This is a genomic window from Roseovarius litorisediminis (genome assembly GCF_900172295.1).
Classification (GTDB): Bacteria; Pseudomonadota; Alphaproteobacteria; order Rhodobacterales; family Rhodobacteraceae; genus Roseovarius; species Roseovarius litorisediminis.
In genome coordinates, this window is sequence record NZ_FWFL01000007.1 from 1 (window position 1) to 57671 (window position 57671).

Genomic DNA, 57671 nt, shown 5'->3' on the forward strand with positions numbered 1-57671 from the left:
CACGCCCGTCAACATGCACAACACAGGCCCCGCATTGCGACGTGTCACACCCAACATGCGTCCCCGTCAATCCACAACCCTCACGTAAAAAATCAACCAATAACGTACGCCCTTCAGATTCGGCCGAAACCGCCTTGCCATTCACTGTCATGCTGACCTGTGACATGGACTCCTCCCTTTTTGATTTTTGTTCTGGGTAGGAGTTAATCATGCGCCCGGCAGCTTGAGAACCCAAATTCTTGAATTTTACCCGCACAGCCGCAATCGGATATCCGCCTTTCATTCATCCTTTTGATTGATTGAACTCTCTCTGCATGTTGTTCACCAATAAGGTTGAACGAAAATCACATGACCCGCTGACCGATATATTCAAAGCTGCCAGCGATCCGACACGCCGCTTTATCCTGACGCTTCTGGCGCAGCATGGCCCGCTGCGGGACATCGACAGCTGGTTTGAGGAGCTTCTTTCAATCTGGGTGCTTCGCCTTGACGCGCTGGATGATCTGCTTAACACGGAGACTTCCAAATGACCCTCACACACCAAGACCTAACACTGACTGTCGAACGGACGATCAACGCACCGCCAGAACAGGTGTTCGACGCCAGGCTGGACCCAGCCCTGCTGCGGCACTTTATGCAGCCCGGCCCCGGCATGACGACACCCAGGGCCGAAACCGGCCCGCGTGTTGGAGGGCGGTTTGATTTGGTTATGGCCAATGGCAGCGATGAGATGCGCCAAGGCGGGGTTTATCAGGTGATCGACCGCCCTCACCGTCTGGCATTTTCCTGGGAAAGCCCGTTTTCCGTTGAGGGCAGCACCGTCACGCTTGAGTTCAAACCGAAGGGCGCGGGCAGCCATATTGCTCTTACCCATGTACGGTTTCCAAGCTAGGAAAGTTGCGACAATCACCTTGGTGGCTGGACGGAAATACTGGTCAGGCAGGGGGACGAACTGACCTAGACAAGCGGTGGCTTGGTTTTCTGCTACCCTTGTTTTCCCCGGCGCGGCATCGGTCGTGTCGGGATCTCCTTGAGCAATCCGCCCACTCCCATCCCGGCAATATCAGCGCTTGTCACCACAATGCCGCAGGCCACCCGCGCCAACACCCAGTCAGCGCCATTCAGTGCCGGGGACCGCGCACAGCCCGGCAAGCCGATCACCGGCTTGTCGCCCAAGGTGCCGATAAACAGCAGGTTGCCCGGATCAACAGGCATTCCGAACCTTTCAACCTGCCCCCCTGCCAGCCGCAGCGCCTGAGGCGCCGTATCATAGGCATCCGATGTGGCAGAGCCGGTGAGGATCAGAATGATCTCGCCCCGGGCCCGGGCGATGGTCTCGGACAGTACCGGCGACTCATGCGCACACAGCGTGGTCTCGGCCAGAGCCATATCCAGCGCCCGGATCCGGGCCGCGATGGCCGCAGCGCCCTTATCCCCTGGCCCGCCGGGAATTTCAGTGATGATCAGACTGGCACTACGATGCGTTGGCACCGACAATCTGATGGCAGCGCGGGCCAGATCCGCGGCGCGGGTCACGTCTGCCTCGGGCACGCCATAGGCAATGATCTTGACCGTGGCGACCATCCCTCCCTTCGCCATCTGCTGAAAATCCGGCACGGTGGCCACCGTGATCATCGGATGCACCGCATTGGCCGCGTTCAGACGATTGGAATCCAGCTGCACCACCCCGGCGCGGTCTGCAATCAGATTGACACGACCGGTAAAAGGCGTTGTCAGGTGAAGATGCGGGGCCCCGTTCAGGATTGCCCCGGCCAGATGCCAGGCGGCCTCATCCTCGTGCAGGTCGTCCAGTTCAAGCCGCGCAGCAATGACATTTGCGATTCCGGCAGCCTGCAAGTCAGCGATATGGCCGGCGTCCAGCACTACCCCCTTGCGCAACCGTCCGCCCGGCAACTGAAGTGAATGCGCCAGAATGGCGCCTTCGGCCTGTGCGATCGCGACCGGGCCAAACTTCATGCGCCTTTCCTCAGGACCATGAGCATTTGCGCCAATATGCTGACAGCAATTTCAGCCGGGCTTGCCGCGCCAAGGTCAAGACCGACAGGGCCGTGTATACGGCCGATCTCGGCCTCGCTGAACCCGCTTTCCCGCAAACGTTCGACCCGCTTGGCATGAGTCCGGGTCGATCCCAGCGCGCCAATATAGAAGGCATGGCTTTTCAACGCCTGCTCCAGCGCCGGATCATCCAGTTTCGGATCATGGGTCAGCAAAACTAAGGCGGTGCGACTGTCCAGACCATAGGCCTGCACACCCTCGTCCGGCCAGTCATGCAGAATGGTTTCGCCCGGAAACCGGTCGGCCGAGCCAAAACTTTCGCGCGGGTCGATCAACAACGGATCAAAACCAGCAATCCGCGCCATCGGCACCAGCGCCTGTGCGATATGCACCGCGCCAACGATGATCAGCCGCAGCGGCGGGTTATGGATCGCCACAAAGGTTTCGCCATCCTCTTCAAAACCTGAACGGTCCATTCGAAACCGGTCATCAAAACCGTCGCGGACCAGCCGTCGTTCCACGTCCTTGCCGGTGATGTAAGCGACCGGCACTCGTGCATCACGCGCCAGCACCAGATTCCGCAGAACCTGTAGGGGCATAACCGGGCCAATCGGTTCCACCAGCACCCGGATGGTGCCGCCACAAGCCAATCCCACAGCAAAAGCATCGCCGTCACTGACGCCGTATTCCAGCATCACCGGTTTGCCGGTCGATATGGCATCCAGCGCCTCGGCCACCACCGCGCCCTCGACACAGCCGCCCGAAACCGAGCCTTCGATCTCGCCTGCGCCGGAAATCGCCAACTGACTGCCCACCCGGCGCGGCGCGCTGCCCCATGTCTGCACCACCGTGGCCAGCGCGGCGCCCTTGCCCTCGTCATGCCAGCGCAAAGCTGTTTCGGGAATATTGTCAAATCGGTCCATAAGGCCCTCCTAACCCCGCCCTGTAGCGCAAGTCCGCACTGCCGGCGCATTCTGCTTTGGTCGGGGCCAGAACATAGGTATTAACGAATGAAACCCAGTGCAATGGCAGCCTGTCATGCAGGCACCCCAACAGGCCTAGGCCGGATCAGCCGCCGACAGGACAATCTTTGCAATGAACCCACCGCTTTTAGCCCCGGTATTGTCACTGTCACAAAAGACCCCAAGCGTCTCCAGAACAGGTGTGCCGGTACCGCCGATATCCTGGTAAAGTCGGCGCAGATCAACCGCCTGGTCATGCCACTGGCCGATATTTTCAGGCAGCCCATTAGCCACGTAGTGATAAAATGACCCGATGATCTTGAAGTCGCCGGGGGCGTATTTTTTGTTGCTCCAGATAATCTCGGCACCACGCGTGTCGCCGTCTTGATTGGCAAAGCGCAGGTATAGGCGTAGCGGGTGATCATCGCCCTCTTCCGTCGATTCATCCACATCGCTTGCAATTGGCTGGACCACTTTCCATCGCCAGGACAACATAGGCAGGTCCGCCACGGCAATCCTTGTATCACGCGCCAGGATCGACGCGCTGTTATTGGTGGTGCAACGCAGAGCACGCGCGCCGTCTGCTTCAGTCATTCGGTACTGTGTCGGCGTGACACGAAAGAATGTCCTGTGCAGCCAGCCCCTTGGCAAAACCTCCGTCTCAAGGCCCTCCAGCAGATGCACGGGCCCTTCGCTTGTCCGCAAGGGCGCGCCTGTGTCATAAGGCGCGGGCCGCGTCATCCAGAAGAGCGCCGCGCCAAACAGCACAAGACCTGCAACCAAGCCTAAACGTTTCATTTCCACCTCTTCTCGACATGGGTTCTGCCATCCTGACCTTGCAGGCGATGCTGAAGGGGCCTTATCGAATAGGCAAGGCCGGACCCGTGTTAACCGCCCCGCATCACTGGCTTGTGATAGACATGGGACGGCTAAATACTATGGACGCCACCAATAAAAACGGCCGCCCAATCGGGACGGCCGTTTCCAAAGGTTTTCGCAGGAATTATTGCGCGGCCACCGGCGCACCCTGTCCTGCCAACCGTTCAGGCAAAACAAAGGCTACAATGACAAACAGAACGCCCATGGCAAGCCCGACCACATCGCCGGGCAGGTTGATCAGCGCCGGATAATCCGCACCTGGCACCGCGCCAAGGGTCATTGTGCTGCCGGACAACAGGCCGGTTGCTTTCCAGAACGGATAGCTGAGCATATAGGCCGCCGCCCCCAGCAGGCCGCCAATGATGAAAAACCATGCATCATAGCGTCCCGAGGCCGCTGCACAAACACCGGTACCAGGACAATAGCCCGACGCGGCCCAGCCCGCTCCTAACAGCAAACCGCCAATGGCAACGCCCACATAAACGGCTTTCACGCTCATATGACCGACATCGACAAGACCCGCCATTTGACCGGCAAACATGAGGATAGAGCCGACACCAATGGCCAGCAAAATGGTTTTCATCAGGTGCAGGCTGGTCAGGTTCAGCATCCTGATGATCCAGTTGGGGTTGGTCGCCCCGATCCGGTCCAGCACAGCGCCAAAAGCGGCACCAATCAGAATTGCAAGTAAGATCGTCGTCATCGCTCAGCCCTCCTGCGGATAAAGTTTCATGGCGACGGGTATGGCGGCAGCAAAAGCAGCAGCCGCAAAGATATAGCCCGAGATCGCCGTCTGCATCGTCCCACTCATCATATGGCCCGACGTGCAGCCGCCGGCCAGCCGTGCGCCGTAAAGCACCACAAAGCCTCCCATGAACGCCATTGCATAGCGCTTTACCGGTGTGTCGCCATAGTTGGCGCACCAGATCGCAGGCAGGCGCCGCTCATCGGCACCCACGCCACCGCGCAGCAGGGCCGAGGTAAAGGCCCCCGCCATCATCGCCAGTACAAATATAAAACTGTAGTTGAGAGGGTTGGCGGCGCTCTTGGCGTATTTACCACCCGATTTCGCCAGATAGGCATTATTCGAGGTCACACCCTGGTCCGTTTGCGTAATCAGCCCCGGGCTGACCGTATCGCCGATAATGGCATCCAGAATAACAAACTGTGTCGACACGCCGATCGGCTTGACCAGCAATACCGCCGCGAAAAAAACAAGGCCCAGCAACACCCCACCGATTTTCCAATTAAGTACCATGGCTGCATCCTTTCGGTTTCACATTCAACTTTAAGAATATAACGAAGCCCGGCATGCCGCATTGATTTAAATCAAATTCACCTTTCCCCTCGGTAAACGATTTTTCGCGAAAAATCGAAGTCGCGCCTGTGTCAGCGGTGCAACGATGCCATCAAACGGGCCTTTTCACCGCTGTCACCTGGCGCGGAAATCGCTTTTGCCAGATCTTCCAGCGTGGCGATCGAATGGCCCGCGCGAAACGCATCCACATAGGGCAGCATTGCCTTGATGCCCTGCGCCTTGGCAGCAAACCCTTCCCAGCGCAATAGCGGGTTCAGCCAGATCAGACGGCGCGCGCTCAGATGCAACCGCTCCATCTCGTGGCTCAACTTTTCCGGGTCATCGCGGTCCAGCCCGTCAGTGATCAACAGCACCACCGCGCCCTGCCCCATCACCCGGCGCGACCAGTCGCGGTTGAATTCGTGCAGACAGGCCCCGATGCGGGTACCGCCCTCCCAGTCCTGCGCCTGCTTACCTGCGGCGGCCAGTGCTGCATCAACATCGCGCGTGGCCAGATGGCGGGTGATGTTGGTCAGCCTTGTACCAAAGGTAAAGGCATGCACCTTTGCCCAACCGGCACCTTTTTCATTCGCCACTGCATGCAAGAAATGCAGAACCATCCGGCTGTATTGACTCATCGAGCCGGAAATATCGCACAGCACCACCAGATTGGGCCAGCGGTCCCGTGGCTTTTTCAGATGGATACGGCGAATCTCGCCCCCCCGGCGCATCGCTGCCCGCAGGGTCTTGCGCGCATCCACGCGGTGGCCTGTATGGCTGGGCTGCCCGCGCCGCGAGGCGAGCGGTTTCACTGGCAGTTTCAGCTGGGCCAACATGCGTTTGGCCTGCGCGATCTCTGCCGTGCTCATCTGCTCGAAATCCAGGCTACGCAGGCGTTCCTCGCCCGACATGGTGGCGCTGGCGTCAATCTCGATCCTGGTTTCACCCTCGGATTCGTCCATCTCGGGGATATCGCGTTGAACCCCATCCAGCAAAGCCTCGGCCGCGCGTTTCTCGGCTGGCTGCGCACCGCGCTCTTCCTGCACGCCGCGAATGGCTGGCAGCATCATCGCCATCATATGTTCCACATAGCGCGGATCGCGCCAGTAAAGCCGGAACACCTGCGCAAAGACCTGCAGATGCTCCGGCCGGTTCACGAAGCAGGCGCGCAGCGTATAGAAAAAATCTGCTTTCGACGTAAATCCCGCTGCCTCGACCGCGCGGATGGCGTCGATCACCCGCCCCGGGCCAATCGGCAGCCCGGCGGCCCTGAGCGCCCGTGCAAAATGAGTGATATTATGGGTCAGCTTGGGGTTTTCAGGCAGATCAAGCGCGGGGAATTCAACCATCTGCGTTACCTCTGGCCGCAAAGGTGGGGGGCTGTCTGCACCGCTCCCCACCGAGGGTATTTTCAGCACGAAGAAACATCAAACAGGATCCAGCGTGGCGCGCACCTCATCGAGGATGCGTTTGGCCTCGGACCCCTGCAATTTCTGGATATCGTCCTGATATTTCAGGATCGCGCCCACGGTGTCGGCGATGACCTCGGGGCTCAGGCTGATCACATCCAGCGCCAGCAGGCATTTCGCCCAGTCGATGGTTTCGGCAACGCCCGGTTTCTTGAACAGGTCTTCGGTGCGCAGCGCCTGCACAAAGGCTACCACCTCGCGGCTGAGCGCCTCTGACGCCTCGGGTGCCCTGGCCTGCAGGATCTCGATTTCACGCTCGAATGTCGGATATTCCACCCAGTGATACAGGCATCGGCGTTTGAGAGCATCATGCACCTCGCGCGTGCGGTTCGAGGTCAGGATCACAATCGGGGGCTCGGTCGCTTGGATCGTGCCGAGTTCGGGAATGGTGACCTGAAAATCTGACAAAGCCTCCAGCAGGAACGCCTCGAACGGTTCGTCTGTGCGGTCGATCTCGTCGATCAGCAGCACCGGAGCGCCGCCGGGCTGCGGCCGCATCGCCTGCAAGAGTGGACGCTCAATCAGGAATTCCTCGGTGAACAACTCGTCTTTCAGCATATCGCGGTCCACCCCGCCCGAAGCTTCGGCCGTACGAATGGCGATCATCTGTTCGGCGAAATTCCATTCATATACTGCCGAGGATGCATCCAGCCCCTCATAGCATTGCAGCCGAATCAGCCGCCGCCCAAGGGCCGCGGCCAATGCCTTGGCAATTTCGGTTTTCCCGGTGCCCGCTTCCCCCTCCAGAAACAGCGGACGGCCCAAATGCAACGCCAGGTAGGTAACCGTGCTTAGTGCCCGACTGGAAACATAGTGTTCACCTGCCAACAAGCACTGGACTTTTTCGATAGATGCGGGTTTTCTCATAATAACCTCCGTACCCGGGCAGCACTGCATGGGGGCCTTGCTGTCGTCAAGGGTACCAACGTCGCAGCTGGGTCCCCCGGAAAGCGCAAATATCTCTTGGAAATTTCCAGCTTATGCCAGAATTGCGGCATACACCTAAAAACCAGTTCCCTGTGTTCAGGCGGTCGTATCAGTATTCAGGATTTATATTATGCAAGACAATTCAAACCGCTTTGACGCAGATTTATCCGATTTGGACTGGAGCCGCTGGCTTGAGGCACTTTCCGATATAATCGACGAAGACGGCTATGTCGAAACTCTTGGCGACAAGCATGTCGCGGCCTTTCTAGAAGAAAAACAAACCCTTCTGGTGACTTTTGACACCCACAAACGCGTCAGGGCCCAATCGGAAATCGCCCATCCGCTTGGCTGGACTATGGTTCGTGCGCTTGGCTGGTCGCATCTGGCACTTGTCAGCAATGGTGACACCTGGTTTCGCAACGAACGGGTTTACGCCTATTTCGACCGGCTGGTCGATGACGGTTTCTTCGACGAATTTGACCAGGTAATCTTTTACGGCGCCGGCCCTTGTGGCTATGCAGCGGCGGCTTTTTCGGTTGTGGCCCCCGGTGCCAAGGTTCTGGTGTTGCAACCCCAGGCCACGCTTGACCCGCGGCTGACAGAATGGGACGACCGGTTCCTGCGCATGCGCAGAACCGCCTTTGATGACCGATACGGCTATGCCCCGGACATGTTGGAGGCGGCCGCTCAGGCCTTCGTTCTCTACGATCCCGAGGTCGAACTTGATGCCATGCATGCCGCGCTTTTCTATCGCCCTCATATCGAGCGAATTCGAACGCGCTTTCTGGGCCCACGCCTGGATGAGGCCTTGATCCGCATGCAACTTCTGCCGCGCCTGCTGGCACAACTGAGCGCCGACAAGCTGACACCGCTCAGTCTGGCCCGTCTGCTGCGCGAGCGTCACAAAGACCCCGAGTATCAAACCAACCTCTTGCGACGTCTGACAATCGATGACCGATCACTGCTGACCAGTATTCTCTGTCGTAAGGTGTTGCAGCAACGCGACGAGCCAAAGTTTCTGACGGCCCTGACGCGGGCGGAGAAAGGCCTGTCTCACCGCCCGCGGGGCGATGCGGGGCCTTTGCACCATTAAATTCGCGCACGGCACATCTGGCACTGCCTTTCGCGATTGTGTAAAGCCAAGCCATGAGCCAAAAACTGACCCTCCGCCGACCCGACGACTGGCACCTGCACCTGCGTGACGGCGCTATGTTGCAAGCCGTCCTGCCCGAAACCTCGCGCCATTTCGCCCGCGCCATCATCATGCCCAATCTGGTGCCGCCGGTGGTAACCGGAGCACAGGCGGCAGCCTACCGCGATCGTATTCTGGCTGCCTTGACCAAGGGCCACGACTTCACCCCGTTGATGACACTCTACCTGACCGAAAATACCGATCCGTCGGACGTGGCCGCCGCCCATGCCAGCGGATTGATCAGCGCGGTCAAACTCTACCCTGCGGGTGCGACCACAAACTCGGCCAGCGGTGTGGCAGATTTTGACAAGGTGCGCGGTGTGCTGGAAAAAATGGCTGAAATCGGCCTGCCGCTTTGCCTGCACGGCGAAGTGACCGACAATGAAATCGACATCTTTGACCGCGAAGCAGTTTTCATTGACCGCGTCCTTGACCCGATCCGGCGCACCACACCCGGCCTGCGCACGGTGATGGAACATATCACCACCTCCAATGGGGTGGACTATGCCAAATCGCAGGACAATCTTGCTGCCACCATCACCACGCACCACCTGATCATCAACCGCAACCATATTCTGGTGGGTGGAATCAAACCGCATTACTACTGCCTGCCCGTCGCAAAACGCGAAGAGCATCGTCTGGCCCTGCGCGCGGCAGCGACCAGCGGCGACAAGCGGTTTTTCCTCGGCACCGACAGCGCCCCGCACACCGATGCGAATAAGGAGAGCGCTTGCGGCTGCGCCGGCTGCTTTACCGCCACCAACACCATGTCGATCCTCGCCCATGTGTTTGAGGAGATGGGCGCGCTTGACCGGCTTGAAGGCTTTACCTCGCTCAACGGTCCAGCCTTTTATGGCCTCCCGGTGAACGCCGACACGATCACCCTGACCAAAGGCGATCCTGTTACCTACCCCGATAAAATCGACACCGCTGACGGCCCCGTCACAGTGTTCGATCCTGGTATGGATCTTCACTGGCATGTTCACAGTAATCCATAGGGTTCACGGCCATTCACACCCAAAAGGCCGCATTGATCATGTCTATTCGCGGAAAAAATGACCGCAGTGTATTGCTAAACGGTAGTTTATTCGTGCCGCCGCATTTTGAAGAATGGGTTCAGGTCAGACATCCCCTCACTTCAGCTGACTGTCCTTTGACCCTCGCCGGTTAATCCCGCCGCGCGCCTGCTGCTGGCTTTGCACATCGGCCGCGCAATCAATGCACAGCTTCACGCCCGGCAGCGCCACACGCCGCGCTTCGGGGATTGGTTCTTCACAGTCGGCACAATGGGTCAGGCTTTCGCCCACAGGCCGCTTGCGCGCCTGCATCCGCGCCAGTTCATCACTGATTGACGCCTCGATCTGCTCGCTTACCGCGCCGTCGCGGGCCCATCCTCCGGCCATGGCGTCCTCCTATCCTGTAGAAACAAACCTGCACTTACCCGGGCATAGAATAGCTATGCGTTACGGCTGCGCTTTCAATACCATGAATTTTCCAAACCCGGTTCCCCGGCGCCCGGCCTGATCAATCATCCCGTTCAGCACGGTAATCGCAGCCGGTGATGTCACCGGAACAAAGTGATTAAACCCTTCTCCATCAGCCAGTTCAGTGAAGTCCACCACCGTCACATCCAGACCCTTCATCTGTTCGGGCGCGTCGATAACCCCCAGCCGGGGTTTTTGACCGGTCAGGAATCCGGCAAGACTTAATGCGCGGTCCTGTCGCGAAATGAAGATAAAAAACGGTTGTGGCAGCTTGCCAATGGCTTCGGCCTGACGTCGGAAAAGATCGGGATCGATATCGGGCGACATCAGGACCACCCCGCTGATCCTGTTCAGCAACCGCCGATCCCCGCGCTGAGCCGCCTGCCGCAAAACCTCCATTACCAGATGCGACCCCAAGGAGTGGGCAATCAAAAACACCTTTTCCCCTGAACCGGTGGTCAGCACCTTTAGTGTCTCTTCAAGATCATCACGCGAAAACAAAATACTGTCGCGGTCATAGATGTAACCGCGCGGATCCCCGGCAGAAGGCCAGGAAAACAGAACCGATGGCATTCCTGTCTCAAAATCCGTTTGAATCTGAGCCAGCCGATACATCGATTCTGACAACGTGTTGTTATACCCATGGACAAACACCAGCGTTTCCCGGCCCGGTGTCTCGGCATGTACCTGACGCACAAAGGCGCTGCTGTTGCCGAAGACCTGCGTGTCTATGACTACAAAATCGGTTGCCGCATCAGGCGGACCTTTGGGCCATTCAATAAGGCCGCTTTCATGGGTCGAAGGTACAGAAATATCAGCGCGGAAATAGTTCACATCGCGCGGTCGCTGCTCGCCGAAAACCGGGCCGGTTCGGTTAAGTTCGCGTTGGGTTGCGACGTAGATTGGTTCAATGCGCGCTGAAGGATGCGCCGCAGCCCTTTGCGCTGTGTTGCGAGGGGCACAAGAGGCCGCAACCATAGTCACGATAAACACCAACGAGACAATGCGCGGGGCTGTCGACCACCGCGCAATCTGAGATCGATCCTGAGCGCGCTTAACACCGTGACCAGACATTAAAAAACCTCTCCCGGTAAAGGGAGAGGTTACTTTGTTTCGGGCACGCCGCCAAGCCTTTACGCAGGGACCAGCATGCCCTTTTCCTGGGCCAGGGTGCGCATACGTTTCTGCAGCTTTTCAAACGCGCGTACTTCAATCTGACGGATACGTTCGCGGCTGACGTCATAGGCGCTGCTAAGCTCTTCAAGCGTCACAGTCTGATCGCTCAGGCGGCGTTGCGTAAGGATGTCACGTTCGCGGTCATTCAGCACATCCATCGCTGCTGCAAGCAATTCACGGCGCGCTTCCAACTCGTCACGTGCTTCGTAATCGCCGGCCTGATCGGCATCCTCGTCTTCCAGCCAGTCCTGCCATTGCATGGTGCCTTCGCCGTCGGATCCGACCGTGGCGTTCAGCGAAGCATCCCCGCCAGACATCCGGCGGTTCATGCTGATCACTTCATCTTCGGTCACCCCCAGATCTGTCGCAATCTGTTTGACGTTTTCAGGGCGCAAATCACCTTCTTCAAGAGCGCCGATTTTGGCCTTGGCCTTGCGAAGGTTGAAAAACAGCTTTTTCTGCGCCGACGTGGTGCCCAGCTTGACCATCGACCAGCTACGCAGAACGTATTCCTGAATACTGGCCCGAATCCACCACATCGCATAGGTCGCCAGGCGGAAACCACGCTCTGGGTCGAATTTTTTAACGGCCTGCATCAGGCCAACATTTGCCTCGGAAATCACCTCGGCTTGCGGCAAGCCATATCCGCGATAGCCCATCGCAATTTTCGCCGCCAGACGAAGGTGGCTTGTTACCATTTTATGCGCAGCTTCAGTGTCCTGCTCTTCTGCCCAACGCTTGGCCAGCATGTATTCTTCTTCGGGCTCCAGAAGTGGAAACTTCCGGATTTCCTGCATATAGCGGTTCAGACCGCCTTCCGGCGTCGGGGCCGGCAGATTTTTGTAGTTACTCAACCTTTGTCCCTCCCAATGTTTAGGGTGTTAACATTCATTTAGGAACATTCCAAACCCGTTTCAAGGCAAATGAACTGATTAGTTTAACGGTAAATGGGCGCGTTTCCGTCGGTTTGCCAGATTTGTGTCAAATGATACACGCGAGCGTGCGAAAAATTTCAATCGCGCAATGCTGCGATCAGCGCAGCCATATCCGGCGGTATAGGCGCCTCGAACCGCATGTTTGCCCCGGAAACAGGGTGTTCAAAGCCCAAAACCAATGCATGAAGCGCCTGACGTTTAAACTCACGTGCAGCGGTATGGCCCCCGCTTGAAAGCGCCTGAACCGACAACTTGCGTTTTCCACCATAAACCGCGTCACCAACCAGTCCGTGCCCTGCATGCGCCATATGAACACGAATCTGATGGGTACGGCCGGTCTCTAACCAGCAATCTACAAGGGCGACCACTGCAGGGCTGCCAAAACTTTCGACAATCCGTGCCCGGGTGACGGCATGGCGACCGCCATCAAACACTACAGCCTGTTTCTGACGGTCCGTCTTGTGCCTGGCCAGTTGAGTGGTGATACGCATGATATTGCCGGGTTCAAAACTGACGCCCCTGATACCGCGCAGGCGCGGGTCGCTGGCATCCGGCACGCCGTAGACCACCGCGCGGTAGTTACGTTCGACGCTATGTGCTTCGAACTGCGCAGCCAGGCCGTGATGCGCACGGTCCGATTTGGCAACAACCAGCAACCCACTGGTATCCTTGTCAATTCTATGAACTATCCCGGGCCGCTTCATTCCTCCGACCCCCGATAGAGAGTCGCCGCAATGATGCAAAAGCGCGTTGACCAGTGTGCCCGTGGGTGTCCCGGGGGCGGGATGCACAACCATGCCAGCCGGCTTGTTGATCACAATCAGATCAGCATCCTCATGGATAACGTCCAGCGGGATGTTTTCGGGGCCAATATGGCTGTCTTCAACCTCGGGAACGGTAATATCCACAACATCGCCTTCGGCTACTTTTGCCTTTGGGTCACTCACCACCCTGCCATTCAGCGCCACCTGCCCCTCTGCGATCAGCCGCGCAAGGCGCGTGCGTGACAGGCTTGCCGCCTCTGGCACATCACGGGAAAGCGCCTTATCAAGACGGCCAGGAGGATCGCTGTGGATCCGGAATGATAAAGGGGCTGTGCCCATGGATGAGAATCCTCAGCCGGTTGATCCGGCAATGGTGAAATATCTGCGCCTGCTGGTAACAGTCCTGACAGCCACGATGATTCTGGGCTTCATAGTGATCGTCGTGCTGTTTGTCATCCGCTTCTCGGATGCCTTTGGCCCCAAACTCCCAGACACGATTACGTTGCCCGAGGGTGCCAAGGCCAGTGCCTTTACCCAAGGTGGAAACTGGTATGCCGTGGTCACCACCGATGATCGCATCCTGATTTATGACCGCGATACCAATGAATTACGCAAGGAAATTACAATTAGTCCCCGCTGACCGCCCGGTACCCGCCTTTGTCCGCACCATTCTTACAATCTTTGTATGCGCGCAAAGGGTTTGCCAGCTGGTTTCCTGAGAATTGTAAAAACCGGAATTCGTGATACCCTTACCTAACGTCATCTTTGGGGTTTGACGTGAATTTGAGGGAAGGAAATTAAAATGCATGGCAAGACACCGGGGCTAACGGCCCTTCTTTTGACGAGCGTATATACAGTACCAGTATTTGCGGCCGAATGGGAAATCAGCCTTGGCGGCTATTACAATGCAATGGTCGGCTATGCCGAAAGCGATTCTGGCGGCATCGGAGAAGTGCGAGACGAAGAAATCTATATCAACCCCCGCATCACACTGGACAATGGCCTGACATTCAATACCCGGGTCGATTTTGAAGACGATGCCGACACTGGTAATAATGATGAACCTGTACTGCAGGTAAGTGGTTCGTTTGGCACGATCGTGATTGGTGAGGATACCGGATCAATCGCAAATAGCGTAGTCACCGACGGGTTGGCATCTGGTGCGTGCAACACGAAACCCGGCGATACCTCGTTATATTTCACTCCAAGTTTTACGGGCGCTAACCTTGGCGCCGGTTACGAGACGGATCTGAGCAACCGTCATCGTGGGGCAATGGCAACTGAAAACATTGGAGTCGTGTTAAACCCCGCCTTAACTTTTGACTACGAACTTTCCGGCGCCGACTATAGCTTGGGCACCGGTTATTGCCTGGATACAGGTCGTATTTTGCCAACTACCCTTGGTCTGGGATTGAATGGCTCGTTCCTTGAAGGCTCGGATAGCGTCAATAATCTTCAGTTTCTCAACGGGTTGGGTGTGACCAGCATGGGCGGGATGCCGGGGGTTTTCATCAATTCGCCGACTGATATCCAAAATGGTTCGTTCAATGTTGATCGCGATTCCTTTGGACTGTCGTTTGATTTTTTACATCCCATACGGATCAATGCAGATGGCGTGCGCGAAGAACTTGTTGCCACGCCATCAGGAAGTTTCTGGCGACCGATCAATTCTGGCCCAAGTCTGGGCGTACTTAGCGTTGTTGGCGGTCTTCGCTATAAAATGTTCGACCAAAGAGAGAACGTTTCTATTTCAGCTGACACCCCCGCATTTGGCGTTAATTCCGCTTGGAACGCAGACTACAGCACCAAGTTCGACAGTGACAGCTATGGTGCCTACGCGGGTCTTTCGACCAGCAAGTCCTTTCGCGGGCGCAATAACCTTACCAACACGTTTCGGGTCACCGGTACGGTTGGATACGATTTTTACAATATCGACGTGACCGACTCTGTGAACGCCACCGGTTTGGGTGGCGCGCTGAATTTCACCAACAGTCAAAGACACAGCTTTGATGACAGCTTGTTGAACGCAACGCTCAAGGCATCCTACACCCTGGCGGACGAAAACAAGGCTTTAACGCTATCGGCTGGGTTGGAATACGGCACAACACCTGAGATCAAATATCACCGGCCGGATTCCAATTTGGCGGGTCCGCTTGATCCGACACTGGACCTCGATCAGAATACAAGCATGGTATTTCAATTCGGATACAGAGCGTCATTCTGAACGAAATCGCGGCCTCACCGTGCCCTGAAACATAGGGGCCGAAAATCTCTGTTGGATGGTGGTACCACCGCCCCGGCTCGAACGGGGGACCTCTTGATCCACAATCAAGCGCTCTAACCAACTGAGCTACGGCGGCACTGTTGGGCGATTTATCGTTACCTTCTCCGAAATGCAAGCCTGTTGCGTGGTAAAAACTGCTGAAAGATCAATTTTTGGATAGATAGCCAGAGCTTGCCAAGGTGACCTAAAAACAGTACCTGAACGCCTGATAAAAGGAGATTCCGATGGGTATTGATACCGAAAGCGACGTTGAGGCCAACCTTCAAATCGGCCCCACCGATCAGGGTATGGTGCGCATTTATATCGAATCTCAAGGCATTGAAATTCCAATGGATTTCACCCCTGAAGAGGCCGAGGAAATTGCCTCGGAAATCATGGCGGCGGCGAAAGCGGCACAGGGACGGAAGTCATAAACGCGGATCGCGAAACCCGTGCAGGCGTCTGGCGGCATGACGGGCAAATTTTCGGATCAACACAGTGCGGCGCGCCGGGGCAAGTTTGACCTCAGGGGCCATGCGGATGATCTCGGCATTATAGGCGTCGGCAATAATCAGACCGGTGCTGTCGGGCAAAAGATCGGTCGGAAAATCTTCATCCACGGCCCAGAAATAACGATCGCACCAATCCAGGTATCCTTGCCATTTTGCATCTGACGTAAAATCGACGCGCGAGGATTTGCACTCGATCACCCAGATCTCGCCCTTGGGGCCAAGCGCCATGACATCCACGCGCTTGCCCTTCTCAGGTACAAATTCTTCAATTGAAACAAAATCATAGCCCAACAAGTGACGGCAAACACCCCGCGCAAGAAGCTGGCCAGGCATCAGATTTTGATCACTTTGAACATCCATGTGGAAATTATGAACAAAAGATGAACACATGCAACCCCTTGCCGTGGGCCCCGCTAAGGACTAACTGTTGTCAGTGGCGGGTTCTGCGCTTCTTGTGGATGGTTGCATTCCGGTGGCCTTAAGCAATTCCGAGGGAGCTGGCTCTGTCCGGATCCTGGTCCGGTTACCCGGTGCCCACCTGTATATACAGGTCCTCGGGAATGAGATAACCACACGGTTCGTGCGGTCCCGCCACACCACCCTGTTTCGTACGATCCGTACGTTTTGTACGTAAAAATCGTACGCAATTCGGGTGCGATTCAGAAATGGGCGTACAAAACGTACGCATCAGCCCGGTTTTCCAGAAATCAAGACTTAGCGCTTCTGCCAGAAACCTTGCGCGCGGCCTTTGTCGACGCGTACCGGGATCGTGGCAAATTCACGCCGCATCGCGACATGCTGACGCTTGCCGCCACCGGGACCGTCATCATCGTCGTCATCCTTCATCTTCATGACGGCGATAGCAAATTGCACGCCGGCAAAGACGATACCATTGGCCACCCAGAGGATAACCAGTGCCAGCCAGCCCTTGTCGGAGGTGGAGATCAGATGCCAAAGATTGCCGATGTTGAAATACAGCAGCATGCCCACAAAAACACCCGCGATGCCAAATCCGATGAGGACATTGGTGATGTAGAGGCGGATAAGCTTGGGCATTGGACGACTCCCCCAGTCTGGTGCTTTATTATATCGTGGTCAGCCGGGATATCTCAAGGGGAGGAACCGAGGTTTAGCGCAAACTCTCGGGCTTGGCCGAGGTTTGCCGAATGTTCATTTGAAATGTAAAGCTGGAGAAACGTCCAATATGCGGACCGAGCAGACCTCTGGACGCTACGAGTTTACGGTGACCACAAGCTTGCCGACAAAGTCCTTCCTGCCGAACGTCTCTTGGGCTCGGGCAAGTTCCGCGAGCGGAAATGCGCCCGCTAACAACGGTCTGATCGCGCCTGACAGGACATAGTCACGGACCGCCGCGAAGTCGCGGCGAGTGCCCTGTGTTGCACCGTGGATTTCGATGTTCTTGAGATAAATGCGACGCATATCGAGTTCAACGATCGGACCACCCATTGCGCCGCACGTCGCATACCGCCCCCCGGGTCGCAACACCTCGATCAGATCGGGCATCATTGGACCTGCCACCGTGTCCACGATCACATCAATAACTGCGCCACCTGTGGCAGCTTGGACGGCAGACACCAAGTCTTTGCAGCCCCGCTCCACGACCTCTTCAGCCCCTATTGAGCGCACAAGATCTTCTTTACCGGTGCCCACCACGCCATATGGGATCGCACCTCGTGCACGGCACAATTGAATGACACCTGAACCCACACCGCCCGATGCCCCGGTGACCAATACCCGTTCGCCTTCGCATACGCGCGCTCTGCGCAGCATGTGTTCTCCAGTCACGTAGGCACAACAAAATGTCGCCATTTCTGCATCGCTCAACTCAGTTTCAATCTGGTGAGCATTCACCGCAGGAACCGCTACATATTCCGCAAACCCGCCTGGTCGGTACGAACCGATATAGTCGTGGCTCGCGATATCGACTCCCTCACCAGAGTAGATTCCGAAATCGACCATGACCCGTTCCCCAAGTCGCGATGGATCGATCGCATCACCGCACGCGGCAATCGTGCCAACAATGTCAGCCCCCTGAATTAGGGGAAACTGCAAGGGGCTGTCACCGAATGAAGTGACTTCTTCGGGATCGTCCGAGCTTCCGTAGGCGCCCTCGCGAACCCAGATGTCAGTGTTGTTGATACCGCAGGCCCCAACTTTGATCAGCACTTCCTCCGGCGTAATTGTAGGGACTGGATGATGGTCATCCAAAACCAGCTTGTCGGGGCCGCCATGTCCGGTGAGCAGCATGGCCCTCATGGTCTCCGGTATCATCCTAATTTTCCTTTGCGTCGGCCTTAACTGCGAGACCAAACTTAGGCCGAATTGGGGTAGGTGGCAAGCTAGCGCCCTTTGGCTTCATCGGAAGAATGTCTGCAACGGGCTCAGAGTGGTCATCCAATCCTTTTTGCGCTACTCAGAACGCCTCGGGCTTGGCCTCGCGAGCCATGTGATCCAGTACGGCGTTGACGAATTTGGATTCCTTGCCCTCGGGGTAGAAGCTTTTGGCGATATCGACGAATTCCATGATCACCACCTTGGGGGGGGTGTTGGAATGGGTCAGTTCGGCCCCGGCGGCGCGGAAAAGGGCGCGGATCGTCGGATCAATCCGGTTTATCGGCCATTTCGCCACCAGTGCCCGGTCGGTCATCTGGTCAATCTGCACCTGATGGTTGACCGCATCCTCCAGCAGTCGGGTAAACAGGTCGACATCGCCCTCGGCCATGTCGGTTTCGTCGTCCACCTGAGCGCCAAAGCGGAAATCAAGAAACTCCAGCCGCACGGAATCAAGCGTCTGGCCGGAATGTTCCATCTGAAACAGCGCCTGCACCGCGTAAAGCCGGGCAGCGGATTTCATCTGTCGCTTTTGGTTGCCCGAAAGGGGTTTGTCGTCGTTCATGCCTTTGGGTTATCCTTAAGCTCGCCTGCCAGCTTGTATTCCTGCGCTTCGGGGATAAAGCCCACCCCCTTGCGCGAAGCGCCCCACTTACGGGTGAGTGCGATAAGATGCAAGGCCGCAGCAGCAGCCCCTGCCCCTTTGTTCATCGCCGCCGGATCGGCGCGCACCTCGGCCTGCGCGCGGTTTTCGACCGTCAGGATACCGTTGCCGATGCACAGCCCCTGAAGACCCAGCATGGTGATGCCGCGTGAACTGTCGTTGCAGACGGTTTCATAGTGCGTGGTTTCGCCCCGGATGACGCAGCCAAGGGCGACGTAGCCATCAAAGTTTGACAGGCGCTCGGCGATGCCGATGGCGGTGGGAACCTCCAGCGCGCCGGGCACCTCGACCAGATCCCATGTGCCGCCTGACGCCTCGATCTCGGCCTTGGCACCGGCAATCAGGTTATCGGCAATGTCGCGGTAGAACGGGGCCACAACGATCAGCAGCTTGACCGGTTTGTCAAAGCTGGCGCGCGGCAGGGAGTATTCTTTTTCAGCCATTTGGGATCAACCTTTGTTCAGAGGGCGGGTGCCGGTGATCGAGATACCATAGGCATCCAGCCCCAGATAACGCGTATCGGGGCTGTCGGTCAGAAGGATCAGGTCCTGCAGGCCCATGGTCTGCATGATCTGCGCGCCCAGACCGGTCTGTTTGATCGTGCGTGGGGTGTCGTCATCCTCCATCTCGCCGGACAGTTTCGGACGCGGCTGGCGGAACAGGAAGACAGCACCGCGCCCCTCGGACGCGATGATCTCCATCGCGCGGGGCAGCTTGCCGGTGGGGCCTTTGGCGGTTTTTGACAAACCGATACCCAGCACATCCTCCAGAGCATTAAGCGCATGGGTGCGCGCCAGAACCGGCTGGCCGTCGCTGATGTCGCCCTTGGTCAGAACCACATGTTCGGTGCCGCTGATCTGATCTGCGAAAATCCGCATCTCCCAGGCGCCCCCATGGCTGGAGTGCACGGTCTCGCGGCGCATCTCGCGCACCAGGTTGTCGTGCTTGTGGCGATAGGCAATCAGGTCGCTGATCGTGCCGATTTTCAACCCGTGCTGCTGCCCGAATTCGATCAGGTCGGGCAGACGCGCCATGGTGCCGTCGTCTTTCATGATCTCGCAGATCACACCCGAGGGATGCAGACCCGCAAGCCGGGAAATATCCACCGCGGCCTCGGTATGGCCCGCGCGGATCAGAACGCCGCCGGTGCGTGCGCGCAGCGGAAAGACATGGCCTGGCGTGGCGATGTCGGCAGGCCCGACCTTGTCATTGATCGCTGTGGCGACGGTCAGCGCGCGGTCGGCGGCGGAAATGCCAGTGCTGACGCCTTCTCGGGCCTCTATCGAGACAGTGAAAGCGGTCTCGTGCCGCGACGAGTTATTGACAGCCATCATCGGCAGGCCCAGATGCTCGATCCGTTCCGACGTCATCGGCAGGCAGATCAGGCCGCGGCCATAGGTGGCCATGAAATTAATGGCTGCCGCATCAGCGAATTCGGCCGGGATCACCAGATCGCCCTCATTCTCGCGATCCTCGTGATCAACAAGGATATACATCCGGCCAGCGCGCGCCTCGGCGATGATTTCCTCGGTCGAGGCGATGGCGCTTTTCAGGTTGGCCTCAACTGGACCTGGTTTTTCGAACGGTACGGTATCGGACATGGGATTGCCCCCTTAGCGTAATGCAGCCCGGCCCGGATACCGCAGGCAGACCGCGAAGGCCAGAGGGGAAAGCCGCAGATTCAGCCTTGTTTCAGCAGGGCAATAACCGGGGCCAGAGCGTCGCGGGCCCCAGCAAAGCCCGCGTGTTCCAGCACCAGCGCTTTGCCCGTCAGCACCTTTTGGACAAACGGGGCCACCAATGCGCCGCTGTCCAGCGCCGATTGCACAAGGCATTGATGCCCCATCAGAACGCCCGCACCATGGCGCGCCTCTTCCACTGCGATACTGTAGAGCGAAAAGCGGGGGCCACGGTCAGGGGCAGAATGACCGGGCATGGCGCTGGCGGCCCAGGCGGCCCAGTCCCCGGGCCAGAGCGCGTCGTGCAGCAAGGTTTCATTCAGCAAATCCTGCGGTTCACCCAACCGCGCGGCGATGTCCGGTGTGCAGACAGGGAATATGGCATCCTGCGCCAGAATTAATTCGTGGGCCGCACCGGTGGGGGGACGGATAAAGAGACTGAGATCAAAGAGTTCGCGCGCCAGATTGGGAGGAGATTCGATAGCCGAGACCGACAGAGAAAGCTGTGGCAATCGGGCGCGTACAAGCGGCAGGCGGGGCGAAAGCCAAAGCTGCGCCACCGATGGCAGGGCTGCAATATGAAGCGTCTTCTGGCGGGCGGCCGATCGCATGCCATGCACCGCCCCTCCCATGGCGTCAAAGGCTGCGGCAAAGCCCGGCGCAACCCTGGAGCCAAAGCTGGTCAGGCGCACGCCTTGTGAGCGCCGCTCGAAAAGGTCGGCGCCAATCCACTCTTCCAGTGCCTTGATATGCTGCGAAACGGCACCAGGGGTCACGCAGAGTTCATCTGCGGCATTGGCAAAGCCACCCAGACGGGCAGCGGCCTCGAACGCGCGCAGGGCGTTAAGCGGAGGGCCTTTGGGACGCGGCGGAGAGACGGACATTTGTTAGCCTTAGTTTTTCTAAGCTGATTTTTACATATTCTGGTTTGCGCCGTCCAGCAGATCGCAGCAGAGTAACGACAACACATGCCATGGAGATTTGAGATGACCCTTAACCACCGTTCCTGGGTGCCGGAAAACTGCGAAACCCTTGTCCAATCCATTGCCACCCGCACCGCCAGCCAGACAAGGGACGAGATTCTGAGCCGACTTGAAGGTCTGGCCGAAAAAAACCGCGAAATTCACGAGCGCGAGTGTTTCAACCTGAACCCGGCCACCAACGTGATGAACCCGCGTGCCGAGGCGTTTCTGGCCAGTGGTATGGGATCACGCCCGTCGCTGGGCTATCCCGGAGACAAGTATGAGATGGGTCTGGAAGCGATCGAAGAGATCGAGGTGATCGCCGCCGAGCTGAGCGCCGAAATATTTGATGCCGCCTATGCCGAGATCCGCGTGCCCTCGGGGGCGATTGCCAACCTTTACGGCTTCATGGCGACCTGCAAACCGGGCGATACGATCATCGCGCCGCCCGCATCGGTGGGCGGACATGTAACGCATCATATGGCGGGTTGTGCCGGGCTCTACGGCCTGCGTACAGTTGAGGCGCCGGTGAACGCTGATGGCTATACGGTGGACGTGGACGCCCTGGCTGATCTGGCGCGCAAAGAGCGGCCCAAACTGATCACCGTCGGGGCCAGTCTGAACCTGTTTGAGCATCCGGTACGCGAGGTGCGGGACATTGCCGACGAGGTAGGCGCGAAAGTGCTGTTTGATGCGGCCCATCAATGCGGGATCATCGCCGGGCGCGCCTGGCGCAATCCATTGAAAGAAGGTGCCCATCTGATGACCATGAGCACCTACAAATCGCTTGGCGGCCCGGCGGGCGGGCTGATTGTCACCGACGATGCGGAAATGGCTGAAAGACTGGATGCGATTGCCTTTCCGGGCATGACGGCGAATTTCGACGCCGCGAAATCGGCGGCACTTGCGGTGACCATGCTGGATTGGCGCACGCATGGTCAGGCCTACGCCGCGCAGATGATCGCCGTGTCTCAAGCCCTGGCCAAGGCGCTGGCAGACGAAGGATTGCCGGTGTTTGAAGGCGCCGATGGTTATACCGGATCGCATCAGTTTGCGGTAAAGGCCGCCGGCTTTGGCGGCGGTCAGGCAGCATCGAAAAAGCTGCGGCAGGCCGGGTTTCTGGCCTGCGGGATCGGGCTGCCGATTGATCCGGTCGAGGGCGACATGAACGGGCTGCGCATCGGCACGCCGGAACTGGTGCGGTGGGGCATGACGGTGGCGGCTGCACCGCGCATGGCCGGGTTGATTTCCGGTGCGCTGCGCAGCAATGACCCAAGCGCGATGATGCCCGAGGTGTCGGCGTGGCGGCAGGAGTTCGACCAGTTGCACTTTGTGAACTAGGCGCATGACCTTCCCTTGCGTGCCGCCCCGAAAAAGCGTGTACGCAAGGGCACGATGAACAGCCTGTATCAGTGCATTTTCTTGTGAATACGCCGGATCATCCACCAGACCGTCAGCACCACCGGCAGGGTCACCGCAGCAATGATCATGCCTTTGCTGATCCCCAGCACATCCGTCAGCGGATAAAGCAGGTAGCCCGACAGCGATACCGCGTAATAGCTGATCGCGACAACCGACAGCCCCTCGACCGTGCGTTGCAGGCGCAGTTGCAGATCGGCGCGGCGGTCCATGCTTTCCAACAATGCCTGGTTTTGCGCACTGCGTTCCACGTCGACACGGGTGCGCAATAGCTCTCCGGCACGCCTTGCCCGGTCTGCCATCGCGGCCAGACGTTCCTGCGACGACAACACCGTGCGCATCGCAGGCTCGTAACGACGCATCATGAATTCCGAAAACGTTTGCCGCCCTTCAAAGCGCTCTTCACGCAGCACGTCGATGCGCTGGTTCACAATTTTAGAATAAGCCGCCGTGGCCCCGAAACGAAACGACGATTGTGCCACCATCGCCTCAAGCTCGGCTGAAACTTTCAACAGATCCTGCAGGGTTTCCTCGGCTGGCTGATGCCCCCCCGTCATTTCGCCGATCAGCCCACTGAGGTGGCCGTCGGTCTGCCCCATCTGCACACCCATGTCACGCACGCGGGCAAAGCCCAGCATCGACATCGCCTTGTAGGTCTCGATCTCGCACAGGCGCTGGACGATACGGCCGATACGGCGCTCACCCGTCTCTGGCGCCACGGTGACGGAAAACCGCAGATGCCCAGCCGGATCAATTCGGAAATCGCCTGCAATCACCGCGGCATCATCCAGCACACGGGCCACAGCCACGCTTTCGGCCACAAACCAGTCGTTGATCTCGGTGCGGGTCTTGTCCTTGCTGACCCAGGGAGAAACCCGCACGAGTGCCGAGGTTATCCGCTGGCCGGGCGCGTCGGCCAGCCAGTCATCCGGAAAGACTTCGAAATCTGCGGGATCAAAAGGCCGGGTGCTGACGCCTTCGGTAAAGACGGTATAGGTCACAAATTCGGTATGGCTTTCCCATTTCAGCACATGCCGCCCGATCTTGCCGGAATAATGCGTCGCGCCGGGCTGAGGATGAGCAGCACCGTAACGATCCAACAACGCGGTCAGGTGTGCCAGATCAGCATCGCGGTCGCGCTTGGCCGCATCGTGCGGTTGCTTGATCGCCAGAAAGACCGCCGTACAGGATGGACCCAACGACGGAAAAGGGCGCGCGTGCAACTCATTGGCCAGTTGATAGCGCAGGGGGTTATCATTTATCGGCGGCATATCTGTGTTCCTGAAGGTTGCAGGCACCCTAATGTCTTGCCCCCACGATTGGAACAGATTATTATGTCACACCAACAACTTAGCGGCACACAGCGGCATACAATAACCTGTCTTCGGCTTAGTCGCTGCAAAAACGCCCAAAGACCCTCTGTTCATTTGAAAAGGGCGCCCTGTGCAGGACGCCCTTTTCAATGATCTGCGCAGTGCCTCAGTCGATCTTGGGCAGCAGGCTGTTGATGCTGTCCTTGGCGTCGCCATAGAACATGCGGGTGTTTTCCTTGTAAAACAGCGGGTTCTCGATACCGGAATAGCCGGTGCCCTGACCGCGTTTGCTGACAAACACCTGTTTCGCCTTCCAGCATTCCAGTACCGGCATGCCGGCGATGGGGCTGTTGGGATCATCCTGTGCAGCCGGGTTCACGATGTCGTTGGAGCCGATGACAATCGCCACATCGGTGTCGGGGAAATCCTCGTTGATCTCGTCCATTTCCATCACGATGTCATAAGGCACGCGCGCCTCGGCCAGAAGCACATTCATGTGGCCGGGCAGACGGCCCGCCACCGGGTGGATGGCAAAACGCACGTTCTTGCCTTTGGCGCGCAATTTGCTGGTCAGTTCGCTGACCGCCTGCTGCGCCTGTGCCACCGCCATGCCGTAGCCGGGGATGATGATGATGCTGTCGGCCTCATTCAAAGCCGCCGCAACGCCGTCGACATCAATCGCGATCTGCTCGCCTTCTACCGCCATCTGTTCACCCGCGGGGCCACCAAAGCCGCCCAGAATGACGCTGATGAACGAACGGTTCATCGCCTTGCACATGATGTACGACAGGATCGCACCGGACGAGCCAACAAGCGCACCCACAACGATCAAAAGGTCGTTGCCAAGGCTGAACCCGATCGCCGCCGCTGCCCAGCCGGAATAGCTGTTGAGCATCGACACCACCACCGGCATATCGGCGCCGCCGATGCCCATGATCAGGTGATAGCCGATAAACAGCGCCGCCAGCGTCATCAGGAACAGCGGCAGGAAGCCACCGGTGTTGAAGTACCAGATCAGACAGAGCACCGAGAGCGCCGCCGCACCTGCGTTCAGGACATGGCCGCCGGGCAGCTTTTTCGCCGTCGTGTCAACCTTACCTGCCAGTTTGCCATAGGCGATGATCGAGCCGGTGAATGTCACGGCCCCGATGAAGATGCCCAGAAACACCTCGACCCGCAGGATCGACTGCTCGACCGGCGTCTTGTGCGCCAGAAGCGCGGCAAAACCGTCGAGCGCTTCGCGCGCTGTGTGGTCCATGGCCAGCACATTGTTCAGCTCGATATGCGCGTTGAAGCCCACGAAAACGGCGGCCAGACCGACAAGGCTGTGCATCGCCGCCACCAGTTGTGGCATCTCGGTCATCTGCACCCGTTGGGCCACGATATAGCCGATGGTGCCGCCGCCTGCGATCAGCAGGACAGACAAAAGCCACAGGCCCGACCCGGGGCCAACCAGCGTTGCCGCCACCGCCAGCGCCATGCCGACAATGCCGTACCAGACCGCGCGCTTGGCGCTTTCCTGCCCGGACAGGCCACCTAGGCTGAAGATGAAAAGGATAGCTGCGACCACGTAAGCGGCTGTTGTAAAACCATAATCCATAATATCTGCCCCTTACGATTTTTGGAACATGGCAAGCATGCGCCGTGTCACCATGAAACCCCCAAAGATGTTGATCCCGGCCATGAATATCGATAGCGCCGCCAGCAGGATCACCAGGAACGAGCCCGATCCGATCTGCATCAGCGCGCCCAGAATGATGATCGACGAGATTGCATTCGTGACCGCCATCAGCGGCGTGTGCAGGCTGTGCGAGACATTCCAGATCACCTGGAAACCGACAAAGACCGCCAGCACAAACACGATGAAATGCTGCATGAAGCTGGCCGGGGCCACCAGCCCAACACCCAGCAACAGCGCCCCGCCAACAGCCAGAAGCGTTACCTGATTGCGGGTCTGCGCCTTGAACGCGGCCACCTCGGCGGCGCGTTTTTCTTCGGCCGTCTGGACCGGCGCGGTTTCTTTCGGCTTGGCCGCAATCGCCTGCACTTTTGGCGGTGGCGGCGGGAAGGTGATCTCGTGATTGAAGGTCACGGTAGCACCGCGAATGACGTCATCCTCCATGTCGTGATTGATCTGGCCGTCCTTTTCCGGGGTCAGATCGGTCATCATGTGGCGGATGTTGGTCGCATAAAGCGTCGAGGCCTGCGTTGCCATCCGGCTGGGGAAATCGGTATAACCGATGATGGTGACGCCGTTTTTGGTGACGATCTTTTCGTCCGGCACGGTCAGTTTGCAGTTGCCACCCTTTTCCGCCGCCAGATCGACAATAACCGAGCCGGGCTTCATCGCCGCAACCATATCCTCGGTCCAGAGCTCGGGCGCTTCGCGGTTGGGAATGAGCGCGGTGGTGATGACGATATCGACCTCGGGTGCCAGTTCGCGGAATTTGGCAAGCTGCGCCTCGCGGAATTCAGGACTGGACACAGAGGCATAGCCGCCGGTGGCCGCGCCATCCTGCTGTTCCTCTTCAAAATCCAGATAGACAAATTCGGCGCCCATGGATTCGACCTGCTCGGCCACTTCGGGGCGCACGTCGAAGGCATATGTGATCGCCCCCAGCGACGTCGACGTGCCGATTGCCGCAAGGCCAGCCACACCAGCCCCGACGACCAGAACCTTGGCCGGCGGAACCTTGCCCGCCGCCGTGATCTGGCCGGTAAAGAACCGGCCAAAGTTGTTGCCCGCCTCGATTACCGCGCGGTAGCCCGCGATATTGGCCATCGAACTGAGCGCGTCCATTTTCTGCGCCCGGCTGATCCGCGGCACCATTTCCATGGCAATCACGTTGGCGCCGGTTTTTTTGGCGGCTTCCATCCCGGCCTCGTTGGCCGCCGGGTTGAAGAACGAGATCAGTGTCTTGCCTTCAGTCAGGCGCTTGAGTTCGACCGCTTCGGGCTGGCGCACCTTGGCAACGATGTCCGCGGCTTTCCAAAGCGCGGCGGCGGTTTTCACAACCTCGACGCCCGCGTCTTTGTAACTGGCATCGGAAAACCCGGCCAGCGCCCCGGCACCGGTTTCGATCACACAGTCATACCCCAGTTTCTGTAATTGCAGGGCCGAGTCTGGCGTCATCGCCACCCGGGCCTCACCCTCAAAGATTTCTTTGGGCGTTCCTATCTTCAATGTCCTGTCCCCCTATGGCAACGTGATCCTGCAAGGCCGGTTCGCAGCGGCCGTCGGTCTTTTATGTTCAAGTGTCGTTATTTCACAAGGTCAGGAAAGATGCGACAGCCAGTTTGTCCCATCTATTACACCCAACGTCGCGTTTTCTGGCAATATCGGGCAAAATCGGCCCGAAATTTACGTCGAAGCCGGTCTTCTTCGCCAAGAATGAACCGCTTTTCGATCGTCCAGACAAAAACGGGAATCAGTGGCAGCGCCAAAACCGCATCCCACCGCAGAATCAGCCCCGCCAGAACCAGTGCATCACCCAGGTAGATCGGGTTGCGGCTGTGCTTGAATATACCCGACTGGATCAGCCGGTCCGCATCGCGGTGCGGAATGACGGTGGTGCGGTGGCGGCGAAACTCGGCAAAGGCCATCGCCATCAGGACCAGCCCCCCGCCGACCAGCAAGCCGCCCAGAAAATCAGCCCAGACCCCACCAAACGACAAGCCCATGGGATACCAGGTGGTCTGCACCCAGGCGAGGACCAGAAACGCCAGAAGCCAGACGGGAGGTAGATCAATCCATTTCAAAGCGTCACCCTTTTTTGCAGAACATAAGCGCTGTGACGTTGGGTGGAAACGGCGCGACTTGCCACATGCGGGCAATAAAGTAGGGTGGCCACAGCAGGAGGCGGTTTCATGACACTCAATGGCAAACACGCATTGGTCACAGGCGGAGGCACCGGCATCGGGCTGGCGATTGCCCGCGCGCTGGCGACGGCCGGGGCGCAGGTGACAATCACCGGGCGGCGGCTGGAGGTGCTGGAAAGTGTGGCGGGGAACAGCCTGCACGCGTTGGCCATGGATGTAAGCGATGAGGGCTCGGTGATCGAAGGCGTGGCAGCTGCGGTCAGCGCGCGCGGACCGGTCCAGATCTGCATCCCCAACGCGGGCATTGCCGAGGGGCGCGCCCTGCACAAGACTGACGCAGAGTTCTGGCGAAAGATCATGTCGACCAATCTGGATGGGGCATTCTTTACTATCCGCGAATGTCTGGGCAGCATGCGCCAGACCGATTGGGGCCGGGTGATTGCGATATCGTCGATTGCGGGACTGAAAGGGTTGAAGGGCGCCGCAGCCTATAGCGCCAGCAAACACGGTATGATCGGCCTGATCCGGGCGCTGAGCGAGGATTATCTGGGCCAGCCCCTGACCTTTAATGCCATTTGCCCCGGCTATGTCGATACAGACATCATCACCCGTAATGTAACCTCGATCAAAGAACGCGCCGGCGTGTCCGACGAGGCAGCCCGCGCGATGATGGTCGAGGCCAACCGACACAAACGCCTGATTGAACCAGACGAGGTAGCGCAGGCGGTTTTATGGCTGTGTGGCCCAGGATCGCAAAGCATAAACGGCCAGGCGATCGAAATAGCTGGCGGGCAGTTCTAGGGAGCCTGATTTACACTGCCGGCGCCGGGACAGGGCACGACAGAGCAAGCCGAAATTCAACCACGCCTCTTTTTCATCACCATGCCGACAACCATCTGAACGACCCGGTCCGCGACACCGCGGTCAACCGCACCGTGCAGCAGGTTACCAATGTCGCCCAGCGAGTTGCCAGAGGCGACTTTTCCACCTCGGTCCCCAAGGCACAACCACGATAAAAAGCGATGCGAAAAAACCTTGGGGCCATTGTCTTGGCCCGGCCTGAAAACAGAGTCCGATCCCCGGCGAGAGAGGAAAGTGGGCAAAGATCATCGCGGTGCAACCAAACGGATAGTGTCGCTGCTTCGTTTGACTTAAGATAGGGCTACACCCTTTTGCCAGCCCCGTGAAAATGCCATGACCCGAGATGAATTCAATACATTTTGCCAGTCCCTTAAGGCCACAACCCACGTGGTACAGTGGGGCAATGCGGATGTCTGGAAAGTAGGCGGCAAGGTGTTTGCCATCTGCGGCTGGAATGACGGAAAAGATGCTTTTACCTTCAAGGCGTCCGAGATCGCCTTTGAGGTGTTGCAGGATCAACCGGGCGTGCGTCCGGCACCCTATCTGGCATCTCGCGGGTTGAAGTGGCTGCAGGTTTACGACCGGCCGGGCCTGTCCGATAACACTTTGAAAGAGCATCTGGTGATGTCCTATCACATGGCCGCAGCCAACCTGTCGAAGAAGAGACGCACGGAATTGGGCCTTGCAGCTTTGCAATGACCGATTTTACCGCCACCAGATCCCTGTTTCAGCTGCCCGATGGGGTGATTTACCTTGACGGCAATTCTCTGGGCCCCCTGCCCCGGGCCGCCACTGCCCGGATGACGCAGGTGATGCAGGACGAATGGGGAGAGATGCTGATATCCGGCTGGAACCACGCCGGATGGATGGCGCAGCCTACCCGGCTGGGCGACCGGATCGGCCGGCTGATCGGCGCCGAGCCGGGGCATGTGGTGCTGGGGGATACCCTGTCAATCAAAGTGTATCAGGCGCTGGCAGCAGCATTGGAAATGCGGCCTGACAGGCGGGTGATCTTGTCAGACAGCGGCAATTTCCCCTCGGACCTGTATATGGCCGAGGGGCTGATCCGGGCATTTGGGCGGGGGCATGAGCTACGTGTCGTGCCGCCCGAGGACCTGGCCGACGCGATAACTGATGAGGTGGCGGTAATCTTGCTGACGCAGGTGGATTACCGCACAGGTCGGTTACACGACATGGCAGACCTGACGGCCAGGGCCCATGCAGCGGGGACGCTGGTCATCTGGGATCTGGCCCACAGCGCGGGCGCGATCGAGGTCGACGTTGCAGGCACCGGGGCCGATTTTGCGGTCGGATGCACCTATAAATACCTCAATGGCGGGCCGGGGGCGCCTGCGTTCATCTATGTGGCCCCGTGCCATGCGGATGTTGCCCGCGCAGCCCTGTCAGGATGGCTTGGCCATGTCGCGCCCTTTGCGTTTGAGCAAAATTACCGCCCCGGCGCAGGGATCGAGCGGATGCGCGTGGGCACCCCGCCGGTGCTGGCCATGGCTGCACTTGAGGCAGCGCTTGATATCTGGGACAGCGTGGATATGGCAGCGCTGCGGGCCAGGTCGATCACATTGAGCGAGCTGTTCATCGAAAAAGTCGAGGCCACCTGCCCGATGCTGGAACTGGCCAGCCCCCGCGACCCGAACCAGCGCGGCAGTCAGGTGTCATTCCGATATGAGCAGGGTTTTGCGGTGGTGCAGGCAGCAATTGCCCACGGCGTGATCGGCGATTTCCGGGCCCCGGATATCATACGGTTTGGATTTACTCCGCTCTATCTGTGCGAAGAGGATATTACCGATGCGGCATCTGTATTGGCCAGGATCATGGCCGAAAGAGTTTGGGACAACGCCATTTTTCGCACCCAGGTTGGGGTTACCTGACGCCAATACAACCAAACGGGGGTAAGTGTCCCAATACTGCCGCAAACTATCGAAAATTCACCTAAAATCTCTCGATTTTCAGCCATATCCTACGCATAACATATTCGGAATGTGAAAGTGATTCCTAACCTTTGTTGTGCAGGATCAGCCACGGGCAGAGCAATCTGTCTTTCGCATAACGCGTAAATAAATAGTGACGCAGGTGGAACTGCCTGCAGTGTAAAATCTGGAGTTATCGAGTGGCAATTCTTGACAACGCGATATGGCTTTCGGGCACGGGCGGCACCGCGACCGGGGGCAGTACCGTTATATCGGAAGGCGGAAAAACCACGACCGTCACCGGCACCTTTACCGCCAATGCATGGGATGCAACGGCAGGAGGCACGGGTGTTTCGGATTTCGGCGCCGCCTTCGTTACCGCGCCGGTCACTGCCAACTACCAGTTTTCCAACCCTGTCGAAAACCTGTCATTCTCGATCGAACATCTGAATGACGATGGTGCGTCAACCTTTGACGACAGCTGGACGATCTACGCCTATGACGAAAACGGCGTCCTGATCCCGGCCGCCGATGTTATTGCGGGCCTCAGCGGGCTGGTCGATGAAAACGTAACCACCAATCCCGATGGATCGGTAACAATCGACTCTGCCGGGACAATCGCAAACAACGTGACGCTTGATCTGGCCGGTCCGGTTTCGGAACTGAACCTGACCTATGAACCCGGACCCGACGGGACGCAAACCGGTGGGTCTGGCATCAGCGATCTGACTTTTGACATTCCAGACATCGATACAGACGGCGACGGCGTTCTGGACGCGGACGACCTTGACGACGACGGCGACGGGATTCTTGATACTGACGAGGGACACGGCACCTCAACCCCCAGCACCATCACCATCACCTTTGATGGCGACGAATGGTCGGCCGCTGCCAGCGACAACACGCGGTGGGAATTGCGCGACCCCGATGGCAACCTGATTGCCAGTGACGACGCAATTGATTCAACCGTAAAGATCACCGATGTGCCGGTCGCCGGGCTGGGTGACTATACCTTCACTGTTCTGGATGATTTTGGGGATGGGCTGGGCGGTATCAATCCCGCAAGCTACACCGTAGCCGTTGATGGCGTTGTTGTCATAGATTCCGGTCCAAACCCCGGATTTCCCGCTACTTTTTCCCAGACATTCAACGTTAGTGAAACTTTAACCACGCAAGACAGCGATGGGGACGGCATTGCCGACCACCTTGATCTTGACAGCGATAACGACGGCATCACCGACAATGTCGAAGCACAGTCTACCGCCGGTTATGTTGCCCCCACGGGAACTGACAGCAATGGGGACGGGCTGGATGATGCCTATGAAACCGGCGGGCTGACCCCGGTTGACACCGACGGCGACGGCACGGCGGATTACCTGGATACCGACAGTGATAATGACGGCATTCTGGACGTGGATGAGGCCGGTCATGGCGTCACCCAGGCCATCATTGATGCCTCGGGCGATGCCGATGGCGATGGCATTAAGGACGTGGTCGACGATGTGGTGGGCTTTGACGCCAACGATGCCGATATCGACGGATCGGGCAATTTCACCCTGGCCGACACCGATGGTGACACAGCGCCCGATGGCGCCGGCGCCACTCCGCTTACCAGTGATCTTGATTTTCGCGACGCAACGGGCATCAATTTTGTCGTCGAAGGCACTTCGGGTAACGACCTGATTGACGGGACTTATGTGGGTGATCTTGAAGGTGACCTGATCGACAACAGCGACCACTCCGATGGATCGAATGACGACTCGATTGTTGCGGGCGCAGGGGACGATACGGTTGAGGCGGGTCTGGGCAGCGATACAATCGATGCCGGTGCCGGCGACGACCTGGTCTATGGCGGACAAGGGTCGGATACGATCACCGGCGGCGATGGAAACGATACGCTGGATGGCGGCACGGCGCCGGGCGCCGGAACCGGCATTGGTGGCACCGGTGTCATTGGCAATACCTTTACTGTCATCAGCCTGGGCACTTTTGCCGACGCTGATCCGATCGAGACCAACGGCGTTACCGACAATGCCGCTGACCTGTTTGGCACCTATGGCGGCCCGGGATCCGAGCTTTACAACAACTTACAGACCGCAGTTTCCAATGACACAAATGCGGATACCAACCTTGGTGACAACGATAATGGACTGACGCCTGAGACGATTGTCATCAATGGCACCACGTTCATGCTGGATTCGGCAACGGTGTACGACGCCACGGTCACCTTTACAGACGGAACCACCGGCACCTTCACTGCGGTCACCTTCCAGACTACCACTGGCGAATTCTATTTGGCGCCAGAACTCAGCAACAACGCCGACAACCTCCTGCTGACCAGTAAACCCATCGAGTCGATCTCACTGGATAGTGTCAGTGTTGATGACACATTCCTGGCGGCAAACCGTCTGGATGCCGATTATAAAGTTCCGGTTGCCGACAACTTCGGGGACTCGATTGATGGCGGCGCTGGCAACGATTTGATCAGTGGCGCGGAAGGCAACGATACACTGATCGGCGGCACCGGGGCTGATACCATTCTGGGCGGCACCGGCGACGATTCAATCTTTGTGGCACGGGGTGACTCGGCCACCGGCGGTGACGGGGATGATTACTTTACCCTGCAGGATCTGGGTGAAGCAGGCGCTGGCACGATCGACATCGTCGGCGGCGAAGGAAATGAAACCGCGGGCGACACGCTGCAACTGACGCCGGACGTCACATATGCAGACATCACTTTCACCAACACTGACGACACTGCAGGCGGCCTGTCGGGGAATTTCTCGATGGCCGATGGCACGGTTGTCACTTTTTCAGAAATCGAGAACATCATCTGCTTTACACCCGGCACTCAGATCCTGACGCAATTCGGCGAACGCCCGATTGAGACCCTTAAACTGGGTGATATGGTTATCACCCGCGATCATGGGCTGCGCCCCATTCGCTGGATCGGCAAGCGCAGGGTTGCCGGGCGCGGTAAATTTGCCCCGATCGCAGTGAATTGCAACGCGCTGGATGGCGCACGCAATCCGCTGCTGGTGTCGCCGCAGCACCGGATTCTGTTCACCGGATATCGTGCCGAACTGCTGTTTGGTCAAACCGAAGTACTTGTCGCCGCCAAGCATTTGGTCGACGGGCGCGATGTGCAGATCCGCGAGCAGGATGAGGTGACTTATTTCCACATCATGTTCGACCACCACGAGATTATTTATGCCGAAGGGGTGGCCACCGAAAGCTTCCACGCAGGCGACACTGGCCTTTCCGCAATTTCCCAACCCGCCCGTGACGAGCTTTTCGCGATATTCCCCGAATTGCGCAGCGCCCCGGGCCGCCATCGCGAAACCGCCCGAACCTGTCTGAAAAAGTACGAGGCAAAGCTTTTGCTTGATGATGACGACACGGGCCAGAACGCCGCCTGACCCGACCTGCCCCGCCTGACTACGAGGGCCCGCAAACATTGACGGATGGGGCCAGCCGGCGGATTTTTCAGGAATGCCCCTGGGGTTTGGTGTCAGAATATCCCATTGGCCTTTTGAACCTGACGCACATAGGCAATGATCGCGGCGATATCTGCATCGGTGACGCCAGCCACCGCAGGCATATCGCCGAAATTCCAATGATGGCGACGCACCCCCTGACGTGCCGCCAGAACAAAGGCCATGTCGCCATGATGTCCCGGTTCGTAATACTTATGCACCAGAGGTGGGCCTTTGCCGTCGACACCGCCGGCATTTGCGCCGTGACAGGTGGCACATTTGCTTTTGAAGATATCCGCACCTTCGGCGGCGGCCCCGGTCAACGCTGGCAAGGTGACCGACACGATCGTCTTGCCCTCGGTTGAATCGCCGTTCGGGGGTGGGGCACCTGCGCGCCAGCTTATCCACCCTATCACCATCGCGCCGGTCAGCGCGATCATCATAACCTTGTTTCTTGACATGCCACATATCCTGAAAATCTGTTTCAGGGTCTTCCTGCAGGTTCCACCTTGGGGAAGGTCAATAACCGTTATGCAGATTTCAGCGCCGGTTTCCCCTGCCCCGTCGCCCAGGCCCTGGCTGCATCGCCAAAAGCCGTAAACAGGGGGCGACTGACCGGATCATTGGCCGCATTCCATTCCGGATGCCATTGTACCGACAGCGTAAAGCCCCGTGCCCCTTCGATATAAATCGCCTCGGGTGTTCCGTCGGGCGCATGCCCGTCAACCACCACATTATGACCGGGTTTTTCAATACCCTGCCCGTGCAGCGTGTTGGTCATCACCTGCGAGGCCCCCATCAGCCGGTGAAACACGCCGCCTTGCCGGAAGTTTACCATGTGGCGCAGGGCAAACTGTTCCTCAAGCGTACCGTCAGGGGGCATGCGGTGGTTGTCCCGCCCCGGCAAATCGCGGATTTCAGGATGCAGCGTTCCGCCCAGGGCCACGTTCACCTCCTGAAAGCCACGACAGATGCCCATAAAGGGCTGACCGCGTTCCACGCAGGCCCGCACCAGCGGCAAGGTAATCGCATCACGGCAGCGGTCAAAGGTACCATGCGCCTCGGTCGGCGCGTGCCCGTATTCTTCGGGATGCACATTGGGCCGTCCACCGGTCAGCAGGAACCCGTCAAAGGTTTCAAGCAGTTCATCAACCGTCAGATAGCGCGGATCGGACGGGATCAGCAGCGGCATGCAACCAGCCACGTCGGCCACGGCTTCGGAATTCATCGTGCCACCGGCATGCACCGGATAGCGGTCGTTCAGCTCATAGCTGTTGCCAATAATACCAACCCTTGGACGAGTCATTTCAAGCTCTCGTTACTGAATCCTCGTGCAACGGTAGCCGCGCCCGCACAGACGGGCAACACCTGACATAGCGCAGACGGTTGTTCACCGACGCACAAAGCGCAAAACCGGTTGCCCTGAGGCAGCGCCCCGCACGCGAAAGTCAGATTTCGCCCGTCAGTCCAGCGGCCTCGATCCCGGCCATCGCGGCAATTGCGTCGTTGTCCGAACTATCGCCGGTCACGCCAACGGCACCAATTACAGCACCCTTTTTATCGCGCAGCAGAACACCGCCGGGCACCGGGATCACCTGACCGCCGTAGACGCCATTCACCGCCGCCATGAAATAGGCCTGCTGTTCGGCCCGCGCCATCTGCGCCGTGCCCGCCATGCCCAGCATCACAGCGCCGTAAGCCTTGCCATGCGCTATTGCGAACCGGCCGGGGGCTGCGCCATTCTCGCGCTCAAACGCCTGCACATGCCCGCCGGCGTCCAGCACCACAACCGACAGAGGCTTCAGCCCCATATCACGGCCTTTTTCCAGTGCCTTGCGAATGATCGTGCGCGCCCGGCGCAAAGAAATTCCCAATCTTCAACCCTTTCTTCTTGCTTTATTATCCTGGGAGAGTCCGAGGGGGTCAGCCCCCTCGCCCCTGCCATATCCTCAGGTGCGCTGGCTGGCCTTCAGTTCCAGACGCCGCGCGTGCAGAACCGGCTCGGTATACCCCGAAGGCTGCTCCCGCCCCTTGAAAACCAGGTCGCAGGCTGCCTGGAACGCGATCCCGTCATACCCCGGTGCCATCGGATGATAGGCCGGATCACCGGCGTTCTGGTCATCAACCACAACCGCCATCTTGCGCAGGGCCATCATCACCTCCTGGGCGTTGACCACATCATGGTGCAGCCAGTTCGCCAGCGCCTGACTGGATATCCGGCAGGTTGCGCGATCTTCCATCAGGCCGACATTGTTGATGTCGGGCACTTTGGAACAGCCCACCCCCTGATCAACCCAGCGGACCACATAACCCAGGATGCCCTGCGCGTTGTTTTCAACCTCGCGGGTGATCTGTTCGGCTGTCCATTTGCGGTAGGTCGCCAGCGGGATATCCAGCAAGGTATCAATATGCGCCCGGCGACCACCGGCCTTGAGTTTCGCTTGAACGGCAAAGACATTGATCTTGTGATAGTGCAGCGCATGCAGGGTGGCTGCCGTGGGGCTGGGCACCCAGGCACAGTTGGCCCCGGCCTTGGGATGTTCGATTTTCTGTTCCAGCATCGCCGCCATCAGATCGGGCATCGCCCACATGCCCTTGCCGATCTGCGCTTTGCCGGACAAGCCACATTCCAGACCGATATCAACGTTCAGGTTTTCATAGGCGCCGATCCAGGCCTTACGCTTGATGAAATCCTTGCGGCTGAACGGGCCGGCCTCCATCGAGGTGTGAATTTCGTCGCCGGTGCGGTCAAGGAATCCTGTGTTGATGAAGGCCACTCGCGATCTGGCGGCGCGGATACATTCCTTGAGGTTCACCGAGGTACGGCGCTCTTCGTCCATGATGCCGATCTTGACGGTGTTGGCAGGCAATCCCAAAGTCTTTTCCACATGGGTAAAGATGCGGTCGGTAAAGGCCACTTCTTCGGGGCCGTGCATCTTGGGTTTCACCACATAGATCGACCCGTGCAGTGAGTTGCCGCCGTCGCGGGCAAGGTCGTGTTTGGCGATCATCACCGTTATCATCGCATCAAGCAGACCTTCGAAGGCTTCGTTGCCGTCGCTGTCCAGAACCGCTGGGTTGGTCATCAGGTGCCCGACATTACGGATCCACAGCAGCGCACGGCCCTTGCGTGTAATGATCGAGCCGTCAGGTGCGGTATATGCCCGGTCGTCGTTCAGGCGGCGTGTGACGGTCTTGCCGGCTTTGTCCAGACGGGCCTCGAGATCACCTTTCATCAGACCCAGCCAGTTGGAATAGGCCTGTACCTTGTCCTCGGCATCCACGCAGGCGACGGAATCTTCACAATCCATGATCGCGGAAACCGCGCTTTCCAGCTGGACATCGGCCAGACCGGCCTGATCGCGACTGCCAATGGGATGGGCGCGGTCAAAGATCAGTTCGACGTGCAGGCCATTGTTGACCAGCAGCACCGCATCTGGCGCTTTGGGGTTGCCGCGATAGCCCACGAATTTCGATGGATCGACCAGCGGCAGGTCATCCACCAGCAAAGCGCCGTCATGCACGTGATAACGCCGCGCGTCGGCGTGACTTGTGCCCTCCAGCGGAAATGCCTCGTCCAGAAACACCCGTGCGCGGGCGACAACACGGGCACCACGACCCTTGTCATATCCACCTGCAGGTGGGGCGCTGCCCATGGCATCGGTGCCATAGAACCCGTCATAAAGACTGCCCCAACGGGCGTTGGCGGCGTTCAGCGCGTACCGCGCATTGGTAATCGGCACCACAAGCTGCGGGCCGGGAACCAATGCAATCTCGGGGTCAACGTTTGTGGTTTCAATCTGGAAATCGCCACCTTCAGGCAGCAGATATTCGATCTCTTGCAGAAAGGCGGTATAAGCGGCGTGGTCATGCGGCTGGTCGCGATGGGCGATATGCCAGGCATCTATTTTCGACTGGAGATCGTCCCGCTTGGCCAGCAATGCGCGGTTCTCGGGGCCCATGCCGTCGATAAGCTCGGATAGGCCGGCCCAGAATTGATCCGTACTCACACCGGTGCCAGTCAGTGCCTCGTTTTCGATGAAAGCCACCAGTTCGGGTGCCACCTGCAACCCGTGACGTTCCTGCATCTGACCCATTTGATACCCCTCTAAATCCCTGCTTTGATCAGTTTCCGGTTCTGTCTTACGCTGAAAGTTTCCTATCGGCAACAGCGTGGTAATATTAACTTACCAATCATTATCGAAGCTGTTTCAAAAAACCTGAAAAAGCAAATCATGGATGTGTGCCCTTGCGACTTGCGGCCCCCTGATGAAGTTTCTAACGTCACGCTGATCCAACCAGTGAGGCCCCCATGCGCGATGCCGCCCCCCAGACGATCTATCTTAAAGACTACACACCCTTTGGCTATCTGGTGGACAATGTCCATTTGACCTTTGCCCTGTCCCCGGGGGCCACCCGGGTCACCAGTCGCATCGCATTTCGCCCCAATCCCAAGGTGACGGACCGGGTATTTTTCCTGCATGGCGAAGATCTGAAGCTGCACTGGGCCAAAATCGACGGGGCCGACGTGTCGCCACAACTGACCGATCGCGGGCTGACCTGCACCGTTCCTGACGCACCGTTTATCTTTGAGGCCGAGGTTGAAATTGATCCGGCCGCCAACACGGCGCTGGAAGGGCTTTACATGTCGAACGGCATGTATTGCACCCAATGCGAAGCCGAAGGGTTTCGCAAGATCACCTACTACCCTGACCGCCCCGATGTGATGTCGGTCTTTACCGTACGCATCGAAGGCGATGAAAATGTCATGCTGTCCAATGGCAACCCGGTAGCCGATGGTGATGGTTTTGCCGAGTGGCAAGATCCCTGGCCCAAGCCCGCCTATCTGTTTGCGCTTGTCGCGGGCGATCTGGTCAATCACCCAGACCGCTTTACCACCCGTTCGGGCCGCGAAGTAGAACTGAACATCTGGGTTCGCCCGGGCGACGAAGGCAAATGCGCCTTTGGCATGGAAGCGCTGAAGAAGTCGATGAAATGGGACGAGGATGTATACGGACGCGAATATGATCTGGATATATTCAACATCGTCGCGGTGGATGATTTCAACATGGGCGCGATGGAAAACAAGGGGCTGAACATCTTCAACTCCTCGGCCGTTCTGGCCAGCGCTGAAACCAGCACCGATGCCAATTTTGAACGGATTGAAGCGATCATCGCCCATGAGTATTTTCATAACTGGACCGGCAACCGCATCACCTGTCGCGACTGGTTTCAGCTTTGCCTGAAAGAGGGGTTGACGGTGTATCGCGACAGCCAGTTCACCAGCGACATGCGCAGTGCGCCGGTCAAACGGATCAGCGATGTGATCGCCCTGCGTGCGCGACAGTTCCGCGAGGATAACGGACCGTTGGCGCATCCCGTGCGCCCCGACAGTTTTGTCGAGATCAACAATTTCTACACCGCCACGGTTTATGAAAAAGGCGCCGAACTGATTGGTATGCTCAAGACGCTGGTGGGGGATGAGGCCTATTACAAAGCGCTGGATCTGTATTTCGAGCGCCACGATGGCGATGCCGCCACGATCGAGGATTGGTTAAATGTGTTTCAGGATGCCACCGGGCGCGACCTGACGCAGTTCAAGTGCTGGTATGAAGAGGCAGGAACCCCGCGCCTGACGGTAAGCGATGACTTCAAGGACGGAACATATACCCTTAATTTTGAACAAAAAACACCACCGACACCTGGGCAGGATGTGAAAAACCCCAGGGTGATTCCGATCACAGTAGGCCTGCTTGGCCCCAATGGTGATGAAGTGCGCGAGTCGACCGTTCTTGAAATGACGGAAGGCAAGCAAAGCTTTTCATTCGATGGTTTAAGTACACGCCCTATACCCTCCATTTTACGTGGCTTTTCCGCTCCTGTCATTCTGGAACGCAAGACGGCAAACACGGAACGCGCTTTTCTGCTCGCGCATGACACCGACCCTTTCAACAAGTGGGAAGCCGGCAATGCTTTGGCCCGCGACGGGCTGATTGCGATGGTGCGCGACGGGGCCGCCCCTGACGGGGCCTATCTGGACGCTGTGCAGACCATGGCAAGAGATGACGATCTTGATCCGGCTTTTCGGGCGCTGGCGCTTGGCCTGCCGTCACAGGACGATCTGGCGCAGGCGCTGTTTGATCTGGGCCACACGCCTGATCCGCAAGCCATCTGGGACGCACTGGAGACACTGCGACAGGCCCGCGCACAAGCGATGCAGGATCTGGCCCCCCGTTTATATGCCCAGTTCCAGGTCAACGAAGCCTATTCCCCCGACGCCAGGCAAGCAGGCGCGCGGGCGCTGGCCAATGCCGCCCTTGGGCTGATAACCCGGCTGGACGGCGGATCGCAGGCCCAAAAGCAATACGACACTGCCGATAACATGACCCAGCAACTGGCTGCCTGGTCGTGCCTTTTACAGGCGAAAACCGGGGATGCGGCGACGCAGGCATTTTACCGGCAATGGCAGCATGACCGCCTGGTGATTGATAAGTGGTTCATGCTGCAGATCCTGCACGCCGAGCCAGAAGAGGCCGCAAATACCGTTAAGAAGCTCACTAAACATACTGACTTTACGATGAAAAACCCAAACAGATTCCGGGCGACCCTGGGGGCACTTTCAGGCTCGGCAGCCGGGTTCCATCATGCCCGTGGCGAAGGATACAAAGTGCTGGCCGACTGGCTGATCAAGCTTGATCCGCTCAACCCGCAGACCACCGCGCGCATGTGTTCCGCCTTTGAAACATGGAAACGGTATGACTCCGGCCGCCAAGCCCTGATCAAGGCGCAGCTTGACCGGATTCTGGCCACACCCAACCTGAGTCGCGACACCACCGAGATGGTCAGCCGTATCCGGGGGGCCTGACCCCCCGCATGATCAGTTGCGGTCTTGGGTTTCTGAAAGGCCTGCAGGACGTTGCTGCGGGCGAACCGACTCGATCGGCTTGCAATAGCTCTGGGCGCGGGTCCAGGCCATCATGTCGTTGCGCTTGGACCGGTTGTGCAAAGGGCCCCAGTCTGCGGCGACCCCGCCCATGCCCCTGGACACCACCCCGTCACGCGGGACTGTCACGGCCATGATCCGTACCGCACACGACAGGTTGTCGGGCCCGTTTTTCAGTGCCGCGCCGCTGCCGGCCCGACATTTATATCCACGTGCCGTCGACGGTTTGATCTGCAACAGGCCAAACCATTTGCCACCACCCCCCACAGCATCGGGGCGATACGTGCTTTCATGCTTGGCAAGAGCGGACAAGAATCCCACCCAGAACGCCCGCCGCCTGTCGGCATCGGCCTGCGGATAGGCCGGGCACCAATTCGCAATATCACCCGGCACCAGTTGCACAAGCGGGGCGCCATGAGCCCTGAGCGCGGAAAGGGTGCTGCGGGTCCAAAGCAGGGCCTCGGCGCGATGCTCCCATCTGGTGCGCGGGATATTGCCGTCGCGAACGGGCGGATTATCGCCGACAAATCCCGGCTGAACCCCTTGCGCAACCGCAAAGAGGGGGAAAAGAATCATTACAAAACAGGCAGCTACCCGGAACATTTAAACATGATCGCTGTTTTCGCGGGCCAAATCAACGGCCCCTTAAATGTTGAGAATTTTCCCGCCGTTTTCGGCAGCGCCCTCTTTTGGCCAAAAATACAATCTATAATAGAAGTACAGTTTATTGGAGACCCGATGTCGATTGCCGTTAAGTCAGGCCTGAATTTTGTTGACGCCATCAAATCAAGATTGGCGAAGAACAAATTTGCAGACCGCGCACAGTTGCTGCGTTTCGGCCTCCCCCAGGCCGCGCGCCGGCATGATGTCAGTGAACTGGCACAACATATCATCCTGCCGTGCCTGCCGGTCACGGACGAAGAAATGGCGCGCACCCGACACCGCGACAGGGGGCAAAAGATGGCGCGGCAAGAAATGTGGCAGGAGTTGTCGGATATGATTGAATATGCCGATGATGCCAGACTGGCCACGTCCGGAGGTGACAATGCCGCACTGTTGCTGGCTACCGGAGCACGCGGCGATATCGTGGCCGCCGCCGAAGATGCCCTTTGTGACGGATCAACCCCGGACCCCGAAGGCATCGAGGCGCTGGAGGCGGTGCTGACCGAACACCCCGGCAATGCCGTCTGCGCGATGATCGTGGCGATGACCTATATCGATATCGGGTGGATCTGGCGCAATCTGGCTGCCGGAAAAACCCAGCAAGAACGTGAACTGCGCTATCGCGCGAATATCAGGCGCGCAGCCGATTTGCTGGCGCCGTTCGATCCGGTCGATCTGGATTCACCCTCTTTGGCTGCAGCTCTTTGCGCCCTGACCGAAGCGCAGCCAGTTCAGGAAACAAGCGTGACAGAAGCCTACACGCAACTGATCGAGCTGGACCCGGACTGCCCCCGCCATATGCGGTCCTATGGCCGTAGCCTTCTGCCGGACAGGTTTGGCAGCCATGAGCAACTTGAGGTTCAGGCACGCCGCATTGCCGCGCTTACTGCAGACGTCTGGGGGGCCGGGGCGTACGCTTGGATGTACATTGACGCACTGGCGCTTGACGCGAAAGCACTGGTTCTTCTGGACAGCGATTTATTCATTGCCGGTCTGCGCGATATTCTGAGTTGCAGACGAGATCAGCATGTGGTCAATCAACTGGCCGCTTTTTGTGCCATTACGATGGCCCCGCCCGCAGACAAAGATAAACTTCCCGCCAGGGCCGAAGAAAAACGCGCGAGGCTGTATCGTTGTGTCGACTGGATTATTACCGATCACCTGCAGGAACTGCATCCGCTGATCTGGGCGCAGGCGTTGCTTACCCCGGGGCTGACCGCGCCACTGCCCCGCCGCCAGGCGCTGGTTGCGAAGGGGCGCGAGATCGCCCTTCAGACGATTGCAGAACGTTTTGCCGACGATATCGCAGGGGGCGCATCCCTGGTGTTTTCAACGGACGGCATGAACCGTATCCCCGGTCGCTAGCCCCGGCTTAGCCACTTCGACGCAACTCAGACGGTGTGGCACCGTATTGCCTCCTCATGGCACGGGTCATTGCCGCCGGGGAATCGTACCCGCAACGCAACCCGATCTCGGCAATGCTAAGATTGGTGCCTTCCAGCATCTTGCGGGCCGAAGCCAGGCGCAGGTGGCGGTAGACTGTGCCCGGTGGCGCACCCAATGCGGCCCGGAACCTGCGGTCAAGCGTGCGCGGCTGACACGACAGGTGTCGCGCCAGAATGGTCTGCGACAGCGGATATTCCAGATTGTTCCGCATCAGCGCCAGCGCACGGCTGACCAGCGGATCGCTGACGGCCTTTTGATCGCGGTTCGATCCGACAGGTGGATCGCCGTGGATAAAAAGGGCCTCGACATCCAGCCGCGCTGACATTCCCAGATGGTCATTGATCAGGCCCATTGTCAGGTCCAGCGCCGACATCGCCCCGGCGCAGGTCATCATCGGACCGTCGCGCACAACCCGCGCCTGTTCGGCCTCAACCCCCAGAAACGCTTCGGTAAATCCATCCAGCAGATCCCAGTGTACTGTGGCACGCCTTCCGTTCAACAGCCCTGCAGACGCCATGAGCCAGGGCCCGGCATCCAACCCCACAGTGACCTGTGCCCGTCGAGAGGCCCGCTGCAACGCCTGGCGGGTCGCGCGCGTGTCGTGACGGTCATGGTCATAGCTGGCCGTGATAAAGAGATAGTCGCAGGGTTTCAGTGCCGCCAAAGGTGCATGCGGAACCACCTGCATTCCGCTTGACGACAGAACGGGAGCGCCATCGGATGTCAGAATCTGCCAGTCGAATGCTCGCTTCAACGTTTGGGTGTTGGCGGCGCGCAATGGCTCCAGACAGTTGGCCAGGCACAGGTTTGAAAACTGATCGAAGATCAGAAAACCAATGCTGACCGGAGCAGAATGATGTTTTGTCCATTCAGGCATGATTTTTGTCTGATACGGCAAATTTATCGAGAGCACCAGAGCGATAGGCTGAACCCAACGCAAAACTGGGAGACTCAGATGCCACTGACCATGAACCGTGAGGTTTTTATCACCTGCGCCGTAACCGGCTCGGGCGCGACCCAGGATCGCAGCCCGCATGTGCCGCGTTCCCCCCAGCAGATTGCGGAAAGTGCGATAGCCGCCGCCAGGGCCGGGGCCGCAGTGGTGCATTGCCATGTGCGCGATCCCGAAACCGGCGCACCGTCACGTGACCCGAAGATGTTTCGCGAAGTCACCGACCGCATCCGCGATGCCGAAGTTGACGTGGTGCTGAACCTGACCGCAGGCATGGGCGGTGACATGGTGTTTGGCGATGTTGAAAACCCGCTGCCGGTGAACGAACTGGGCACCGACATGGCGGGTGCAACCGAGCGGGTGGCCCATGTGGCCGAGTGCCTGCCCGAGATTTGCACACTCGATTGCGGCACGATGAACTTTGCCGAAGCCGATTATGTCATGACCAACACCCCCGGCATGCTGACCGCGATGGGCCGGATGATGACCGAACTGGGTGTCAAACCCGAGATCGAGGCATTTGACACTGGCCATCTTTGGTACGCAAAACAACTGGTGGCCGATGGCGTGCTGGAGGCGGATGCACTGGTGCAGCTGTGCATGGGCGTGCCATGGGGTGCGCCGAATGACCTGAATACCTTCATGGCGATGGTCAATAACGTGCCTGACAACTGGAACTGGTCAGCGTTTTCGCTGGGGCGCGATCAGATGGCCTATGTTGCCGCCAGCGTATTGGCGGGGGGCAATGTGCGTGTTGGACTGGAAGACAACCTGATGCTGGATCGTGGTGTTTTGGCGGAAAACTGGCAGCTGGTTGAGCGCGCGGGTGAGATTATCGAGCGTATGGGCGCGCGGGTCATCGGCCCCGAAGAAGTGCGCAAGAAACTGGGCCTGACCAAGCGGGCGCCAAAAGGATGACAACCCAGCGGGTCCTGATCACCGCCGGGGCCAGTGGCATCGGGCTGGGGTTGGCGCGCCGGTTTGCCGAACGCGGCGACCGGGTGGCGATTTGCGATGCTGACGGCGATGCCGTGGCCCGCGTTCAGTCAGAGCATCCGGAGTTTATCGCCCGCCAGGCGGATGTAACCAACGAGGCGCAGATGGCTGCGTTTTTTGACAGGGTCGAAACCGAATGGGGCGGGGTTGATGTGGTCTGCGCCAATGCCGGTACCGGCGGTCCTGCGGGACGGATCGAGGATCTGGAGTACGACGCCTGGGCTGCCTGCATCAACGTCAACCTGAATGGCACGTTTCTGACCTGCCGTAGGGCGGCGCGGATGATGCGCAGGCAAGGGTCGGGCCTGATCCTGCTGACGACCTCAACCGCAGGTCTGTTTGGCTATCCGCTGAGATCGCCCTATGCCGCCGCGAAATGGGGGTTGGTAGGTCTGACCAAAACACTGGCCATGGAACTGGGACCAGTGGGCGTGCGCGTCAATGCCATTGCCCCCGGTGCAGTCGAGGGCGACCGGATGGAACGTGTGCTGGCCAATGAATCGGCAGCCTCGGGCCGACCTGTGGAAGATCTGCGCCAGCAATATGTCAAAGGTGTCAGCCTGCGCACATGGGTGAACACAGACGATCTTGCCGATATGGCGCTTTTTCTTTCCTCATCCGCCGCCAGCAAAATCTCGGGTCAGATTCTGGCGGTCGACGGGCACACGGAAACGCTGGTGCCATGAAAGCCTGGTGTGCGCTGATTGTCGTGGCAGCTCTGACGGCTTGCACTGCCAAGCCCCCTGCCCCCGGCTATCGCGACGACTCACCGCTCAGCATCACGACCCGCGATGATGACAAACGGCTGGCGGGCGACTGGCAGGTGCGCGGGTATTACCCAGGCGATGACGCCTTGCAACAGGTTGCCTTTTTACCGGAATGGCAGGGCACGCCTGCATTTGAACTGGTGACACGCAGCTGCGAAGACACTGGCGATTGCGAAGATGTGGGCGAAATCTGGCGCGCCAAATCTTTGGGCCCGAACCGGTGGACAATCAGCGGCCCGCACAGTGAAGCTGAACGCGAGCTGTGGGTGGTCTGGGTCGACGAAGGTTACCGCACTGCAGCGATCGGGGCCCCCGATGGCCGGTACGGCTGGGTGCTGGACCGCACCGCTAAAGGTGGTGCTGACCGTATAAAGGCCGCACGCGAAATACTGGACTTCAACGGATATGACATCGGCGCAATGATCCTGCGCTAAAGGGAGTGACTGGAATGGCTGGAACAGCAGCAATTATCGGTGGCGGCGTGATTGGCGGCGGATGGGCCGCACGGTTTTTGCTCAATGGCTGGGACGTACGGGTGTTTGACCCCGACCCGGAAGCCACCCGCAAGATTGGCGAGGTGTTGGATAATGCCCGCAATGCCCTGCCGATGCTGTATGATTTTGCCCTGCCCGACGAGGGTAAGCTGAGTTTCCACCCCACCATGTCCGAGGCCGTGGCAGGAGCAGAATGGATCCAGGAAAGCGTGCCTGAGCGGCTGGAGCTGAAGCGCAAGGTCTATCAGACATTGCAGGAACACTGTGATGCGAATGCCGTGATCGGCTCGTCAACCTCGGGCTTCAAGCCCTCGGAGCTTCAAGGCTGTGCCACGCGGCCTGATCAGATTGTGGTAACGCACCCTTTTAACCCGGTCTATCTGCTGCCGCTGATCGAACTGGTAACAACCGACAGGAACCCAAGTGAGCTGATTAACGGGGCAAAGGAGACGCTGACCAGTCTGGGTCTTTATCCGCTGCATGTTAAAAAGGAAATCGACGCGCATATCGCTGACCGGTTCCTTGAAGCGGTGTGGCGCGAGGCGCTATGGCTGATCAAGGACGGTATCGCCACGACCGAGGAAATCGACAATGCGATCCGCTATGGTTTTGGCATCCGATGGGCGCAGATGGGCCTGTTTGAAACCTACCGCGTGGCCGGGGGCGAGGCGGGCATGAAACATTTCATTGATCAGTTCGGCCCCTGCCTGCAGTGGCCCTGGACCAAGCTGATGGATGTGCCGGAACTGACAGATGAACTGGCGCAGATGATCGCCGATCAGTCAGACGCACAATCGGGGCATCTGAGCATCCGCGAACTGGAGCGCAAGCGCGATGGCAACCTGATCGCGATGATGCGGGCGTTGCGGCAACAGGACAATGCGGCCGGACGGCTGATCAACGAACATCAGGCGGGCCTGCGGCCTGTGCTGAAGGACGGCCCCCCGATCATCAGCGCGCGGCGGGTGATCCCGATCGACTGGACCGATTACAACGGCCATATGAACGAAGGCCGCTATGGGCAGTTGTTCAGTGATGCAGCCGACGCGATCATGACCCACGTCGGCGCCGATGACGCCTATATCGCCGCCGGCAACAGCTATTTCACCGCCGAGACAAACATCAAATTCCTGTCCGAGGCCCATGCCGGTGAAAAGGTTGTGGTTGAAAGCCTAGTCACCCAGGGCGAAGGCAAGAAGCTGCGCTGCTATCACGAAATGAAGCGCGAAGCAGATGGCGAGATTCTGGCCACATCGGACCAGTTCATGCTGCACGTGAATCTAGAGTCGCGCAGGTCCTGCGATCCGCTGCCGGAGGTTCTGGCGCGGGTTGAAGCGCTGGCAGCCCTTCACAAGGAGAATTGAGATGCATTTCGGACTGACCGACGAACAGGACATGATCGTCTCGACTGTGCGCAGCTTTGTCGAAAACGAGATTTACCCCCATGAGGCCGAGGTAGAGCGAACCGGCAAGGTGCCCGCCGACGTCGCAGAACGGATCAAGCAAAAGACAATTGATCTGGGATTTTATGCCTGCAATTTCCCGGAAGAGGTGGGCGGCGCGGGCCTGAATCATCTGGAATTCGCACTGGTCGAGCGGGAGCTGGGGCGCGGATCTATGGCCCTCAACCATTTCTTCGGCCGCCCGCAGAACATCCTGATGGCCTGCAACGCCGAACAGCGCGAACGTTATTTGCTGCCCGCTGTGCGTGGAGAGCGGATGGATGCGCTGGCGATGACCGAACCGGGCGCCGGATCGGACGTGCGCGGCATGGCGTGCTCTGCCCGGCGCGAGGGCGGCGATTGGGTTCTGAATGGCACAAAGCACTTTATCAGCGGTGCGGATCACGCTGATTTCATTATTGTTTTCGTAGCTACGGGCGAGGACGATACCCCGCGTGGCCCCAAGAAACGTATCACCACCTTTCTGGTGGATCGCGGAACGCCCGGCTTCACCATTCGCGAAGGCTATAAGTCGGTCAGTCACCGGGGCTACAAGAACTGCATTCTGGAGTTTGACGATTGCCGCCTGCCGGACGCCCAGGTGCTGGGCGAGGTCGATGGCGGTTTTGCTGTGATGAATGAATGGCTTTACGCCACCCGCATCACCGTCGCCACCATGAGCGTGGGCCGCGCCCGGCGCTGTTTCGACATGGCGCTGAACTATGCCGCCGAGCGCAAGCAGTTCGGTCAGCAGATTGGCAAGTTTCAGGGGGTCAGTTTCCAGATCGCCGATATGATTACCGAAATCGACGCGGCTGATCTGCTGACGCTGAATGCCGCCTGGCGGCTGGATCAGGGCCTGCCTGCAAATCGCGAAATTGCCTCGGCCAAGGTCTATGCCAGCGAAATGCTGGCGCGCGTTACGGACGCCACATTGCAGATTTACGGAGGTATGGGGCTGATGGATGACTTCCCCATCGAGCGCTTCTGGCGAGATGCCCGGGTCGAACGTATCTGGGACGGTACATCGGAAATTCAACGCCACATCATCAGTCGTGAACTGCTAAGGCCCTTGGGGGCATGAGACCATGAACGCGCCTAAAAGATTAGTGCCTCCGGCGGGGATATTTGCAGCAAGAAGAAACGGGGGAGCCCAACCCGGCCCCCCCTGGAAAAAGGGCAACCCTTTTCTCCTTGCACGGCCATCGGCGTCCCCGCCTGTACCGCAATACCAACTTGACACGATCTGGTTAACAGAACCTTGTTTCTTCTTGCCAAAAATATCCTCGCCGAAGGCATCCGACAGCCCGGCAGACACCAGAGCCTGCGGATGACGCGTGATCTTTCCCGTCTTATCAGGCCCCGGTCGATTGCCGTCGTGGGCGGGGGTGTCTGGTGCGCGTCGGTCATCGAGCAGTGCCGCAAGATGGGGTTCGGCGGGCCGGTCTGGCCGGTGCACCCCAGCAAGACAGAATTGGGGGGAATCGCGACATTTGCGTCGCTCGAAGCCCTGCCAGGCGCGCCGGATGCGGTGTTTGTCGGCGTGAATCGCAAGGTGACGATCGAAACCGTTCGAATTTTGCGCGCAATGGGCGCAGGTGGTGCGGTGTGTTTCGCCTCGGGCTTTCGCGAGGCACAGGCAGAAACCGGCGATGGCGACAGCCTTCAGGACGCGTTGCTGGCGGCGGCGGGAGATATGCCCATCATCGGCCCCAATTGCTATGGCTTTATCAATTATCTGGACGGGGCACTGCTCTGGCCTGATCAGCATGGCGGGGTGCGAAGCGGCAGCGGTGTGGCGCTGATCACCCAAAGCTCGAACATGGCGATCAATCTGAGCATGCAGGCGCGCGGGTTGCCACTGGCCTATGTCATGACAGCCGGCAATCAGGCGCAAGTGGGGTTGGCAAAAATCGGACAGGCCGTGCTGGCGGATGACCGGGTGACTGCGCTTGGAATGCATATCGAAGGCGTCGGCGATCTGCCCGCCTTCGAGGCATTGGCCGACATGGCACGGCGTCAGGGCAAACCACTGGTGGCACTCAAGGCGGGCCGGTCGGAACAGGCGCAGGCAGCAGCCGTGTCACATACGGCATCTCTGGCGGGCAGTGATGCCGGGGCGAAGGCCTTGTTGTCCAGGCTGGGTGTGGCACAGGTGGACAGCCTGCCCGAAATGCTGGAACTGCTGAAACTGTTGCATTTCGCCGGGCCTTTGCCGTCAAACCGTATCGTGTCGATGTCCTGTTCCGGAGGTGAGGCCAGCCTGATGGCAGACAGTGCTGTCGGGCGTGATTTGGAATTTCCAAAGCTGGACACGCGCCAGCGGGAGGGGTTGCGCGCTGCACTTGGCCCGATGGTAGCGTTGGCCAACCCCTTGGATTACCATACGTTTATCTGGGATAACGTGCCCGCAATGACCGACACCTTTGCCGCGATCCTGCAGGGCGATGTGGCCATGGGCTGTATCGTGGTGGATTTCCCGCGCGAGGACCGTTGCAGTATCGCCGCATGGGAATGCGTGATTACTGCGGGCGCAAAAGCGCAGCAGCGTGCGGGCAAACCGCTGGCATTGCTGGCCACCCTGCCCGAAGCCCTGCCCGAAGCGATCGCCTTGCGTGCGATTGACGCCGGGCTGATCCCGATGCTGGGAATAAGCGATGCGCTGACAGCGATTGAACGCGCCGCCTGGCTGGGGCAATCCCGGCCCAACGCAGCCCCCCTGCTGCTACCTAGCAGCAACGGCAAAACACAGGTGATATCCGAAGCTGCCGCAAAACAGGCACTGGCCGGGTTTGGCGTGGTTGTGCCCGCCGCAGAAAGTGTTGTCAGCGCCGATGACGCGGTAAAGGCGGCGGAACGCATCGGCTTTCCCGTGGTAATCAAAGGCCAGGGCGTCGCGCACAAATCCGAGGCCGGGCTTGTGGCGCTTGGGCTACAGAATGCCACCGAGGTACGCGACGCTGCAAGGGCCATGCAAAGCCCCGGATTTCTGGTCGAACAGATGATTGGCGGCGGCGTGGCCGAGTTGCTGGTCGGTGTGGTTTGCGACCCCGCACATGGGTTTGTTCTGACCCTTGCAGCCGGCGGGGTACTGACCGAAATTTTGCAAGACAGTACATCACTTTTGCTGCCCGTAACCGCAGAGGATGTATCAAAGGCATTGGACAGGTTGCGCATCGCCCCCATCCTGCGCGGCTATCGTGGCAAACCGGAGGCTGACCGCGCGTCTGTTATAGGGGCTGTAATGGCAGTGCAGAGTTATGTCACAGCCCATGCGGCCGTGCTGCAAGAAATTGAGATAAACCCGCTCATCTGCGGGCCCCAAGGGGCGATTGCCGCAGATGCGCTGATAAGGATTGGAGAGACGTCATGACAGACAACCCCATCAGAACCGAACGACGCGGCGCGGTGCTGGAAGTCACCCTGGACCGGCCCAAGGCCAATGCGATTGATCTCAAGACCAGCCGGATCATGGGCGAGGTCTTTCGCGATTTCCGCGATGATCCCGAATTGCGGGTGGCGATCATCACCGGCGCGGGCGAGAAATTCTTCTGCCCGGGCTGGGATCTGAAAGCTGCCGCCGATGGCGACGCGGTGGATGGCGATTACGGTGTCGGTGGGTTTGGCGGCATTCAGGAAATGCGCGCGATGAACAAACCCATCATTGCCGCCGTCAACGGTATCTGTTGTGGTGGCGGGCTGGAGTGGGCCCTGTCAGCGGATATTATTCTGGCTGCTGATCATGCCAGTTTTGCCCTGCCGGAAATCCGTTCAGGCACGGTGGCGGATGCGGCATCGGTCAAACTGCCAAAGCGTATCCCCTATCATATCGCCATGGAAATGCTACTGACCGGGCGCTGGATTGATGCCGAAGAGGCGGCCCGCTGGGGCATGGTCAACCGTCTGCATCCCGGCGATCAGCTTATGGCCGAAGCGCGGGCGCTGGCCGATCATCTGGCGTCTGGCCCGCCGCTGGTTTACGCCGCGATCAAGGAAATTGTCCGCGATGCCGAAGGCGCTACCTTTCAGGATACGATGAACAAGATCACCCGGCGGCAGTATCAATCGGTTGATGTACTGTATTCCTCAGAGGATCAGATGGAAGGCGCGCGGGCCTTTGCCGAAAAACGCGATCCGGTCTGGAAGGGAAAATAGACGCAGAGGGGCGTTCTTGACGTAGTCCCGCATTGGCTGACCGGTCCTGATGCCGGGCTGGGCTTTGAAATTCAGAACAATCTTGAAGCCTGAATTTCATCTGGACAAAGGCCATCGCGCAGAAAGGGATGGCAAGCCTGGTCAGCATCCCCTGCCCGACTGAGGGGAAGTGCGCGGGGTCTTTACCGCCGTTCGTGTTAACGCGCCCCGCCAAAAGCTGTTTCTCAGGTTTTGCAGGGCAATTTAGTCCACCCGGCGCTTCCGGCCCGAACCGGAACTCGTTGACTCTTTTGCGAAGGTCCGCTCTTTACGACAGCAAACGATGTTCTAATTTCGGCCTTGGATTTTCGGCAAGAAGACGTTCTGAAACCTACGTTTAGTACCTAACCCTAAAGCCGCTTTTCGACTTCGCGGATGAAATCTTCGCCGCGTTTTTCAAAGCTGTCGTATTGGTCAAAACTGGCTGCTGCCGGGGCCAGCAGCACGCATTCCCCCTCTCCGGCCTCGGCCATGGCCTGGGCTACAGCGTTGGCCATTGTTGTGCACACCTGCGCCTCAACCCCGTGTAACTGCATGGCAAAATTAGCCGCTTCCCGCCCGATCACATAGGCTTTGAGGACATGTTGCAGGCCGGGCTTCAGGCCAGCAATCCCGCCTTCCTTCTCCAGCCCACCGCAAATCCAGCGGATTTTCCTGAACGCTTCCAGTGCCTTAAGGGCGCTGTCAACATTTGTCGCCTTGCTGTCGTTGATAAAGGTAACACCATTTGCCTCTGCTATGAGCTGACTGCGGTGTGGCAGGCCCCCAAAACTGGCAAAGCCCTTTTCGATCACTTTGGGCGCCAGCCCCAAAGTGCGACAAGCCGCGTAGGCTGCACAGGCATTCTGGTGGTTATGCGACCCCGGCAAGCCTTTGATATTCCTCATATCAATCGATCCCGCCTGCCGCCCCTTGCGGTATTCAGAAAGGAATCCCTTACGTGCAAAAACCGACCAGCCGGGCCCGGAAAGCTTACGCTCTACCGACACACGGATCACCCTGTCATCACTGGCCCCCTCACTCATTTGCCCCGCCAGAAACTGTCCTTCTTTTTCGTCCACACCGATGATTGCACGATCTGGCCCACCTTCAGCAAACAGCCTGCGCTTGGCAGCGAAATACCCACCAAGCCCTGCATGCCGGTCCAGATGATCCGGTGAAAGATTAGTAAAAACAGCAACATCCGGGGTCAGAGCCCGCGCAAGGTCGGTCTGATAACTGCTCAGTTCCAGCACCACTACACCGCCGCTTTCGGGTGGGTCGATATCCAGAACACCCCGCCCGATGTTACCCGCCAATTGCACGGGTTTGCCTGCCTCGGACAACACGTGATGGATCAACGCGGAAGTGGTTGATTTTCCGTTACTTCCTGTGACCGCAATCACCTTTGGCGTGACATCCAATTCCTGCCATTCCGAAGTTGCGAAAGAGCGAAAAAACAGCCCGATATCATTATCCACTGGTACACCGGCCTCAAGGGCCAGGGCCACCACCTTGTTGGGTTCAGGATAAAGATGCGGGATGCCCGGGCTGACAATAAGGCTGGCTATATCTGCAAAAGCGCCATCTCGGGAAATATCTTTGATTTCAAAACCTTCAGAGTGCGCCCTTTCGCGGGCAGCAGGATTATCATCCCAGCAGACCGGGTGCGCGCCACCGGCACGCAACGCCCGCGCCGCACTCAGGCCTGAGCGACCCAACCCCAGCACCGCCACCCGTTCGCCTTCAAAACCCAAAACCGGAATCATGCCAAAGCCCTTTTTTTCTCGCGCAGAATGGTCGGTTTCCTAACGCGTCGCAAGACAATCAAACTGCGGTATCAGTAAGCCGCTGGTGGCTGCCACAGTTCAATCGGGTTTCCCTCGGGGTCATGGATACGCACAAAACACCCTGCTTCAGAATTCCACTCATCGCGGTTTTCCACTGCATTCGCCTTTTACGAGCCACCCTGCAAAGGCGAATGGGCGGTCCCTTTATCGTACTTTAAGCGTAGCAAGACCGATCATCGCGAGGATCAAGGCAATGATCCAGAAGCGGATCACAATCTGCGGCTCGGCCCAACCTTTTTTCTCGTAGTGGTGATGAATGGGAGCCATCAGAAAGACCCGTTTGCCGGTGCGTTTGAAATAAAGCACCTGAATGATCACCGAAAGCGCCTCGACCACAAACAGGCCGCCGACAATACCCAGCACGATCTCGTGCTTTGCGGCCACTGCAATGGCCCCCAAGGCGCCACCCAGGGCCAGCGATCCGGTGTCGCCCATAAAGACAGCCGCAGGTGGTGCGTTGTACCACAAAAAGCCCAGACCGCCGCCGAATAGCCCTGCACAGAACACAAGGATTTCGCCGGTACCGGGCACGTAATGCACATCAAGATATTCGGTGAAGTCCACCCGGCCCACCGCATAGGCAATGACGCCCAGCGTGCCTGCAGCAATCATCACCGGCATGATCGCCAGACCATCCAAACCGTCGGTGAGATTGACCGCGTTGGCGGCCCCGACAATGACGAACATGGCAAATGGGATAAAGAACAGGCCCAGATTTAACAGCGTATCCTTGAAAACCGGCAGGGCAAGTTTGTATTGCAGTGGCTCGGGATGGTACATCGTGGCCCAGTAACTTGCGATGGCAGCGATCAGAAATCCCAGGCCCAACCTTACCTTTCCGGGTACGCCTGACACGTTTTGTTTGGAAACCTTTGCGTAATCATCAGCGAAGCCGATCAACCCAAAGGAAATGGTAACAAACAGAACCAACCAGACAAACGGGTTGTCCAGTCGGGCCCAAAGCAAGGTCGAGGTCAGCAGCGCCCCCACAATCAGCAACCCCCCCATGGTGGGTGTACCGGATTTGGCGAAATGGGATTCAGGCCCATCGCTACGGATGGGTTGGCCCTTGCCCTGCTTGCGACGCAGCACATTGATTAGCGGCTGACCAAAGATAAACCCAAAGATCAGCGCGGTCATGAATGCCCCGCCAGACCGAAAAGTGATGTAGCGGAACAGGTTAAATGCGTCCCCGCCGTCCGACCATGCGGTCAACCAATAAAGCATCTAGCTGTCCCTCTTGTGCTGGCGCGGCATACGCCCTGCCCGTCGCAGCGCATCGACCACAAGGCTGACACGGCTACCCTTCGATCCCTTGACCAGAACCACATCGCCTGCGTCTATCACGCGATGTACCCGGTCTGCCAGTTCTTCTGCGGTTTCAACCCATTTACCGCGGCGTCGTTCCGGAAGGGCCTGCCAGAAATGGCGCATGAGCGGGCCAACGCAATGGATTTCGTCCAGGGCCTCAATATGGCGTGATCGGGCAATATCACTGTGCAGAGCGACCTCGTCAGGCCCCAGTTCCAGCATATCGCCCAGAATGGCAACACGACGCCCCTTGGATACCCTGCCCACTCCGTCGCGCGGCGCAGAGGCGGCCAGCACCTCAAGCGCTGCCGCCATCGAGGTGGGGTTCGCATTGAAGGCGTCATCAATCAGGTCGATGGTCAGGTCCTCGTCCGCCGTGTCAAGCAAGACAGTTTCACGCGTTCCCCGACCGGGCGGCGGAACCCAGTTGGACAGCTCGATCGCGGCCAGCCCCAGATCAGCCCCCAAAGCGTCGACCACGGCAAGCACGCCAAGGCCATTCATAGCAAAATGGCGCCCGGCGGTCATAATCTTGAACAACATAGGCCCGCCCAGAACCTGCGCTTGGACAACCGTGATATCATCTGCAAGAGTAACACCCTTAAGGGTGAAACTTTCGCTTTGTGCACCAAAGGGAACAATCCGCGCGCCCGCGGTTCTGGCTTTCTCAAGCAGGATCATGCTTGTTTCCAGATCGGCATTGATCACCGCCACGCCACCGGGTTCCAGCCCTTCAAAAATTGACGCCTTTTCAAGGGCGATTCCCTGGATATTGTCAAAAGCTTCAAGATGGGCTGCAGCAACGGTCGTGATCATCGCCACATCGGGCCGAGCCATGCGGGACAAGGGCGCGATTTCACCGGGATGGTTCATCCCGATCTCGATCACCGCGAATTCTGTGTCGACAGGCATCCGCGCCAACGTCAGCGGCACACCCCAGTGATTGTTGTAACTGGCCTCAGCCGCGTGGGTTTTGCCCTGAGCCCCCAGAACCTGGCGCAACATTTCCTTGGTTGATGTCTTCCCGACCGAACCGGTTACCGCGACAACGCGCGCCGAACTGCGGGCACGGGCCGCGCGACCCAACGCTTCAAGCCCCATCAGGACATCATCAACGATAAGCAGTGGTGCAGTTTCAGCGACCCCATCCGGGATATAGCTGACGAGGGCTGCCGCCGCGCCATTTTCCAAAGCCTTGGCGACAAATTCATGACCGTCGCGCGCAGCTTTAAGGGCTACAAACAGGTCACCAGCCTGCAGCGTTCGGGTGTCGATTGAAACACCCGTGGCTTGCCAGTCTGTTGTGGAATATCCGCCTGTCGCAGCGGCGGCATCGGAAGCAGACCAGAGTGTCATGCCATCCCTCCATCCAGCGCCGCGACCGCCACGCTTGCCTGTTCGCTGTCATCAAACGGAAGAATACAATCCCCAATAGTCTGGCCCGTTTCGTGCCCTTTACCCAACACCAGCAAGGCATCACCGGGTCCCAGACAATCGACGCCGCGCAAAATTGCTTCGGCGCGGTCGCCAACCTCGGTTGCGTCATGACACCCCTGCATGACCGCTGCGCGAATGCTGGCGGGGTCTTCGGATCGGGGGTTATCATCGGTCACGATCACCAGATCGGCGTTGTCTGCCGCCGCCTGCCCCATCAACGGACGTTTGGCAGTATCACGATCGCCACCAGCCCCTACGATAGCAACAAGCCGGCCCATCACATGCGGGCGCAACGCCTTTAGCGCAGTCGCCACCGCATCAGGCGTATGGGCATAATCAACGAACACAGCCGCACCGTTTTCGCGGGTGGCGGCCAGCTGCATCCGGCCACGAACGGTTTTCATTTGTGACAGGCTTTCGAACACGCGGCCCGGATCAGCGCCTGCACCAATTGCCAGTCCGGCTGCCAGCAATACGTTTTCTGCCTGGAATCCGCCGATCAGGTTGAGGCGCAGCTGATGAATGCGATCTTCCCACGAAAACCGCACCTCCTGCCCCGTGGCGTCAAAGCGTTGCGCCTGCAATTGCAGATCAGCACCGGGGCTGCGGCCCACAGTGATCAGATCCTGCCCGCGATCCGTAGCGATGGCCGCCATTTCAGGGCCACGCGGATCGTCAATATTGATGACTGCCACGCCGTCTTCCGGCAATACGCGCGAAAACAATCCCGATTTGGCGGCAAAGTATTCGTCAAATGAGGCGTGATAATCCAGGTGGTCCTGGGTAAAATTGGTAAAGCCAGCAGCAGCCAGCCTGACACCATCCAGTCGCCGTTGGGCCAGCCCGTG

54 protein-coding genes and 1 tRNA gene (1 of these 55 running past the window's edge) are annotated in these 57671 nt (G+C 58.6%); 21 read left to right on the forward strand and 34 right to left on the reverse strand.

Going from position 1 to position 57671, the window contains the following annotated elements:
- Nucleotides 1-211 (reverse strand): (2Fe-2S)-binding protein (locus PEL8287_RS13485; protein ID WP_235862310.1); only part of this gene is annotated, 211 nt, incomplete at its 3' end.
- Between the two features lie 103 nt (nt 212-314).
- Between PEL8287_RS13485 and PEL8287_RS13490 the strand changes: the two genes are divergently transcribed.
- Nucleotides 315-530, forward strand: a complete 216-nt coding sequence (locus PEL8287_RS13490; protein WP_085892960.1) for an ArsR/SmtB family transcription factor — start codon at nt 315-317, stop codon at nt 528-530.
- The gene (locus PEL8287_RS13495; RefSeq protein WP_085892961.1) at nt 527-892 is read left to right on the forward strand and encodes an SRPBCC family protein; all 366 of its coding nucleotides are present in this window, start codon (nt 527-529) and stop codon (nt 890-892) included. Before PEL8287_RS13490 ends, PEL8287_RS13495 begins: the two co-directional genes overlap by 4 nt.
- A gap of 92 nt (nt 893-984) precedes the next feature.
- Here the strand turns inward: PEL8287_RS13495 and PEL8287_RS13500 are convergent, their stop codons facing one another.
- The 7 genes from PEL8287_RS13500 to PEL8287_RS13530 form a co-directional block, all read right to left on the reverse strand.
- Nucleotides 985-1977: a molybdopterin-binding protein gene (locus PEL8287_RS13500; RefSeq protein ID WP_085892962.1), complete on the reverse strand. Its 993-nt coding sequence runs from the start codon at nt 1975-1977 to the stop codon at nt 985-987.
- Entirely contained in the window at nt 1974-2939 is a 966-nt protein-coding gene (locus PEL8287_RS13505; RefSeq protein ID WP_085892963.1) for an XdhC family protein, read from the reverse strand. Before PEL8287_RS13505 ends, PEL8287_RS13500 begins: the two co-directional genes overlap by 4 nt.
- 135 nt (nt 2940-3074) lie before the next feature.
- A complete protein-coding gene (locus PEL8287_RS13510; RefSeq protein WP_085892964.1) occupies nt 3075-3776 on the reverse strand; it encodes a DUF3047 domain-containing protein in 702 nt (233 codons plus the stop codon).
- A gap of 205 nt (nt 3777-3981) precedes the next feature.
- Nucleotides 3982-4560 (reverse strand): YeeE/YedE thiosulfate transporter family protein, encoded by a 579-nt coding sequence (locus PEL8287_RS13515; protein ID WP_085892965.1) that lies wholly within the window; start codon nt 4558-4560, stop codon nt 3982-3984.
- Nucleotides 4561-4563: 3 nt separating this feature from the next.
- Nucleotides 4564-5115 (reverse strand): YeeE/YedE thiosulfate transporter family protein, encoded by a 552-nt coding sequence (locus PEL8287_RS13520; RefSeq protein ID WP_085892966.1) that lies wholly within the window; start codon nt 5113-5115, stop codon nt 4564-4566.
- A 131-nt stretch (nt 5116-5246) separates the two neighbouring features.
- Nucleotides 5247-6503: a vWA domain-containing protein gene (locus PEL8287_RS13525; RefSeq protein WP_085892967.1), complete on the reverse strand. Its 1257-nt coding sequence runs from the start codon at nt 6501-6503 to the stop codon at nt 5247-5249.
- 78 nt (nt 6504-6581) lie between these two features.
- Nucleotides 6582-7490 (reverse strand): AAA family ATPase, encoded by a 909-nt coding sequence (locus tag PEL8287_RS13530; protein WP_085892968.1) that lies wholly within the window; start codon nt 7488-7490, stop codon nt 6582-6584.
- Between the two features lie 190 nt (nt 7491-7680).
- On the opposite strand from PEL8287_RS13530, the gene PEL8287_RS13535 reads away from it, so the two are divergent.
- Entirely contained in the window at nt 7681-8643 is a 963-nt protein-coding gene (locus tag PEL8287_RS13535; protein WP_139837803.1) for a phosphoadenosine phosphosulfate reductase, read from the forward strand.
- 53 nt (nt 8644-8696) lie between these two features.
- Nucleotides 8697-9740, forward strand: coding sequence for a dihydroorotase (gene pyrC, locus PEL8287_RS13540; RefSeq protein WP_085892970.1), 1044 nt, complete (start codon nt 8697-8699; stop codon nt 9738-9740).
- A 135-nt stretch (nt 9741-9875) separates the two neighbouring features.
- Here pyrC and PEL8287_RS13545 read toward each other — a convergent pair whose 3' ends face one another.
- The 4 genes from PEL8287_RS13545 to PEL8287_RS13560 form a co-directional block, all read right to left on the reverse strand.
- The gene (locus tag PEL8287_RS13545) at nt 9876-10145 is read right to left on the reverse strand and encodes a DksA/TraR family C4-type zinc finger protein (RefSeq protein ID WP_085892971.1); all 270 of its coding nucleotides are present in this window, start codon (nt 10143-10145) and stop codon (nt 9876-9878) included.
- 60 nt (nt 10146-10205) lie between these two features.
- Nucleotides 10206-11300, reverse strand: coding sequence for an alpha/beta hydrolase (locus PEL8287_RS13550; protein ID WP_085892972.1), 1095 nt, complete (start codon nt 11298-11300; stop codon nt 10206-10208).
- A 59-nt stretch (nt 11301-11359) separates the two neighbouring features.
- Nucleotides 11360-12256, reverse strand: coding sequence for an RNA polymerase sigma factor RpoH (gene rpoH, locus PEL8287_RS13555; RefSeq protein ID WP_085892973.1), 897 nt, complete (start codon nt 12254-12256; stop codon nt 11360-11362).
- A gap of 158 nt (nt 12257-12414) precedes the next feature.
- Nucleotides 12415-13440, reverse strand: a complete 1026-nt coding sequence (locus tag PEL8287_RS13560) for an RluA family pseudouridine synthase (protein ID WP_085892974.1) — start codon at nt 13438-13440, stop codon at nt 12415-12417.
- Here PEL8287_RS13560 and PEL8287_RS13565 point away from each other — a divergent pair.
- Entirely contained in the window at nt 13439-13741 is a 303-nt protein-coding gene (locus tag PEL8287_RS13565; protein ID WP_085892975.1) for a DUF6476 family protein, read from the forward strand. The two genes, PEL8287_RS13560 and PEL8287_RS13565, sit on opposite strands and share 2 nt — an antisense overlap.
- Nucleotides 13742-13903: 162 nt before the next feature.
- Nucleotides 13904-15325 carry a porin family protein gene (locus PEL8287_RS13570; RefSeq protein ID WP_085892976.1) on the forward strand — a complete coding sequence of 474 codons (1422 nt, stop codon included), beginning with the start codon at nt 13904-13906 and terminating at the stop codon, nt 15323-15325.
- A gap of 59 nt (nt 15326-15384) precedes the next feature.
- Here the strand turns inward: PEL8287_RS13570 and PEL8287_RS13575 are convergent.
- A tRNA-His gene (locus PEL8287_RS13575) sits at nt 15385-15461 on the reverse strand.
- A gap of 148 nt (nt 15462-15609) precedes the next feature.
- Here PEL8287_RS13575 and PEL8287_RS13580 point away from each other — a divergent pair.
- Nucleotides 15610-15798, forward strand: a complete 189-nt coding sequence (locus PEL8287_RS13580) for a DUF6324 family protein (protein WP_085892977.1) — start codon at nt 15610-15612, stop codon at nt 15796-15798.
- On the opposite strand, the gene PEL8287_RS13585 is transcribed toward PEL8287_RS13580, so the two are convergent.
- From PEL8287_RS13585 to PEL8287_RS13615, 7 genes are all read right to left on the reverse strand, one after another.
- On the reverse strand, nt 15793-16209 hold the full coding sequence (locus PEL8287_RS13585; protein ID WP_370737925.1) for an MmcB family DNA repair protein: 417 nt from the start codon (nt 16207-16209) through the stop codon (nt 15793-15795). The genes PEL8287_RS13580 and PEL8287_RS13585 overlap by 6 nt on opposite strands.
- Nucleotides 16210-16590: 381 nt before the next feature.
- The gene (locus PEL8287_RS13590) at nt 16591-16932 is read right to left on the reverse strand and encodes a hypothetical protein (RefSeq protein WP_085892978.1); all 342 of its coding nucleotides are present in this window, start codon (nt 16930-16932) and stop codon (nt 16591-16593) included.
- Between the two features lie 174 nt (nt 16933-17106).
- Nucleotides 17107-18168: a zinc-binding dehydrogenase gene (locus PEL8287_RS13595; RefSeq protein WP_085892979.1), complete on the reverse strand. Its 1062-nt coding sequence runs from the start codon at nt 18166-18168 to the stop codon at nt 17107-17109.
- Nucleotides 18169-18310: 142 nt separating this feature from the next.
- Nucleotides 18311-18793, reverse strand: coding sequence for a transcription antitermination factor NusB (gene nusB / locus PEL8287_RS13600; protein WP_085892980.1), 483 nt, complete (start codon nt 18791-18793; stop codon nt 18311-18313).
- Nucleotides 18790-19335, reverse strand: a complete 546-nt coding sequence (locus PEL8287_RS13605) for a 6,7-dimethyl-8-ribityllumazine synthase (protein WP_085892981.1) — start codon at nt 19333-19335, stop codon at nt 18790-18792. The genes nusB and PEL8287_RS13605 overlap by 4 nt, the downstream gene beginning before the upstream one ends.
- 6 nt (nt 19336-19341) lie before the next feature.
- Nucleotides 19342-20493, reverse strand: coding sequence for a 3,4-dihydroxy-2-butanone-4-phosphate synthase (ribB, locus tag PEL8287_RS13610; protein ID WP_085892982.1), 1152 nt, complete (start codon nt 20491-20493; stop codon nt 19342-19344).
- Between the two features lie 80 nt (nt 20494-20573).
- On the reverse strand, nt 20574-21455 hold the full coding sequence (locus PEL8287_RS13615; protein ID WP_085892983.1) for a LysR family transcriptional regulator: 882 nt from the start codon (nt 21453-21455) through the stop codon (nt 20574-20576).
- Between the two features lie 102 nt (nt 21456-21557).
- Between PEL8287_RS13615 and glyA the strand changes: the two genes are divergently transcribed.
- The gene (glyA, locus tag PEL8287_RS13620) at nt 21558-22874 is read left to right on the forward strand and encodes a serine hydroxymethyltransferase (protein WP_085892984.1); all 1317 of its coding nucleotides are present in this window, start codon (nt 21558-21560) and stop codon (nt 22872-22874) included.
- A gap of 68 nt (nt 22875-22942) precedes the next feature.
- Here glyA and PEL8287_RS13625 read toward each other — a convergent pair whose 3' ends face one another.
- From PEL8287_RS13625 to PEL8287_RS13640, 4 genes are all read right to left on the reverse strand, one after another.
- On the reverse strand, nt 22943-24223 hold the full coding sequence (locus tag PEL8287_RS13625; RefSeq protein WP_085892985.1) for a DUF3422 family protein: 1281 nt from the start codon (nt 24221-24223) through the stop codon (nt 22943-22945).
- Between the two features lie 208 nt (nt 24224-24431).
- Nucleotides 24432-25865 (reverse strand): NAD(P)(+) transhydrogenase (Re/Si-specific) subunit beta, encoded by a 1434-nt coding sequence (locus PEL8287_RS13630; RefSeq protein WP_085892986.1) that lies wholly within the window; start codon nt 25863-25865, stop codon nt 24432-24434.
- Nucleotides 25866-25877: 12 nt separating this feature from the next.
- A complete protein-coding gene (locus PEL8287_RS13635; RefSeq protein WP_085892987.1) occupies nt 25878-27449 on the reverse strand; it encodes a Re/Si-specific NAD(P)(+) transhydrogenase subunit alpha in 1572 nt (523 codons plus the stop codon).
- 125 nt (nt 27450-27574) lie between these two features.
- On the reverse strand, nt 27575-28024 hold the full coding sequence (locus PEL8287_RS13640) for a methyltransferase family protein (protein WP_235862304.1): 450 nt from the start codon (nt 28022-28024) through the stop codon (nt 27575-27577).
- Between the two features lie 108 nt (nt 28025-28132).
- Here PEL8287_RS13640 and PEL8287_RS13645 point away from each other — a divergent pair, with 108 nt between their 5' ends.
- From PEL8287_RS13645 to PEL8287_RS13660, 4 genes are all read left to right on the forward strand, one after another.
- Entirely contained in the window at nt 28133-28885 is a 753-nt protein-coding gene (locus PEL8287_RS13645; RefSeq protein WP_085892988.1) for an SDR family NAD(P)-dependent oxidoreductase, read from the forward strand.
- Nucleotides 28886-29278: 393 nt separating this feature from the next.
- Complete coding sequence (locus PEL8287_RS13650; RefSeq protein ID WP_085892989.1) at nt 29279-29644, forward strand: MmcQ/YjbR family DNA-binding protein; 366 nt, start codon at nt 29279-29281, stop codon at nt 29642-29644.
- Complete coding sequence (gene kynU, locus PEL8287_RS13655) at nt 29641-30834, forward strand: kynureninase (RefSeq protein ID WP_085892990.1); 1194 nt, start codon at nt 29641-29643, stop codon at nt 30832-30834. Before PEL8287_RS13650 ends, kynU begins: the two co-directional genes overlap by 4 nt.
- Nucleotides 30835-31073: 239 nt before the next feature.
- Nucleotides 31074-34292 (forward strand): Hint domain-containing protein, encoded by a 3219-nt coding sequence (locus PEL8287_RS13660; RefSeq protein WP_085892991.1) that lies wholly within the window; start codon nt 31074-31076, stop codon nt 34290-34292.
- Nucleotides 34293-34384: 92 nt separating this feature from the next.
- On the opposite strand, the gene PEL8287_RS13665 is transcribed toward PEL8287_RS13660, so the two are convergent.
- The 4 genes from PEL8287_RS13665 to PEL8287_RS13680 form a co-directional block, all read right to left on the reverse strand.
- The gene (locus tag PEL8287_RS13665) at nt 34385-34810 is read right to left on the reverse strand and encodes a c-type cytochrome (RefSeq protein ID WP_085892992.1); all 426 of its coding nucleotides are present in this window, start codon (nt 34808-34810) and stop codon (nt 34385-34387) included.
- Between the two features lie 68 nt (nt 34811-34878).
- Entirely contained in the window at nt 34879-35655 is a 777-nt protein-coding gene (locus PEL8287_RS13670) for a gamma-glutamyl-gamma-aminobutyrate hydrolase family protein (protein ID WP_085892993.1), read from the reverse strand.
- A gap of 142 nt (nt 35656-35797) precedes the next feature.
- Nucleotides 35798-36223: a GlcG/HbpS family heme-binding protein gene (locus tag PEL8287_RS13675; RefSeq protein WP_085892994.1), complete on the reverse strand. Its 426-nt coding sequence runs from the start codon at nt 36221-36223 to the stop codon at nt 35798-35800.
- A 75-nt stretch (nt 36224-36298) separates the two neighbouring features.
- A complete protein-coding gene (locus tag PEL8287_RS13680) occupies nt 36299-38446 on the reverse strand; it encodes a malate synthase G (RefSeq protein WP_085892995.1) in 2148 nt (715 codons plus the stop codon).
- A 215-nt stretch (nt 38447-38661) separates the two neighbouring features.
- On the opposite strand from PEL8287_RS13680, the gene pepN reads away from it, so the two are divergent.
- Nucleotides 38662-41214 (forward strand): aminopeptidase N, encoded by a 2553-nt coding sequence (pepN, locus tag PEL8287_RS13685; protein WP_085892996.1) that lies wholly within the window; start codon nt 38662-38664, stop codon nt 41212-41214.
- Between the two features lie 12 nt (nt 41215-41226).
- Here pepN and PEL8287_RS13690 read toward each other — a convergent pair whose 3' ends face one another.
- Nucleotides 41227-41868, reverse strand: coding sequence for a transglycosylase SLT domain-containing protein (locus PEL8287_RS13690; RefSeq protein ID WP_235862305.1), 642 nt, complete (start codon nt 41866-41868; stop codon nt 41227-41229).
- 162 nt (nt 41869-42030) lie between these two features.
- Between PEL8287_RS13690 and PEL8287_RS13695 the strand changes: the two genes are divergently transcribed.
- Nucleotides 42031-43320, forward strand: coding sequence for a hypothetical protein (locus PEL8287_RS13695; RefSeq protein ID WP_085893164.1), 1290 nt, complete (start codon nt 42031-42033; stop codon nt 43318-43320).
- Nucleotides 43321-43327: 7 nt separating this feature from the next.
- Here the strand turns inward: PEL8287_RS13695 and PEL8287_RS13700 are convergent, their stop codons facing one another.
- Nucleotides 43328-44278, reverse strand: a complete 951-nt coding sequence (locus tag PEL8287_RS13700) for a GlxA family transcriptional regulator (protein WP_085892998.1) — start codon at nt 44276-44278, stop codon at nt 43328-43330.
- A 78-nt stretch (nt 44279-44356) separates the two neighbouring features.
- Here PEL8287_RS13700 and bcoG point away from each other — a divergent pair, with 78 nt between their 5' ends.
- From bcoG to PEL8287_RS13735, 7 genes are all read left to right on the forward strand, one after another.
- Nucleotides 44357-45271, forward strand: coding sequence for a 3-dehydrocarnitine:acetyl-CoA trimethylamine transferase BcoG (gene bcoG, locus PEL8287_RS13705; protein WP_085892999.1), 915 nt, complete (start codon nt 44357-44359; stop codon nt 45269-45271).
- Nucleotides 45268-46035, forward strand: a complete 768-nt coding sequence (locus PEL8287_RS13710) for an SDR family oxidoreductase (RefSeq protein ID WP_085893000.1) — start codon at nt 45268-45270, stop codon at nt 46033-46035. Before bcoG ends, PEL8287_RS13710 begins: the two co-directional genes overlap by 4 nt.
- A complete protein-coding gene (locus tag PEL8287_RS13715) occupies nt 46032-46550 on the forward strand; it encodes a lipocalin family protein (protein ID WP_085893001.1) in 519 nt (172 codons plus the stop codon). The genes PEL8287_RS13710 and PEL8287_RS13715 overlap by 4 nt, the downstream gene beginning before the upstream one ends.
- Nucleotides 46551-46564: 14 nt before the next feature.
- Complete coding sequence (locus tag PEL8287_RS13720; protein ID WP_085893002.1) at nt 46565-47974, forward strand: carnitine 3-dehydrogenase; 1410 nt, start codon at nt 46565-46567, stop codon at nt 47972-47974.
- A 1-nt stretch (nt 47975) separates the two neighbouring features.
- A complete protein-coding gene (locus PEL8287_RS13725; protein WP_085893003.1) occupies nt 47976-49136 on the forward strand; it encodes an acyl-CoA dehydrogenase family protein in 1161 nt (386 codons plus the stop codon).
- 246 nt (nt 49137-49382) lie between these two features.
- Nucleotides 49383-51425 carry an acetate--CoA ligase family protein gene (locus PEL8287_RS13730; RefSeq protein WP_085893165.1) on the forward strand — a complete coding sequence of 681 codons (2043 nt, stop codon included), beginning with the start codon at nt 49383-49385 and terminating at the stop codon, nt 51423-51425.
- Complete coding sequence (locus PEL8287_RS13735) at nt 51422-52207, forward strand: carnitinyl-CoA dehydratase (RefSeq protein WP_085893004.1); 786 nt, start codon at nt 51422-51424, stop codon at nt 52205-52207. The genes PEL8287_RS13730 and PEL8287_RS13735 overlap by 4 nt, the downstream gene beginning before the upstream one ends.
- A gap of 389 nt (nt 52208-52596) precedes the next feature.
- On the opposite strand, the gene murD is transcribed toward PEL8287_RS13735, so the two are convergent.
- From murD to PEL8287_RS13755, 4 genes are all read right to left on the reverse strand, one after another.
- The gene (gene murD / locus PEL8287_RS13740; RefSeq protein ID WP_085893005.1) at nt 52597-53994 is read right to left on the reverse strand and encodes a UDP-N-acetylmuramoyl-L-alanine--D-glutamate ligase; all 1398 of its coding nucleotides are present in this window, start codon (nt 53992-53994) and stop codon (nt 52597-52599) included.
- 225 nt (nt 53995-54219) lie between these two features.
- Nucleotides 54220-55302, reverse strand: a complete 1083-nt coding sequence (gene mraY / locus PEL8287_RS13745; RefSeq protein WP_085893006.1) for a phospho-N-acetylmuramoyl-pentapeptide-transferase — start codon at nt 55300-55302, stop codon at nt 54220-54222.
- The gene (locus PEL8287_RS13750) at nt 55303-56742 is read right to left on the reverse strand and encodes a UDP-N-acetylmuramoyl-tripeptide--D-alanyl-D-alanine ligase (protein WP_085893007.1); all 1440 of its coding nucleotides are present in this window, start codon (nt 56740-56742) and stop codon (nt 55303-55305) included.
- Nucleotides 56739-57671 carry the 3' portion of a UDP-N-acetylmuramoyl-L-alanyl-D-glutamate--2,6-diaminopimelate ligase gene (locus tag PEL8287_RS13755; protein WP_085893008.1) on the reverse strand. Its footprint extends 549 nt past the window's final position, so the window shows 933 of its 1482 coding nt (coding positions 550-1482); its start codon lies off the right edge, out of view; the stop codon is at nt 56739-56741. Before PEL8287_RS13755 ends, PEL8287_RS13750 begins: the two co-directional genes overlap by 4 nt.

What these genes read in the sequence shown, in the direction of transcription:
- PEL8287_RS13580 (WP_085892977.1), top strand. Translation starts at nt 15,610, where the DNA reads ATGGGTATTGATACCGAAAGCGACGTTGAGGCCAACCTTCAAATCGGC.
- pyrC (WP_085892970.1), top strand. Translation starts at nt 8,697, where the DNA reads ATGAGCCAAAAACTGACCCTCCGCCGACCCGACGACTGGCACCTGCAC.
- PEL8287_RS13545 (WP_085892971.1), bottom strand. Translation starts at nt 10,145, where the DNA reads ATGGCCGGAGGATGGGCCCGCGACGGCGCGGTAAGCGAGCAGATCGAG.
- PEL8287_RS13550 (WP_085892972.1), bottom strand. Translation starts at nt 11,300, where the DNA reads ATGTCTGGTCACGGTGTTAAGCGCGCTCAGGATCGATCTCAGATTGCG.
- PEL8287_RS13720 (WP_085893002.1), top strand. Translation starts at nt 46,565, where the DNA reads ATGGCTGGAACAGCAGCAATTATCGGTGGCGGCGTGATTGGCGGCGGA.
- PEL8287_RS13670 (WP_085892993.1), bottom strand. Translation starts at nt 35,655, where the DNA reads ATGACTCGTCCAAGGGTTGGTATTATTGGCAACAGCTATGAGCTGAAC.
- PEL8287_RS13590 (WP_085892978.1), bottom strand. Translation starts at nt 16,932, where the DNA reads ATGCCCAAGCTTATCCGCCTCTACATCACCAATGTCCTCATCGGATTT.
- PEL8287_RS13570 (WP_085892976.1), top strand. Translation starts at nt 13,904, where the DNA reads ATGCATGGCAAGACACCGGGGCTAACGGCCCTTCTTTTGACGAGCGTA.
- PEL8287_RS13515 (WP_085892965.1), bottom strand. Translation starts at nt 4,560, where the DNA reads ATGACGACGATCTTACTTGCAATTCTGATTGGTGCCGCTTTTGGCGCT.
- PEL8287_RS13690 (WP_235862305.1), bottom strand. Translation starts at nt 41,868, where the DNA reads ATGATTCTTTTCCCCCTCTTTGCGGTTGCGCAAGGGGTTCAGCCGGGA.
- PEL8287_RS13735 (WP_085893004.1), top strand. Translation starts at nt 51,422, where the DNA reads ATGACAGACAACCCCATCAGAACCGAACGACGCGGCGCGGTGCTGGAA.
- kynU (WP_085892990.1), top strand. Translation starts at nt 29,641, where the DNA reads ATGACCGATTTTACCGCCACCAGATCCCTGTTTCAGCTGCCCGATGGG.
- PEL8287_RS13495 (WP_085892961.1), top strand. Translation starts at nt 527, where the DNA reads ATGACCCTCACACACCAAGACCTAACACTGACTGTCGAACGGACGATC.
- PEL8287_RS13520 (WP_085892966.1), bottom strand. Translation starts at nt 5,115, where the DNA reads ATGGTACTTAATTGGAAAATCGGTGGGGTGTTGCTGGGCCTTGTTTTT.
- PEL8287_RS13565 (WP_085892975.1), top strand. Translation starts at nt 13,439, where the DNA reads ATGGATGAGAATCCTCAGCCGGTTGATCCGGCAATGGTGAAATATCTG.
- PEL8287_RS13715 (WP_085893001.1), top strand. Translation starts at nt 46,032, where the DNA reads ATGAAAGCCTGGTGTGCGCTGATTGTCGTGGCAGCTCTGACGGCTTGC.
- PEL8287_RS13530 (WP_085892968.1), bottom strand. Translation starts at nt 7,490, where the DNA reads ATGAGAAAACCCGCATCTATCGAAAAAGTCCAGTGCTTGTTGGCAGGT.
- PEL8287_RS13725 (WP_085893003.1), top strand. Translation starts at nt 47,976, where the DNA reads ATGCATTTCGGACTGACCGACGAACAGGACATGATCGTCTCGACTGTG.
- PEL8287_RS13730 (WP_085893165.1), top strand. Translation starts at nt 49,383, where the DNA reads ATGACGCGTGATCTTTCCCGTCTTATCAGGCCCCGGTCGATTGCCGTC.
- PEL8287_RS13595 (WP_085892979.1), bottom strand. Translation starts at nt 18,168, where the DNA reads ATGATACCGGAGACCATGAGGGCCATGCTGCTCACCGGACATGGCGGC.
- PEL8287_RS13505 (WP_085892963.1), bottom strand. Translation starts at nt 2,939, where the DNA reads ATGGACCGATTTGACAATATTCCCGAAACAGCTTTGCGCTGGCATGAC.
- ribB (WP_085892982.1), bottom strand. Translation starts at nt 20,493, where the DNA reads ATGTCCGATACCGTACCGTTCGAAAAACCAGGTCCAGTTGAGGCCAAC.
- PEL8287_RS13665 (WP_085892992.1), bottom strand. Translation starts at nt 34,810, where the DNA reads ATGTCAAGAAACAAGGTTATGATGATCGCGCTGACCGGCGCGATGGTG.
- nusB (WP_085892980.1), bottom strand. Translation starts at nt 18,793, where the DNA reads ATGAACGACGACAAACCCCTTTCGGGCAACCAAAAGCGACAGATGAAA.
- glyA (WP_085892984.1), top strand. Translation starts at nt 21,558, where the DNA reads ATGACCCTTAACCACCGTTCCTGGGTGCCGGAAAACTGCGAAACCCTT.
- PEL8287_RS13680 (WP_085892995.1), bottom strand. Translation starts at nt 38,446, where the DNA reads ATGGGTCAGATGCAGGAACGTCACGGGTTGCAGGTGGCACCCGAACTG.
- PEL8287_RS13585 (WP_370737925.1), bottom strand. Translation starts at nt 16,209, where the DNA reads ATGCCTGGCCAGCTTCTTGCGCGGGGTGTTTGCCGTCACTTGTTGGGC.
- PEL8287_RS13700 (WP_085892998.1), bottom strand. Translation starts at nt 44,278, where the DNA reads ATGCCTGAATGGACAAAACATCATTCTGCTCCGGTCAGCATTGGTTTT.
- bcoG (WP_085892999.1), top strand. Translation starts at nt 44,357, where the DNA reads ATGCCACTGACCATGAACCGTGAGGTTTTTATCACCTGCGCCGTAACC.
- PEL8287_RS13650 (WP_085892989.1), top strand. Translation starts at nt 29,279, where the DNA reads ATGACCCGAGATGAATTCAATACATTTTGCCAGTCCCTTAAGGCCACA.
- PEL8287_RS13695 (WP_085893164.1), top strand. Translation starts at nt 42,031, where the DNA reads ATGTCGATTGCCGTTAAGTCAGGCCTGAATTTTGTTGACGCCATCAAA.
- PEL8287_RS13625 (WP_085892985.1), bottom strand. Translation starts at nt 24,223, where the DNA reads ATGCCGCCGATAAATGATAACCCCCTGCGCTATCAACTGGCCAATGAG.
- PEL8287_RS13605 (WP_085892981.1), bottom strand. Translation starts at nt 19,335, where the DNA reads ATGGCTGAAAAAGAATACTCCCTGCCGCGCGCCAGCTTTGACAAACCG.
- PEL8287_RS13630 (WP_085892986.1), bottom strand. Translation starts at nt 25,865, where the DNA reads ATGGATTATGGTTTTACAACAGCCGCTTACGTGGTCGCAGCTATCCTT.
- PEL8287_RS13500 (WP_085892962.1), bottom strand. Translation starts at nt 1,977, where the DNA reads ATGAAGTTTGGCCCGGTCGCGATCGCACAGGCCGAAGGCGCCATTCTG.
- PEL8287_RS13535 (WP_139837803.1), top strand. Translation starts at nt 7,681, where the DNA reads ATGCAAGACAATTCAAACCGCTTTGACGCAGATTTATCCGATTTGGAC.
- PEL8287_RS13710 (WP_085893000.1), top strand. Translation starts at nt 45,268, where the DNA reads ATGACAACCCAGCGGGTCCTGATCACCGCCGGGGCCAGTGGCATCGGG.
- PEL8287_RS13510 (WP_085892964.1), bottom strand. Translation starts at nt 3,776, where the DNA reads ATGAAACGTTTAGGCTTGGTTGCAGGTCTTGTGCTGTTTGGCGCGGCG.
- PEL8287_RS13750 (WP_085893007.1), bottom strand. Translation starts at nt 56,742, where the DNA reads ATGACACTCTGGTCTGCTTCCGATGCCGCCGCTGCGACAGGCGGATAT.
- PEL8287_RS13560 (WP_085892974.1), bottom strand. Translation starts at nt 13,440, where the DNA reads ATGGGCACAGCCCCTTTATCATTCCGGATCCACAGCGATCCTCCTGGC.
- PEL8287_RS13490 (WP_085892960.1), top strand. Translation starts at nt 315, where the DNA reads ATGTTGTTCACCAATAAGGTTGAACGAAAATCACATGACCCGCTGACC.
- PEL8287_RS13615 (WP_085892983.1), bottom strand. Translation starts at nt 21,455, where the DNA reads ATGTCCGTCTCTCCGCCGCGTCCCAAAGGCCCTCCGCTTAACGCCCTG.
- PEL8287_RS13645 (WP_085892988.1), top strand. Translation starts at nt 28,133, where the DNA reads ATGACACTCAATGGCAAACACGCATTGGTCACAGGCGGAGGCACCGGC.
- PEL8287_RS13525 (WP_085892967.1), bottom strand. Translation starts at nt 6,503, where the DNA reads ATGGTTGAATTCCCCGCGCTTGATCTGCCTGAAAACCCCAAGCTGACC.
- mraY (WP_085893006.1), bottom strand. Translation starts at nt 55,302, where the DNA reads ATGCTTTATTGGTTGACCGCATGGTCGGACGGCGGGGACGCATTTAAC.
- pepN (WP_085892996.1), top strand. Translation starts at nt 38,662, where the DNA reads ATGCGCGATGCCGCCCCCCAGACGATCTATCTTAAAGACTACACACCC.
- murD (WP_085893005.1), bottom strand. Translation starts at nt 53,994, where the DNA reads ATGATTCCGGTTTTGGGTTTTGAAGGCGAACGGGTGGCGGTGCTGGGG.